The 57,671-nt window shown below is 38.7% G+C and carries 54 protein-coding genes and 4 pseudogenes; 4 read left to right on the plus strand and 54 right to left on the minus strand.

Going from position 1 to position 57,671, the window contains the following annotated elements; translation table 11 throughout:
* The 19 genes and pseudogenes from DXD06_RS13195 to DXD06_RS13285 all read right to left on the minus strand — a co-directional run.
* Positions 1–260, minus strand: a pseudogene (locus tag DXD06_RS13195) (4Fe-4S binding protein); the annotation flags it as partial.
* Positions 253–399, minus strand: coding sequence for a CD1871A family CXXC motif-containing protein (locus DXD06_RS13200; RefSeq protein WP_117832395.1), 147 nt, complete (start codon positions 397–399; stop codon positions 253–255). The gene DXD06_RS13200 and the pseudogene DXD06_RS13195, both read right to left, overlap by 8 nt.
* A 303-nt stretch (positions 400–702) precedes the next feature.
* Positions 703–957: pseudogene (locus DXD06_RS18020) on the minus strand (ATP-binding protein); the annotation flags it as partial.
* A complete protein-coding gene (locus DXD06_RS13210; protein WP_334294444.1) occupies positions 941–1,078 on the minus strand; it encodes a GIY-YIG nuclease family protein in 138 nt (45 codons plus the stop codon). The pseudogene DXD06_RS18020 and the gene DXD06_RS13210, both read right to left, overlap by 17 nt.
* A 73-nt stretch (positions 1,079–1,151) precedes the next feature.
* Positions 1,152–2,042 (minus strand): Fic family protein, encoded by an 891-nt coding sequence (locus DXD06_RS13215; protein ID WP_117832397.1) that lies wholly within the window; start codon positions 2,040–2,042, stop codon positions 1,152–1,154.
* 373 nt (positions 2,043–2,415) lie between these two features.
* Positions 2,416–2,613 carry a GNAT family N-acetyltransferase gene (locus DXD06_RS17150; protein ID WP_158569542.1) on the minus strand — a complete coding sequence of 66 codons (198 nt, stop codon included), beginning with the start codon at positions 2,611–2,613 and terminating at the stop codon, positions 2,416–2,418.
* Positions 2,565–2,738 carry a hypothetical protein gene (locus tag DXD06_RS17155; RefSeq protein ID WP_158569543.1) on the minus strand — a complete coding sequence of 58 codons (174 nt, stop codon included), beginning with the start codon at positions 2,736–2,738 and terminating at the stop codon, positions 2,565–2,567. The genes DXD06_RS17150 and DXD06_RS17155 overlap by 49 nt, the downstream gene beginning before the upstream one ends.
* A gap of 58 nt (positions 2,739–2,796) precedes the next feature.
* Complete coding sequence (locus DXD06_RS17550; protein ID WP_330418210.1) at positions 2,797–3,180, minus strand: hypothetical protein; 384 nt, start codon at positions 3,178–3,180, stop codon at positions 2,797–2,799.
* A 103-nt stretch (positions 3,181–3,283) separates the two neighbouring features.
* Entirely contained in the window at positions 3,284–3,865 is a 582-nt protein-coding gene (locus tag DXD06_RS13230; RefSeq protein WP_117832399.1) for a TetR/AcrR family transcriptional regulator, read from the minus strand.
* A gap of 226 nt (positions 3,866–4,091) precedes the next feature.
* The gene (locus DXD06_RS13240) at positions 4,092–4,511 is read right to left on the minus strand and encodes a PDGLE domain-containing protein (RefSeq protein WP_117832402.1); all 420 of its coding nucleotides are present in this window, start codon (positions 4,509–4,511) and stop codon (positions 4,092–4,094) included.
* 150 nt (positions 4,512–4,661) lie between these two features.
* Positions 4,662–6,308, minus strand: a complete 1,647-nt coding sequence (locus DXD06_RS13245; RefSeq protein ID WP_117832404.1) for an FN3 associated domain-containing protein — start codon at positions 6,306–6,308, stop codon at positions 4,662–4,664.
* 65 nt (positions 6,309–6,373) lie between these two features.
* On the minus strand, positions 6,374–6,604 hold the full coding sequence (locus tag DXD06_RS13250; RefSeq protein ID WP_117832406.1) for a hypothetical protein: 231 nt from the start codon (positions 6,602–6,604) through the stop codon (positions 6,374–6,376).
* A 268-nt stretch (positions 6,605–6,872) separates the two neighbouring features.
* Complete coding sequence (locus DXD06_RS13255) at positions 6,873–7,499, minus strand: class I SAM-dependent methyltransferase (protein ID WP_117832408.1); 627 nt, start codon at positions 7,497–7,499, stop codon at positions 6,873–6,875.
* A 102-nt stretch (positions 7,500–7,601) separates the two neighbouring features.
* Entirely contained in the window at positions 7,602–8,357 is a 756-nt protein-coding gene (locus DXD06_RS13260) for an N-acetyltransferase (RefSeq protein ID WP_117832410.1), read from the minus strand.
* A gap of 14 nt (positions 8,358–8,371) precedes the next feature.
* Entirely contained in the window at positions 8,372–8,680 is a 309-nt protein-coding gene (locus DXD06_RS13265) for a hypothetical protein (protein WP_117832412.1), read from the minus strand.
* Positions 8,681–8,878: 198 nt separating this feature from the next.
* A complete protein-coding gene (locus DXD06_RS13270) occupies positions 8,879–9,733 on the minus strand; it encodes an Ig-like domain-containing protein (RefSeq protein ID WP_243001085.1) in 855 nt (284 codons plus the stop codon).
* Positions 9,734–9,940: 207 nt separating this feature from the next.
* Complete coding sequence (locus DXD06_RS13275; RefSeq protein WP_117832414.1) at positions 9,941–11,611, minus strand: AAA family ATPase; 1,671 nt, start codon at positions 11,609–11,611, stop codon at positions 9,941–9,943.
* Positions 11,612–11,792: 181 nt separating this feature from the next.
* On the minus strand, positions 11,793–14,414 hold the full coding sequence (locus tag DXD06_RS17560) for a hypothetical protein (protein ID WP_243001087.1): 2,622 nt from the start codon (positions 14,412–14,414) through the stop codon (positions 11,793–11,795).
* Complete coding sequence (locus DXD06_RS13285) at positions 14,392–16,968, minus strand: reverse transcriptase domain-containing protein (RefSeq protein ID WP_147343634.1); 2,577 nt, start codon at positions 16,966–16,968, stop codon at positions 14,392–14,394. The genes DXD06_RS17560 and DXD06_RS13285 overlap by 23 nt, the downstream gene beginning before the upstream one ends.
* 153 nt (positions 16,969–17,121) lie before the next feature.
* On the opposite strand from DXD06_RS13285, the gene DXD06_RS13290 reads away from it, so the two are divergent.
* Positions 17,122–18,129 (plus strand): transposase, encoded by a 1,008-nt coding sequence (locus tag DXD06_RS13290; protein WP_147343635.1) that lies wholly within the window; start codon positions 17,122–17,124, stop codon positions 18,127–18,129.
* A gap of 258 nt (positions 18,130–18,387) precedes the next feature.
* Here DXD06_RS13290 and DXD06_RS17160 read toward each other — a convergent pair whose 3' ends face one another.
* The 33 genes and pseudogenes from DXD06_RS17160 to DXD06_RS13460 all read right to left on the minus strand — a co-directional run bounded on the left by DXD06_RS17160 (position 18,388) and on the right by DXD06_RS13460 (position 49,749).
* Positions 18,388–18,552, minus strand: coding sequence for a hypothetical protein (locus tag DXD06_RS17160; protein ID WP_158569544.1), 165 nt, complete (start codon positions 18,550–18,552; stop codon positions 18,388–18,390).
* 41 nt (positions 18,553–18,593) lie between these two features.
* Positions 18,594–19,259 carry a hypothetical protein gene (locus DXD06_RS13305; RefSeq protein WP_147343636.1) on the minus strand — a complete coding sequence of 222 codons (666 nt, stop codon included), beginning with the start codon at positions 19,257–19,259 and terminating at the stop codon, positions 18,594–18,596.
* A gap of 62 nt (positions 19,260–19,321) precedes the next feature.
* On the minus strand, positions 19,322–19,723 hold the full coding sequence (locus DXD06_RS13310) for a hypothetical protein (protein WP_117832424.1): 402 nt from the start codon (positions 19,721–19,723) through the stop codon (positions 19,322–19,324).
* A 192-nt stretch (positions 19,724–19,915) separates the two neighbouring features.
* Positions 19,916–21,262: a phosphoglucosamine mutase gene (gene glmM, locus DXD06_RS13315; RefSeq protein ID WP_117832426.1), complete on the minus strand. Its 1,347-nt coding sequence runs from the start codon at positions 21,260–21,262 to the stop codon at positions 19,916–19,918.
* 108 nt (positions 21,263–21,370) lie between these two features.
* Positions 21,371–22,354, minus strand: a complete 984-nt coding sequence (locus DXD06_RS13320) for a hypothetical protein (RefSeq protein WP_117832428.1) — start codon at positions 22,352–22,354, stop codon at positions 21,371–21,373.
* 1 nt (position 22,355) lies between these two features.
* Complete coding sequence (locus DXD06_RS13325) at positions 22,356–22,787, minus strand: Panacea domain-containing protein (protein WP_117832430.1); 432 nt, start codon at positions 22,785–22,787, stop codon at positions 22,356–22,358.
* A gap of 145 nt (positions 22,788–22,932) precedes the next feature.
* Positions 22,933–23,511 carry a hypothetical protein gene (locus DXD06_RS13330; protein WP_117832432.1) on the minus strand — a complete coding sequence of 193 codons (579 nt, stop codon included), beginning with the start codon at positions 23,509–23,511 and terminating at the stop codon, positions 22,933–22,935.
* Positions 23,498–24,460, minus strand: coding sequence for a hypothetical protein (locus DXD06_RS13335; RefSeq protein ID WP_117832434.1), 963 nt, complete (start codon positions 24,458–24,460; stop codon positions 23,498–23,500). Before DXD06_RS13335 ends, DXD06_RS13330 begins: the two co-directional genes overlap by 14 nt.
* On the minus strand, positions 24,453–24,662 hold the full coding sequence (locus DXD06_RS13340; RefSeq protein WP_117832436.1) for a hypothetical protein: 210 nt from the start codon (positions 24,660–24,662) through the stop codon (positions 24,453–24,455). The genes DXD06_RS13335 and DXD06_RS13340 overlap by 8 nt, the downstream gene beginning before the upstream one ends.
* A gap of 187 nt (positions 24,663–24,849) precedes the next feature.
* Positions 24,850–25,434 (minus strand): annotated as a pseudogene (locus DXD06_RS18025) (hypothetical protein); the annotation flags it as partial.
* Between the two features lie 45 nt (positions 25,435–25,479).
* Positions 25,480–26,250, minus strand: a complete 771-nt coding sequence (locus DXD06_RS13350; RefSeq protein ID WP_117832438.1) for a hypothetical protein — start codon at positions 26,248–26,250, stop codon at positions 25,480–25,482.
* Positions 26,251–26,362: 112 nt separating this feature from the next.
* The gene (locus DXD06_RS13355; protein ID WP_117832441.1) at positions 26,363–26,599 is read right to left on the minus strand and encodes a hypothetical protein; all 237 of its coding nucleotides are present in this window, start codon (positions 26,597–26,599) and stop codon (positions 26,363–26,365) included.
* Positions 26,600–26,642: 43 nt separating this feature from the next.
* The gene (locus tag DXD06_RS13360) at positions 26,643–27,620 is read right to left on the minus strand and encodes an acyltransferase family protein (protein WP_117832443.1); all 978 of its coding nucleotides are present in this window, start codon (positions 27,618–27,620) and stop codon (positions 26,643–26,645) included.
* An 11-nt stretch (positions 27,621–27,631) separates the two neighbouring features.
* Complete coding sequence (gene glf / locus DXD06_RS13365) at positions 27,632–28,747, minus strand: UDP-galactopyranose mutase (RefSeq protein WP_117832445.1); 1,116 nt, start codon at positions 28,745–28,747, stop codon at positions 27,632–27,634.
* 81 nt (positions 28,748–28,828) lie between these two features.
* Positions 28,829–29,442, minus strand: a pseudogene (locus DXD06_RS18030) (phosphoglucosamine mutase); the annotation flags it as partial.
* A 150-nt stretch (positions 29,443–29,592) separates the two neighbouring features.
* On the minus strand, positions 29,593–30,681 hold the full coding sequence (locus tag DXD06_RS13375; RefSeq protein WP_117832447.1) for an acyltransferase family protein: 1,089 nt from the start codon (positions 30,679–30,681) through the stop codon (positions 29,593–29,595).
* A gap of 15 nt (positions 30,682–30,696) precedes the next feature.
* A complete protein-coding gene (locus DXD06_RS13380) occupies positions 30,697–32,229 on the minus strand; it encodes a glycosyltransferase (RefSeq protein WP_117832449.1) in 1,533 nt (510 codons plus the stop codon).
* 3 nt (positions 32,230–32,232) lie between these two features.
* Entirely contained in the window at positions 32,233–33,285 is a 1,053-nt protein-coding gene (locus DXD06_RS13385; RefSeq protein ID WP_055067987.1) for a glycosyltransferase family 2 protein, read from the minus strand.
* Between the two features lie 24 nt (positions 33,286–33,309).
* The gene (locus DXD06_RS13390; RefSeq protein WP_117832451.1) at positions 33,310–34,821 is read right to left on the minus strand and encodes a glycosyltransferase family 2 protein; all 1,512 of its coding nucleotides are present in this window, start codon (positions 34,819–34,821) and stop codon (positions 33,310–33,312) included.
* A gap of 2 nt (positions 34,822–34,823) precedes the next feature.
* Positions 34,824–35,738 carry a DUF4422 domain-containing protein gene (locus DXD06_RS13395; protein ID WP_158569545.1) on the minus strand — a complete coding sequence of 305 codons (915 nt, stop codon included), beginning with the start codon at positions 35,736–35,738 and terminating at the stop codon, positions 34,824–34,826.
* Positions 35,731–36,465: an ABC transporter ATP-binding protein gene (locus tag DXD06_RS13400; RefSeq protein ID WP_176694777.1), complete on the minus strand. Its 735-nt coding sequence runs from the start codon at positions 36,463–36,465 to the stop codon at positions 35,731–35,733. The genes DXD06_RS13395 and DXD06_RS13400 overlap by 8 nt, the downstream gene beginning before the upstream one ends.
* Positions 36,466–36,480: 15 nt before the next feature.
* The gene (locus DXD06_RS17300; protein WP_199535227.1) at positions 36,481–37,932 is read right to left on the minus strand and encodes an ABC transporter permease; all 1,452 of its coding nucleotides are present in this window, start codon (positions 37,930–37,932) and stop codon (positions 36,481–36,483) included.
* An 85-nt stretch (positions 37,933–38,017) separates the two neighbouring features.
* Entirely contained in the window at positions 38,018–39,169 is a 1,152-nt protein-coding gene (locus DXD06_RS13410) for a glycosyltransferase family 4 protein (protein ID WP_117832455.1), read from the minus strand.
* A gap of 292 nt (positions 39,170–39,461) precedes the next feature.
* A complete protein-coding gene (locus tag DXD06_RS13415) occupies positions 39,462–39,779 on the minus strand; it encodes a hypothetical protein (RefSeq protein WP_117832457.1) in 318 nt (105 codons plus the stop codon).
* Between the two features lie 152 nt (positions 39,780–39,931).
* Positions 39,932–40,786, minus strand: a complete 855-nt coding sequence (locus DXD06_RS13420) for a hypothetical protein (RefSeq protein WP_117832459.1) — start codon at positions 40,784–40,786, stop codon at positions 39,932–39,934.
* Positions 40,787–41,809, minus strand: coding sequence for an AAA family ATPase (locus tag DXD06_RS13425; protein WP_117832461.1), 1,023 nt, complete (start codon positions 41,807–41,809; stop codon positions 40,787–40,789).
* A gap of 1 nt (position 41,810) precedes the next feature.
* Positions 41,811–42,821 carry a hypothetical protein gene (locus tag DXD06_RS13430; RefSeq protein ID WP_117832463.1) on the minus strand — a complete coding sequence of 337 codons (1,011 nt, stop codon included), beginning with the start codon at positions 42,819–42,821 and terminating at the stop codon, positions 41,811–41,813.
* A gap of 88 nt (positions 42,822–42,909) precedes the next feature.
* Positions 42,910–43,059, minus strand: a complete 150-nt coding sequence (locus tag DXD06_RS13435; RefSeq protein WP_117832465.1) for an AAA family ATPase — start codon at positions 43,057–43,059, stop codon at positions 42,910–42,912.
* Positions 43,060–43,256: 197 nt separating this feature from the next.
* Positions 43,257–43,709, minus strand: coding sequence for a HEPN domain-containing protein (locus DXD06_RS13440; RefSeq protein ID WP_117832467.1), 453 nt, complete (start codon positions 43,707–43,709; stop codon positions 43,257–43,259).
* Positions 43,706–44,029 carry a nucleotidyltransferase family protein gene (locus DXD06_RS13445; RefSeq protein WP_117832470.1) on the minus strand — a complete coding sequence of 108 codons (324 nt, stop codon included), beginning with the start codon at positions 44,027–44,029 and terminating at the stop codon, positions 43,706–43,708. The genes DXD06_RS13440 and DXD06_RS13445 overlap by 4 nt, the downstream gene beginning before the upstream one ends.
* Positions 44,030–44,257: 228 nt before the next feature.
* Complete coding sequence (locus DXD06_RS17730; RefSeq protein ID WP_117832472.1) at positions 44,258–45,835, minus strand: sugar transferase; 1,578 nt, start codon at positions 45,833–45,835, stop codon at positions 44,258–44,260.
* Between the two features lie 32 nt (positions 45,836–45,867).
* Entirely contained in the window at positions 45,868–47,748 is a 1,881-nt protein-coding gene (locus DXD06_RS13455) for a polysaccharide biosynthesis protein (protein ID WP_117832475.1), read from the minus strand.
* A 12-nt stretch (positions 47,749–47,760) separates the two neighbouring features.
* On the minus strand, positions 47,761–49,749 hold the full coding sequence (locus DXD06_RS13460; RefSeq protein ID WP_117832477.1) for an O-antigen ligase family protein: 1,989 nt from the start codon (positions 49,747–49,749) through the stop codon (positions 47,761–47,763).
* Between the two features lie 204 nt (positions 49,750–49,953).
* On the opposite strand from DXD06_RS13460, the gene DXD06_RS13465 reads away from it, so the two are divergent.
* Both DXD06_RS13465 and DXD06_RS13470 read left to right on the plus strand, forming a co-directional pair.
* Positions 49,954–51,009, plus strand: coding sequence for a tyrosine-type recombinase/integrase (locus tag DXD06_RS13465; RefSeq protein ID WP_117832479.1), 1,056 nt, complete (start codon positions 49,954–49,956; stop codon positions 51,007–51,009).
* A gap of 22 nt (positions 51,010–51,031) precedes the next feature.
* Entirely contained in the window at positions 51,032–53,257 is a 2,226-nt protein-coding gene (locus tag DXD06_RS13470; protein WP_243001089.1) for an Ig-like domain-containing protein, read from the plus strand.
* A gap of 240 nt (positions 53,258–53,497) precedes the next feature.
* Here DXD06_RS13470 and DXD06_RS13475 read toward each other — a convergent pair whose 3' ends face one another.
* Positions 53,498–54,550, minus strand: coding sequence for an Ig-like domain-containing protein (locus DXD06_RS13475; protein ID WP_199535228.1), 1,053 nt, complete (start codon positions 54,548–54,550; stop codon positions 53,498–53,500).
* 295 nt (positions 54,551–54,845) lie between these two features.
* Between DXD06_RS13475 and DXD06_RS13480 the strand changes: the two genes are divergently transcribed.
* On the plus strand, positions 54,846–55,568 hold the full coding sequence (locus DXD06_RS13480) for a hypothetical protein (protein ID WP_199535229.1): 723 nt from the start codon (positions 54,846–54,848) through the stop codon (positions 55,566–55,568).
* Between the two features lie 220 nt (positions 55,569–55,788).
* Here the strand turns inward: DXD06_RS13480 and DXD06_RS13485 are convergent, their stop codons facing one another.
* Entirely contained in the window at positions 55,789–57,492 is a 1,704-nt protein-coding gene (locus DXD06_RS13485; RefSeq protein ID WP_117832485.1) for an AAA family ATPase, read from the minus strand.
* Between the last annotated feature and the right edge of the window lie 179 nt (positions 57,493–57,671).

A 57,671-nucleotide genomic window follows, 5' to 3' on the forward strand; every position in this document is an offset into this window, starting at 1 on the left:
AATCCCGTTATGTAATAAGAAAATTTAAACTTCGAAGAACCGATTACAGCCTGCAAGGCACCGATCGGACACGCCCCGGATGCAGCCGGACAGGAATAGCAATTCAGTCCCGGCACACAGACCGTCTTTCCATCCCCTCTGTAAATCTCTCCTTTAAAAAAGTTCGGCAGATGGATATTGGTAAGAATCGTTGCCACGGCCTGAATCCATCCCCGAAAGTGCGCCAGAAACTGTGATATTTTATGTTTTTTCTTATCCAATTCCAACACACTCCAGACATAATTTGATTGCCTTTGAGAGTACCGTGGCTGCCTCCCCGCGCATCGCACCGTATCCGATCATCAGGATCGCTGCTGCCAGAAGCGTGATCTGCGCTGCTGCTCTGTTTATCTGTTTCATATCCTTTCCCTTCCTAAGTTTTAACATTTTGTCGTTGTTTACGATGATAATAGATTAGCAAAAGAATATGAACACCCTGTGTTTGAAAAAGAAAGATATCTTTAAGGTTTGCGTTCTAATTCTTAAGAAATTATTGAGAACTTCTCAAGCAGCCCCACCTTATTACAAAGCAGTTTTCGTATTTTCCATGATTAACGGGGTCAGACCCCAATGTGCTGTAATATTACTTGTCCCAAGTCCAACTCTACCGCACATATCACTGGCATCTTTATCTACTGCAAGATCTAATTTCTCCAATAATGCCATACGCCTTTTATCCAACATGGTCTCGCTTTTTATTTGACTCAACGGAAGATTTGTCGCTATGATCAAAGGTCGTCCCGAACGGATTCTGCGGTCTATGACACTGAAAATAATTCCTAATGCATATTCTGAATTTCGTTCCACTCCAAGATCATCAATAATCAAAAGCTGATAGGAAGCCAATGCATTGATATATTCCGTTTTATCTACCAGTGGAAATATATCGTCGATAATGGTATTAAAATTTGTCATCTTTCAATTGTTTCAATCGTTTATCTATATCATCTGCATATCCTATTTTCACATAATCCGAAAAAGAAGGATTTGTGAGAATGTATATTACGCCTTTTTTGTCATTCATATCCGCTTTCTCCATTTATAACTTAATTCTTTGTTTGCCTTTTCCCAAAAGTCATTTTACCTATTATATAGTCTGGAAATTAGCTCGTTTAATATTCAATCCTAAAATAATCCAAATACGCCTTATACTTATCTTGTGCTGTCAGACAGGTATCGGTCAGACAACCTTTTTCGTTGTCCCATTCCTTCAATCCACGATAATAGAACAGCTTCAAATTATCCTCAATAATGAACGGAACAATATTGTATTTCAGACACTCCTTAAACATAATCAATCTGCCCACGCGTCCATTACCATCCTGGAACGGATGAATTCGCTCAAACTTCACATGGAAGTCAAGAATATCCGCAAAGGCCTTTTCTTCTTTGGCGTTGTATTCCGTTAACAATGCCTTCATTTTATCGGCAACTTCTTCCGGAAGGGCGGTATCCATGCCGCCGACTTCATTCGGAAGTTTCTTATAATCGCCAACAGCAAACCAATCTTTTCTGGAATCACTGGTGCCATTCTTCAAAACCAAGTGAATTTCTTTGATGAACTTCTCCGTCAAAGTCGCTTTTGCATGATCAATAATCATGTCAATGCAACGGAAGTGATTTGCCGTTTCGATCACATCATCCACATTCAGTACTTCTTTTTCTACGCCAATAGTATTGGTTTCAAAGATATATCTGGTTTGATCGTGTGTCAAGCGGCTGCCTTCCATATGGTTAGAGTTATAGGTCAAGTCAATCTGTGTCTTATGATAAATCCCACCAGTATATTTACTGGTCTTCTGCTCTTTTAGAATATCTAGCAGCGTAATCGGTTCTTCTTTTTTCTTATTGGTGCGCTCCGGTTTCTCTGCGTTTTCTGGAATGTTCCATGTCTTACCAGTAAGAAACGCGCCGTTCACACGCCCCTTTGCACAGTAATTTCTAACACTGCGTTCTGACATATTCCATTTTTTTGCTATATCAGCAACTAAAAGGTATTTCATCTGCCATCCCCCATCCATTATAAATTAAATCCAAAACATACTAATCTACTGACTAGTATATCACACTATCGGCAAAAACACTATCGTTTTTTACCTATTTATCACACTTTTTAGCCGATATAACAACTGTTTCCTAGTCGAATAGCTTTATTAAAACGGATGCTATAAATAGCTAATATTCTTTCAAATGATGAGTTTATACCTTATATCGTCTAATAAGTTTTACTTTCATTTTCGCACATGATCATGAGGCTTTTTTCGTTCTAATTGTGCGATTATACGTAAAAAGATGACTGTTCTTAATCAAAATAAAAATGGCGAAGTGCTTATCGTAACACTCCGCCAAAAGTCCCACCAGGTTGCGCATGAAAAATCAGAGGCATTCCGTAATTACTTTTACAGTTTCTACCATATACCCCTGATGTCTAAATTCTTTCCTTAATCCATATCCGATTTCCACTACGCCATCTTTTCCAAGACCCTTGAAGCAGAAATCGCCGACAATCGTTCCCGGAACATTTTTTAATTCCATGTTCCAGACTGCATACCATATTCTGTTGTCAGGTTCCATAAGGCACCCTCCAACATTTCGGTATACGCCTGCTTCATTTCTGCGTCCGCTTCCTTTTCAATCAGACAGCTCATCTCATCGTTACTAATTGGATATAAATAAAGCCTTTCCGTTTCCATTCTCATATTAGTTCACCTTATACACTGTCTTGTTCTTTTACTCATTGTCATTCGCCCCTCTAAATCATCCAATAGAAAGTCCTAATTCGTATGCTCTATCCAGTCCATCCGTATTTTTTACATCACCAATATCCTTTGCTCCCTGCACAAGTACCATCCCTGCATCTTCAAGATGAAAGAAACTCAGTACAAGCTTGTATTGCAATTTTATGGAATCAAACAGTTCCGGCAGCGTAGCTGCTCCAACTAATATAAGTGCCAGTTTTTTAATCGGAAATTCATTTCGCATACTTCTGCCATCATCGGCTGCAATCACAGCCTTCATAAACATGTTCTGTCCAATCAGCTGTCCATCTAATGTCATGACAAAATCCAATTCTGGAACAAATGCCGGATCGTTGCGAAGCTGATGGAGTACATAATGCTCCAGACAGCCTGGGCGATACACATTCCAGAAACTCTACCTTACCAAATTTTCTACCTCATGGTATTCATTTTCTCTTTCCAATCGAATGATAATATTTTCCTTCATTTTCCTTTTCTCCATTTCTTTATATAATGTTACTAATACTTTTTTCAAACTGCTCTTTTATTCTTTTTTTATCCTTTGCTCCATCATACAGACTATAGTAGAAAAACATGATGGAATAAAACATGGTTGCTTTTTTATCTGCCTCCACAACACCAATGCTCTCGAACATATCTTTCACGTATTCTGCCGGACCGGACACAAGATACTGCTGATACAATGCCTGCATCTCCTCATTCCGAAACTGCTCTAACGTAAGCATCTTTCGAAATGACGATGCAAAATCATTTTCTGTCCAATACGAAAACATAGATTTACTGTATTCCATGAAATTGTCCGCAGAAATCTCTTCATACTGTTCAGGTTCATTTTCCTTTTTATCAGCAGGCATATCATGTGATTCTGCCTGTTCGCCATCCCCCTGCTCCATCCTTTTTACAATATGTTCAAAAATATCTCTCTTACTCTCATAATACCTATACAATGCACCTTTTGTCATGCCAAGCTCACCCGCAATCTGACTGACAGAAACTGCTTCATATCCATCTCTCGCAAATAAATGTAATGCAACAATCAATATATCTTCCTTTGTAGTTTTTGACATACACAAACCTCCTGTTCCATAAAATAAACGACCGTTTACATTTTAATTATAGTAAACGATCGTTTATTTGTAAAGTCAGACATTCCTCTCTACTGCTCTTGTAAAGCTGGCTGCATACGCCTTTGTAGCGTAATAGGTCGTCATAAATGGTCCTGCCGGAAGCATTCCTGCTGAGCTTGCCACATTTAGTCTGAATTTTTTCCCTCTTGCTGTGTACTCTTCCTTTTCACCCGGCATGGTGACAAATTTGGCAAGCACATTGTGTACCAGTGAGTCCTGCTTCACATGTATAGGGGCCGCTGTGTTTACCAGATCTCCAAAATTTTTGATATACAGCTGCCGCTGTCTCATACGCATCTCCGTCTGCTTCCAGTTCAGCCGTACCTGCGACCTGCTCCATCGACCATTCCAGTCCATCCGGGTATTCAGATGCCATCAATGACAATCCACCGCCGATCACAACTGCTGCGAGCGCCAACACGACCAATATCTTTTTAAATGACAGCTTTCCGGCCTCTGCCTGTGTCACATCACTTCCATATAATAATTCCGGTCTCGCCTCATAGATAAATACGAGCACTGCCGCCGGGCAAGCATACATCGTACCTGCCACAGCCGGAGTGACCAGCGCATCTGCCATGTGCATAAAATCCCCCCCTGAGACTTCGTTTTTTCTGTACCTACTTTACCATAGAACTGAAAAAACCACAAGCCCCAGGGGGGATTGTCAGCCAGACACCGGCATCCCATTACTGTTTAATCGTGCCTCATTCCAGTAACGTATTTCCAACAACTGTTACTTCTTCTCATTTACGGTTACGGTCATTCTTATGACCTTTGACTGACCGTTTTGCAGTCTGACAACCGCCTTGACGACTGTCTTTCCGGGCTTCAGCCCCGTGATCCTGCCATTTGAGCTAACGCGCGCCACATCCGGATTGAGAACCGAAAAAGTCACTTTATCAACATTGTCCCAGTTTACCCCTTTCTTAAACCAAAAGTACGTCCCCTGCTTCTCGCGGATGCTGGCTGATTGTTTCGTGGCTTTGATCGACCGCAGTATTTGTTTCGTGAGTGCTTCTTCCTCATCGGCTGTCACTAACTCATAGGTTCCGTGACCCAGCTCATTATGATCCAGTTCAACGCTTCCATCTGCCGCTACCCTGAATGGCATTTTACTGACTACAAGCTTCTCACCCGTTTCTGGATCTATCTCAATGATCTTCATTTTTTTAGGTCTCACGGTTCTTTTCAGAAGCGCATTTACATTGACCGTCACTTCCCGGATGACCCAGTCGTTTTTCGTGAGCATCTTGATCGTGGTCTTTACCTTCTTCGTGCCTGCTGCCTTTACGATCTCTGAAAGTGCTTCCCCGGAGATCTTCACATTGCCAAAACCTCTATCAAGAATTTCTGCGGTAGCTGAAGTGATCTTCCCTTTGGCATTCTTCGATACATTGACCACGATATTCATTCCTGTCTTTTCATTTCTGATCTCGGTCCTGATCTGTATGGAACCGTCCTCTGCCCGGATTTCAGTCGTGGTCACAACTGTACCATCTTCTCTGGTTTCGGTCTTAGTCTTAGTCGTAGTCTTGTCCTTGTTATCCTCCTGTGGCGGAGCAGTTTCAGATCCGCTGTCGGTGGAACTGCCTGATGAACTGCTGCCACTGCCCGAGCTACTGCCGGAACTGCTTCCACCGGAGCTGCTTCCACCGGAAGTGCCCCCATCCGAACTGCTGCCGCCGGATGATTCTTTCGCAAATACCCTTCCGACCACATCACTCATGATATGACCATCTTCTATCGCAATCGCCTTGATCGTAGTCGTCTCTGTCAGCGTAATCGGTGTTTTGTACTGCTGTGATCCCTTTGTTGGCACTGTATCATCTGTTGTGTAATAAACGATTGCACCGGGGGTCGTTGTGATCGTCACCTCCGTGCGGTCCGAAAACTTGTCAGTACCGGAGATCGTCGGAACGTCGCTGTCTCTCGGAGTTTCAATCTTACAATTGCCAGCTGACAAAATATTATTATCTGATCCAACCGCTTTGACGTGAAGATCAACCATCTGACGCGCACCAAACTTCTCTTTCGTCTGAAGCTCCTGCAATGGGTAATAATCTGTGCCATTGATACTATACTGATAGCTCATCGTATCAGTATTTACTAGATTTGTCACCTGCATAACATATACGGTAGCGCTATCGTTTGGTCCTATGACCACATCAAACGAAAGTGGTTTCTCCTGTGGCTCTGTGCCCTGATCTCCGGACTCTGCCGCCCCGGTGTTGTCGTCCGCGTATACCGTTTCCGGTGCGAGCAATCCACCAGGTACACTCATGGATGACACGACCGTAGCTGCGGCAATCCCCAAGGTCAGGATTTTTGCTAATGATTTGCTTTGTTTTGATTTCCGTTGTTTCATTTTTCGTTGTCTCATTCGTCGATTCCTCCTTTTACTGATGCTGTTATTAGGCGTTTGCGAAACTATTTTTATTATCTGGGCTACCTAGCTATGGGCGCAGTGGCATTCTGATCAAGCTGCTCTGGATTTTCTCTGTTAATCCGATCTACAATATAATTGATAGAATCTTTGATGTTAGCTGCATTGATAGGATTGTTCGTCTTAGAAGTAAATACCAGATCCTCAAATCCTTCTCTCGGAGAAAACCGAGTAGCAATGTCTTTATGGTATGTTCTCTGATATATAAGCACATCATGCACTTTCTTAATCATTGGAATCTTGCGAAATCCTGCATATTTATTTTACCCATATAATTTTCTCCAAAAAAATATGGAAAAGATTATATGTCTCTCTTCTCCATAAATGTATCATGTTTATCACTTAATGTCTACGGCTTTTAAGCTAGGGAAACGCATCCTAACTGCTCCTTGACTTTTTCGCCTTCTTTTTCTATAGTAAAGACAACAAGGGAAGCCGTAGACGGTTTGCCTATGAACAGTTACATAAATAACCGCATCTTTGGCGAGGGGCGGTTATTTTTTATGTCCAATCTGAATTACCAGACTGATGACAGCGACGAGCAATAAACAAAATTGAGACAATTCTGAATATGTAATCATGGCTAAAAACCCTCCTTCGTGAGGGCAAACCGCCTACCGTTTCTGATTCCCTATGTTGTGATGACAGTATAACAAATTTCGGCATGATGCGCAAGAACAAGTGTTCCTGCCAGATACCAAGATCCCGGTATGAAAGACACCCATTCGCCTGCACCGGCTTCCCCAAACGCATCTTGCAGATAAGTATATGGTATTCTCCTTTCATTTCAGGCTTATAAAGTGCTTCTCCATACATATAGTCTACCTGTTGTCCATACTGTTTACAACCATTCGCTATTGCATATGCTAATTTGCTCTCACAAAATACACTTCTTCCTAAAACAGATGGTGATAATTGTCTGTCCAGAATGAGCCTTAATCCTTCCTCCCTCGTCCCTTCAAATCCAGGGCAGAAAAAGTCTATCCCATCAGACATACTCTTTGCTATCTGATTGTAATCCTCTCCAAGCAGTTTTTCCGCAATATCATCTGTAAAAATGCGAATGCTGTTATTATTATAATGATAAGCCCTTGCAAAACAGCTTACCTTTGCTGTTATATTGTCCATTCCAATCCCCTCGTACTACCCAAATAGTATTTTTGCCACACCATTCTATTTCAGCGTATGAATATCCTCAACCTACGGAGAGTAGAGTTCGAATTTGCTCATTTATTTTTCCATCCCATCCAGAAGCTTTATAAATCTTTTATCATTCATCTGCTCATTCGTAAGATATTCTCCATTATAAAACAATGCATAGGTTGTAACCGGTGTCGAAGCATTCTGTGCTTCTTCTTTCGTTTCCAGTCTGTTTGCCTGAAACGGAACCGCTCTTTCCCTGGCAACTTCAAGAAGCACCGGAACATACTTTGCATTAAACGGACATTGATTGGTATAGTACAATACATAGCCTGTCTGCTCAATGTGTGGATGCTTCGCACACTCCTTAAATTCAGGCTTAGCCGCATCCAAAGAAAAAGGCAGATACCAGAGCTGAATACCATTATCTGCTTCATCACAGATGGTAAAGTCCTTATATTTCAGGAACTTCGGGTCTGCCAGAAAAGGCTTTTTCTTAGCGGCTGACAGGATACAGATTCCCTTTTTCCCCTTCGCTTTGCTGTCTTCTATACAGGCATTCAGTAAATCAGTCGAATAACCATTGCCCTTGAAAGAACCAGCCACCCACAGACAGTCAATATACATATAGCCATCTGCATTGATTGGATTCCATGCATTTTCTGCCGGAATATACTCGATAAAGCATTTTCCACGCTCTATACTCTTGAGAAATACCAATCCATCATCAAATCGCTCTTTCAGCCAGTTTTTCTTTGATATTACCTGTATATCCTTGTTGCTTGAAATCGCACAGCAGATATGCTCGTTTTCAATATTTTCTTTCGTCACTCTTATATATTCCATGGATTTTCTCCTACTTATATCTTCTGCACCTCATTCTCCAGCGTATAGTAGTGCATAATATACGGAAGCAACAACACCAGAAACAATAACGTCAACGCATACAACAACGGATTGCAGATCATAAGCGCCGCCACAATTGAAATCATTGTCAGAATCGCAAATGTAACTGTCACGATCAGATGTACCAGCCTCTCATGTTGGAAAAAAACAATCTGTGTCAGGTGTTCCTGCAGAATTGCGTTCCATTGTTCCGGAGAGATATTGTCCGCATTGGCTAAGAGTGAATCTATTTTCTGGCGGTAGGTTATTATTCTTTTCTTCATTTTTACATTCTCTTTCTTATAGTACCTTTATTATACCAATATACCTTTGGAATCACAACGACATATTTAACTGAAGGTAATTGTCCATCAAGATATCTTGTTACTGTAAGTTCCCCAGAATAAAAAAAGGGCAGTGTCTGAACAACATCGCCCTTTGTTTTTTATAATTATACTTCCGAAAGGAATCTGTCAACTGGTTTATGCAGCAGCGTCCACTTCGTCATCCATATATCCGTCATCGGCATTTTCCGAATCATCATCCGAATCATCATCCAAATCATCGTTCCAGTCATCCTCTGTGCTGTCTGTGATAACAACCTTGCATTTCCACACCATACCATGTACTTTTGCTTTGACTGTAACCGTACCGCTGCTATACGGTATCAGTATGCCATCCTCTACCTCGCATATATCGTCATCAGAAGATGTCCATTCCACGTCATGACTGCATCCCTTCAGATCCAGAGAAACCGTATCTTCCACGTCCATCTCCACTGCTGTCTTATTCAGTTCCGGCGTTTCTACTGTCACCTGACAGGATTTCTTCTGCGTTCCCTTCTTTACCGTAATGGTTGCCTTGCCTTTTCCTTTTGCAACCACTTTTCCGGCGGAGACACCAGCCACCGCTGTATTACTGCTGCCCCAGGAAACGATTCCTGCACCACCCTTTACCGTAAGTTTCCTGCTCTGTCCTTTTACAAGCACAATCTTTGTACTGCTGATCGACAGCGGACTTATCTTCGGTCTGGTGTTCTTTTTCTTCGTTGTCTTCTTCGTGGTTGTCGTGGAAGATTTCCGCGTCTGCGAATATCCGCCCGATGAGCCAAAACACTTCTTGCACGGTGTCAGACCGCGTGCCAATGCATTGGAAAGTGTCGTCTGATAAAAATTTCCCCGCCCGCATTTGTGGGTATGGTATTTACTGCCGGTTGGCGTCACATAGACCATTGTCTGTGCCTGTGCCGTTACCATGCCGGCACTGTCACCGACTGGCAAAATCATCATAAAAAATACAAGTGTAAAACTTAGAATTGTTTTTTTGATTGTTTTCATCAATTGCCTCCTTATCTTTTCCTCCGCTTTAAACATGTCTTATATTTTTATCATACGCCTTCTCATTTTCCGGCACAATACTATTTCATCAAATTGACAATTCGCATTTTGTCAAATAATCTATAGTGTTTTTCATTATAATGGCGCAGGTTCCAGGAAAACAAACCACCGTGCGGGATTTTGTCAGCTATTTGTCATGTCTTGATATTATTCACAGCGTTTGGCAAGGACACGGCACTCCTTGTCACAGAATGCAATTCCATACAGCCAGATGTTCTGGACTTTATAACGTTTCAATGGTGCTACATACTTTTTGTCAATAATCTGCTGCACAGCTTCCTCTGACTTTTCGTCCAGCTTTCTCTCATCTGCCGTGTGTTTTACCTCCACAATAAAGCCTGACTTTCGGTCTTTTCGCTCCACCAGAATATCGCTTCTCCCTTTTCCAGATTCTAGGTTTGAGGTAGCATACCATGTCTCACAGGAAGACAATAATGCCATTAAGAACCCGTGATAGAAGGATTCATGATCATCGTGATAACTTATCGCATCAAGCAGCTTCTGGTTTAAAATCTGCTCAATTTTCGCGGCATCTCCTGCTTCAAAAGCCGTATAAAGCTCAGTCAAAGCTGCATCCAATGAGAGGTTTTCATGAAACCATTTCATGACCTGCTGTATAAATATCTGACGCACTTCTTTATTGGGAATTGTCAATTCATAGCAATTTCCATTCGGAATACCTACCATTGTGAGATACCCCGTCATATAAAGCAGACTCCACAAATTTTGAATGTCCTGATCAATTTCTGCATGTGTGAGTTGATCGTTAATCTCCTTGTGAATCGTCTGACCGTCAATGAGGTTCTCAATTTCCATCTGCGCTGCCACAGTGTTCGATTTTTCAATCAGTCTGCGAATTTTGTCGTTGCCACTGGTATTAAGCCAATATGCTTTTGGCTGTGCTTTCGTAGAATTTATCAGGTCGTAAGCATAGTTGAGTACATCCCAAGGGCAGTATACATCCTGCTCACCAAAACGATATCCATCGTACCATTCTTTAAACTCTGCCTGATGTGATTCAATCCCATATTCTTTTAGAAGTGTCTCTACTTCTCCATGGGTAAATCCAAAGTATTCATCGAACTGTTCATCGGATATGGAATGCACCTTCAAATTGTTTAAGCCTGTGAAAATGCTCTCCTTTGACACACGAAGGCATCCGGTCATCACAGCGAAATAAAGACTGTCATTGGTTTTCAGTGCTGCATGAAACATTGAGCGAACCAAATCCAGCATCTCCCTGTAGTATCCATTCTGAAAGGCTTTGTCCAGTGGAACGTCATATTCATCGATTAAAAGGATGACCTTCCTTCCATAATAGCTGCATAGAAGATTGGTTAATGTAAGCAAAGCCTGTTGCAAACCATACTTTTCAAAGCTACCATTAATCAGGTCTTTGCAATCTTCCTTCTCGTCTTCCGATAAAATGGTACTATCCTTCAAAAAACGAAATCGCTTGGCTTCTTTAATAATAATATTAGCTAAACCGCGCTCTGCATCTTGATATGTCAGTCCCTCTACTCCCTTTAGGCTTATAAACAAAACTGGGAACTTCCCCATATACGCTTCACAAAGCTTCGTCTCTTTTGAAATGGCAAGTCCATCAAAAAGCTGCGGATTAGTTCCAATCTCAAAAAAGGACTTTAACATACTCATATTCAGGGTTTTTCCAAATCTGCGTGGACGTGTGAACAGATTGACTTTTCCCCATCCGTTAAGCAGATCTGCAATAAGCATGGATTTGTCAATGTAATAGAAATCTTCTGTCCTGATTTCTTCAAAATTTTCTATACCAAGAGGTAATTTTTTCATTGCCATCACTATCGCCTACTTTCCGAGGTAAACTTCCCCAATAATCTACAGTATTGTTGAGACTGCGAAAACCAACTAAAGGTTCACATTTGCTAATACACTCCCGAATGTCCATAATCAATGTATCAATTTCAGCCTTCTTTGTCAATTATATCAATTTGTCTACTATAGCATATAAAAGGCAAGATTACTTTTCCTCATTGTGTCGATAAAACAATCCTGTCCTCTTATTACACTCACAAACATAATCTGGAAATACCATCTTAAAAGGTTGATTGTTATAACGAAACACACAACAAATCCCTTCTGGTTTACTTTCGCCATATAATTTTTCCACTAAATCATTGGTGGTTTTATCCGAACAAAAATCAGAAGAAATCTCATTATGAATCACGATGTTTACCGAATACGCTTGCTGAATTTTTTCAACACAATCCTTAAATCCAAACATAACATGAACTTCTATCTCTAAATCCGGAAATTCCTGCAACATTTGACTCACAGGAATTTCAAGATTCAAATAGTCTCTTCGATCATTATTCATTCCCCTGATATGGTACTTTAACAAACTTTCCAAGCTAGAACCATGCATCACATTATCGACCATGAAAACAATTTTTTTTAATGGACTGCCTCGCCACAAAATTTGATTTCCGGCTTTTTTCAGTTCCTTATTCACTTTACCTGAATCAAAAGCCAGGCTTAGAACACATCGACCACTATTCTCATTATGTTTATATTCCTCAAACAAATATTGCAATGTAGAATCATTACCACTACTTTCTTTTGCAATCACAAGAGTTCCCGCCTCTACTGCAAGCTGCTGCATTTTTTCAAAATATGTATTAATTGCATCTGTATCTTCTACCATTCCTAAATAATGTTCCTCTAACATTAGTTTCCAGAAAGAATCTATTACCTCTTCCGTAATTCCAAAAACCTGAAAATGCCAACAAAGTTTGTATAAGCAAACCATTTCCTTTGTTTCATCTCTACATTGAAAGCAATCAAATACTTCCTTTTTAAGCCTATTAGCCACCAAAATCCGAAGCATTCTCTTCATATTTTTCCCAAAATATCGTTGACGCTCATCATATCGCATAACCTGCTCATCGACTAGCTCCTCTAAGAATCTAACCTTGCCTTTGCTTTTCCGTAAATCTTCATAATAAACAATTGATTGATCTTCTGAATTTACAAAAACATCAATATCTCTCTGTGGAACGTTTCCTCCGTGCTCGGTTATCTTCTGTAAATCCAGATCCAGGAAATCTGACTTGCGAACCTGACGTCCATCGACTTCCCACTTTTTAGATTTCGATTGAAAGATTGCTTTTGTATATTTCCACTGAGTTGCACTTTCTCCCCAAAGCTGCAATCTTATATGTTTCTCAGAATAAAACTTTCCTATCTGTTCTGCCACTGTACCAATCCACGGAAAAGCCAATAAATCCCCGTTCATTAGCGTATGCTCATCAACCTGCTCAAAATTGAAATACTGATTTATAAAAGCATATAACTTCTCCACAACCATTCCTGCGTCTTCCATAGAAGCCTCCTGAAGGGTCTCTGTCAAATAGCGGTCCATCAGGCATTCCTGATAAAATTGATTTTTATGGTTGTCCAAATCCACGCAAAACTTCCATTGATTCTTTACTACTTCTAAATAAAAAGCTGCATAGAAATCAACTGTCAATACATCGCAGTCATCTTTAAACAGCCAACAGCCTCTAAGGTTTTGTATTCCCATACGTAACATTTTAAGGAAACCATCCTTTTCATTTTCTTCCTTTGTGTTATTACATACGATTGCCTTATCATGCGAAGCTGCCGGATTAAGTAATCTAAGCACTCTATGATCCTTACTGTTTCTGACAATATAAGGAGCAGAAAATAAATTATAGGAAGCCTCTTCTTCCATTAATTTGAGTAATGTGAGCTTTTCATTTTGTGTTCCCTTCAAAAACACTTCTTCCAACGTTATTGTTTCTTCATCAGGTGCAAGCTTTACAACGATATACCAAGCTAATCGCTCCTCAGATAAAATATCTTCCTCCGCAACCAGACCTTCAAAATACTCTCTATGAATATTTCTGATAATAATATCCCGCTCACACTGCACTACCAGTGTCCCATTATATCGATAATCTTGCGGACAAGAGATAATTTCTCCATTATTAACAAGTTTTTCCAGAAATGCAATTCCATTTTCTTGCGCAATTTCTAAAATTGCCTTACGCACTGCCTTTTGTTCATTAATCTCTACATAGCTGCTTATTTTTTCAAAAAGCTGTAATGCAATCGCCAATTCCACAAGATGTTCATTGTCCTTTTTAAAATCCTGTGCCAATCCAATTACCAATTCATAAACCGGGTACACTTTAGTTCCATCTGTATTTTCCAACAAAAATATACCTTTTATCGTTGGCAATATATCCTGAAATTTCCAATAACTTTGAACAATATCAGATGTCTTTTCCGCGCCGCCTTTTTCCCTCAATCCACGAAGGAAATATAAACACTCTTTGTACGCATTTTTAGCAGAATATTCTGTTACCGCCATCATCTCAATACATTCTGAAATTTTTTTGCTAAAATCTGTATCCCTTTTTACTTTTTCCCAATCATGAAACCACTGTAATTCCATAATAAGTATTTCAGATAACTTTTCGATTTCACTTTGTCGCAAAGACGCTTCTATTTGATTAATTTCATCGATTAAAGAAAGAACCTCTTGCTGACTAACCCGATGAAAAGCCAATCCTCTCATTTCCTTGTAACGTTTATCAATTCCAATGCTTGAGTTCATACTTGCCTCCCATCAGTCCAATAATTGCACCTACGGTTCCTTTCTCCTCCATACACCCTTCCGAGATAATATTTAGCCATTCTACAAAGTTATCTTTTATATGAGCATTCAATATTTTAATTCTAGACACACTAAAATAACACACACTCATAAAATTCTTAAAATTAACCGTATTCTGTGGAATCTGACGATATAGTTCCATAGCAAAAAATTTTTCAAGCCACTCGTCTCTTTTAAACAATTCTTCGTATAACCGCTTGTAAATACTTCCTCTTCCAACCTTCTGCTTTACAAGCGTTATCGCATACTTGTTTAAATATTCATCCACAAATATCGGATCCAGATATCTGTTCAAAATAAAATTTGCATCTTTAATACTCCAGCTTCCTTTTCGATGAAGATACTTCTCAAACAGACGTATATTTTCTTGTTGTAATTCCTCATCCTCCAATTCCATTCCCTGAATACTTTTCATCTCATAATTTGCAGCACCATTCTCAAAAAGGCTTTCTTTTTCCCTCTCCGACATATCACCAATGCATTCATAGATTAAGGTCTTACTCCTATTTATTTCCAATCCTCTGGCAAAAATATATTCTGAAAATCGATTTAATAATTGATTTCCGTCTATCCCACGATAAACAATGAACATATCATCCACATATCGCATGATTCTACACGTTTCCGTAGTATAATGATATTTTCTGCAAAACGAATCCAACACCGCCGTCAAAAAAAGTTCTGCAAACACTCTGGCATATGCCGGTCCCTGTGGCACACCTCGAATATTTCCTTTCATCTGTAACATTAACTTTTCTGTGTAATTCCCAAGATAACGTAATATTGCATCTATTCGTTTTTTCTTTTCTTCATTTTCTGTTTGATTTCCCTGTTCCTGTATCTGCCGAAACAACGCATGAATATAAATTGAGTCGTAAAACTTTGTCAGATCCAGCTTAATAATTCCATTTTCACTAAAAAAATCTAAGAACAAATAATTTTCAACGTCTTGTTGGAACCTTTTCCAGGAGTCGTACCAAGGCATAAAAACAGAACCTGCATCATAAAAATAATTCAGGTTATAGCTATACGAATGAAATCTCTGTCCCATGTTTTCAATAAGTTCATAGATTAATGCTGTCGTAAGTACTCGATCATACGGACATAAAGATACCAGTATTCGCGGTTCATTCTTCCCTTCCTCCATTCTCTCATACATAGTATATTTGACAGGTAAATCGTGCTCCGTAATATTCCCTTCTATAACCGCTTCAAATTGTCTTTTAATACTCAACAAATCAAATTGACACAATCCAGATAATTCCAGATAATCATCTACCGATAAAACCTCATCATCATATTTCATATATTGAAGTTCTTTTTTTTGTATCATTTGAAAATATTTTATATCCTTCTCTACCTTTTTCTGAGACAAAACCTCTTTCTGCTGGATTTTTTCAATCGAAATATCTAATCTATCCGCAATGTATTCTGCCAAAGTAATCTGCGGATCAATATTTTCTTCCAGTTTTTGTCCATACAGATCATACAAATATCTCATTGTAATCGGATAATACCGGTTCTTTAATTTATCTAAATATTGTCGTGTAATATCTTCTTTAAAATTATGCTGTTGTTTCAAAATATCCCACAATAATGCACCATTAGAAAAATTGCGAAAGCATCCAACTAATACGAGGCGATCCAAATATTTCAAATTACCTTCTTCTGCACGTTTCATAATAACATATAAAACAGAACTTTCTTTACAACAACTTCGGATCTCTTCTAAAGAAAACATCCTGTTTGCAACCAAATACTCTTTCTTGTATAAAAGCCCCTTGTCTGATTCTTCTTTCTCTGGCGATATATTCAGGCATTTCCAAAGATATTCCAAATCATTTGGTATATAGGTTTCCAAAATATCATCCTGTATTTTCCAAAAATCCAACTGTTCAGGCAAATGTATCCAATCATCTACTTTCACATTAATAACATCTGGAATAAAAAAAGAGCGTCCACCTTTACGATGCACTGACAAAGGAAGTTTTACCTGTTTCCCTAATTTCATTCCCCCTCCAGCAACTGCCGGGAAAATATCCAAACCATACTTTGTATCTGCAGATAATTTCAGTCGATATGCCCCTGTCAATTCTTCGATCATGCTATACCCTTGGGATTTTGTAATCATTCCCTTGGTGTGAATCCAAAGATGCACACCTCTTCGTCCTGAAAACTCTGCCAAATAATGGATTCCAAGCTGTTCCAATCGTTTCGCAGCTGGAATAACATACTTTTCTACTAACCCTTCCAGCTGACCACCCTCTTTGCAATCAAAATCCAGGCATATCCACTTGATCCATGATCTTCTATACTGTTGCTGATACATGCCAAAAGAAGCCCCTTTATTCAGCATGTCATAAATGAGTAATGGTGTACACGTAATTCTTTTTGGAATATAACGTCCATCCGGCATCTGAACAGCTAGATACTTGTCATTCATCACATAAAATTCGTATAGTTTTTGCGCGATTGTATACTTTTCATTATCCATAATATCATCCAACAAAATGACCAGACCTCCATTACATGAGCAATAAAAAAATGTGCAATCTCCTCTTTTATAAAGGGAATTGATTTCTCCCTAATAAAACTAAGAAAGCACATTTTTATTATAAACTATTATCCATCGAATGTAAAAGAAAAATTGAATTCTATCATCTTATCCATGGCTGAACATCACTGGCTCTTTTCCAAAAATCCTGGCCACGATTTTACACGCCAGCATCTTGGGAAACTATCTTTTTATGATACCATGCGTCTGATCATAAGCATGGGGAAAGGCAGCACGAATGATGAGATCATGGATTACTTTGACCTGGACCCTGACCTTATCCCTTCACAGTCTGCTTTCTGCCAGCGCCGCAGACAGATTTCCCTCTCTGCTTTTGAATACCTTTTTTCGAAATTCTCATCTTCTTTTCCATCCACTACGGACAAATTCAAAGACCATTGTATTCTCGCCTGCGATGGGTGCCACATTGTCTATGCTACCAATTCTGATATTATCGAGGACTATAATAAGCCCCGGCTTATCGACTATAAAGGTTACAACCACATGCACTTAAATGGTTTTGTTGATGTTATCAGCAAAGCCTTCCTTGATGTCGTCATACAGCCCGGACAGCAGCCGGATGAGCGTGAAGCGCTCCACTCCATGCTGGATCATTTCACACCCGATGATCCGCAAAAATATATTATAACTGCAGACCGCGGTTACGAATCCTATGATCTCCTGTTCCACTGTGAGCTCAAAAACCTGGGTTACGTTTTCCGTGTAAAATCACCATCTTCCCCAAAAAGCATTCTTTCTTATTATGCATCTGAGCTTCCGGATGATCTTGAAGAATTTGATGTTACGATAAAGCGCTTTTTTACGGATAAAGCCACAAATATTATGAAAAGCCAGTCAGATGTTTACCGCTACATCAATCCCAGTAAAAATACCCCTCATTTTTATGAGCTTCTCAGGAAAAACCACAGTCATCTTTATTTCCTGCAGTTTCGCGTTGTTAAGATCAAAACAGCCGGAATTTCTAAAACAGGAAATCTATTCCCGCCTGATTCTGTACAATTTCGGCATTTTTATCGCAAACGAAGCGGCAGAAGAAAACCGGAAAAAGAAACGGGATGGCAGCAACAAGTATCTCTATGAACTTGACTTTTCTTCAGCATTAAAAACAGCCAGAAAGTTCTTCATGCGCAGGGATTCCGGCAGGCACATCGATATTATCCGGCTGATGATGAAATATGTCCACGCAGTGAAAGACAGATTCCGGCAGTTTCAACGGCCTCTCCGTGGAATCAGCGCAATTCATTTTGGATATCGGTAAGTTCTGCAACTGAATATCCTTCTTTTGGGCAGATGGACGGCATCTGTCTTTTTGGCATACCTGTTTTTGGCTTTTCGAGTTTAAAATATCGGATATTTGACAACAACTGAGCTATCGAACAAAACTTCGAACAACTGGCTTAATGGCATTGCCCCTTGTTTCATAGTACCAAAGACATCTTCATTAAGTAATGTCATGACATTTGTTATTATTGTTTTAACTTCATCTTCTGTAAATCTACTCATATTTTTTTCCCATCCCTTTATATTAACCATTAATCTTGTTATCAACAAATATCATACCAATAAAAATCTGTATCTTCATTACAAATCTTCTTCACAAATAATTTCAAATAACAATTAATCATAAAAAGAAATGTCTCACAGAAAACAACAAATATAATTGTATGTAAGATTCCATCCCACTTACACCAAAACATAATCAATGATGCAATTATTGACTCTACAGAAATAATAACTATTTCAATAAAATCACTTAAAAGTTCAAACGAAAACCAGCACTTATATGCAATCCAAGCTACTAATATTGTTAATAACGCAAATCCAATATTATAAGGGAAAGGTTGAAAAGATAATGTAGTAATCATTGTTCCATTTACAATTAATAATAGACTTTCTGTTGTTCCATCATCACATTTTTCTGCAACAACCACAAATAAATAAACTAAAGTTAATATTAATGTAGAAATACCAATGTTGCTATCTTGTTGATTCGAATATAATAAACTCCACATTATAGTTAACCCCATTACATAAACAATAGTTGTCAGCACTTTTCTTCTTCGTAATTCCGGAATTACTATTTTAGTCTTATATAAATCACATCTAAAAAAGAACCCAAGAATAATACCTCCACCTAACAACCAATACTTCGAAAGAAAATCTATAAACAAATTAACAATTTCTGCAATCATTTGATCTATAATCTGCATAATGTCACCTCTATAGATATTATAAACCATCTTATCTATTTTAACTATATTAATTCTGATATTCATATGCATTCATATGCATCCTCAAACCTTACAGCACCATTAATTCTTTTCACTTCATCCATACACTTTACCTGTAGCTTCTTTAGTTCCTCTTCATTCACTCCATGACTATATGCAATCACATGAGACAATTTGGATATTTCCACAGCCAGCCTATACATCGCACGAGCCATTCGGTTCTCGCTGTCTTTCACTGTGAAATGCATCACTGAGGAAATAGTGGAAAGCATATAGTTTTCGATTTTCTCTGATGTCAGATAACCGATATAAAACTTCAATGCATGATTCATAAATTCATTTCTTGATTTCACATCTGCCTGCTCTAACAAGCCATCCATCTGTTCCAGTAAGTCTTCCTCAATATAAAATCCCTTCCTTACTTTTCCCTTGTCCTCCATCATTGCTACCTCCCACAAAAATAAAAGCAGCAAATCTTTTCGGATTTACATAATACTCTCGCTCATATTCTTTATCAAGTGGTTTTCACGCAAATGACAATTCGCGTTTTAATTTCTCAAAAGCATAACATGGCAAAAAATATATAACAAACAAGCCGGCACACCAGTGCTGGCTCCCCTTACCATCTCACTATTCTACTCCACCGCAAGCCCTTCCTCCCGGATCACCTGCACCATCTCATCCACATACTTTGCGCACAACTCATCACTCTGTGCCTCAACCATCACACGGATCACCGGCTCCGTACCGCTCTCACGCAGAAGGATTCTTCCATCCTCACCCAAAGCGGTGCTGATCCGATCCTTCTCCGCCTGCACACGCGCATTGCCGGTAACCGCAGCCTTGTCCTCAACCTTCACATTCTTCAAAAGCTGTGGGTACATCTGCATCCCCTTACACAGTGTGCCGAGGCTCTGCTTCTTCTCCAGGATCACCTCCATCAGCATCAATGCCGTAAGGATTCCATCTCCGGTCGTCGCATGCTTACTGAAAATGATATGTCCGGACTGCTCTCCGCCGAGCACATATCCGTTGGCAACCATCGCCTCATTGACATACTTATCGCCAACCGTGGTCACACATACCTCGATGCCCTCCCGCTTCATCGCTTTGAACAATCCCATGTTGGACATGATCGTGGCAACCACCGTATTATTCTGCAGGCGGCCACATTCCTTCAGATACTTTCCACAGACATACAGGATATAATCCCCGTGTACTTCCATGCCGTTCTCATCCACGGCAATACACCGGTCAGCATCTCCATCAAACGCAAATCCGCAATCCAGATTCTTCTCCCGGACAAGTCTCTGCAGATTCTCGATATGTGTTGATCCACATCCCATATTGATGTTGGTACCGTCCGGCTCATTGCCAACCACATATGTTTTGGCACCAAGCGCATCAAACACACTCTTTGCAATATTAAACGTACTTCCGTTGGAACAATCCAGTCCCACGCGCATCCCATCGTAAGATCTGGTAGCCAGAGAAATCAGATAGCCGATGTAACGGTTCCGTCCGATTGCATAATCCCGCGCCACACCAACCTTGTCACGCAATGCAAAAGGTAATTCTCCCATCTCACCATCTATGTATTTCTCCAGTGCAGCTTCCACCTCTGCCGAAATCTTGTGTCCGTTTCCATCCATGACCTTGATTCCATTGTCATAATACGGATTGTGACTGGCAGAAACCATAATGCCACAGTCGAAATTTTCTGTACGGACTACATATGCCACACTTGGCGTGGTGGTAACATGCAGCAAGAATGCATCTGCTCCGGATGCCGTAATACCGGCAACCAGCGCATACTCAAACATGTAGCTGCTGCGACGCGTGTCCTTTCCGATAATGATCCGTCCCCTGTGATTCTGGTTGTAATACCAGCCCAGATAACGTCCAATTTTATATGCATGATCCGCGGTTAATACTTTGTTGGCTTCACCGCGAAAGCCGTCTGTTCCGAAATATTTTCCCATTGTGATTCTCTTTTCTCGTATATTCTGTCATGTAAATAAAGGTATATATATCAACATCTGATAAACATTTTTATTGTAAATATTATGGAGAAAATTTATTGTTACTTTTTATTTTCCCTTAATTACGCCTGTAGCAATTGCAAGTCTCCATCCTGCAACTATAATCAATACACAAAGAATTATTGTTCCAAGTATTGATGACACCATAGTATTTTTTACGCAAATATCTACAAACCAGATATTAATTTCTTCCCGTTGCATAAAGTATAACCACAAACAAATTAAAAGTAATGACACCAAAAGTAAATCACTCCACCAGACAATTGGATATTTCTGAAATATAGTTGCATCAGGATCATCTGTAGATTTAAAATTTAAATGCGTCATTTTTCCAACACAAAATAGAAATACATAGATTAAATTAAAAATGCACAATCCCCAAATTAAACCAGAAGCAATAATTTTCAGCAATGGAATTCCAGATACAGAAAAAATATTATCCAATGAACTAATTCCACCAAAAATCAAAAAAGCTAATGCTGTAAATATGCTAACCATCGTTAAAAGCTGTGCATTCATTTCTTTTGTCATATTCTCTTTAAAGTCAGCAATATGAGATTGAAATTTTTCGTTATACTCATCATCTGTTTGTTTTAAAACTTTATACTGCTGATTTGCAAGATTCACATGATCCCATATTTTTATAATAGCTTTTTTTGTATCATCAATACTCTTCTTGCTTTGTCCAGACTTTAAAGCCGCTTTTTTAGCTGCAATCACATCTGAATCACTCGCATAGGAAAGTAATGCATCTAAATTAGATTGCAAAGTTCCTATTACATCCCCATCCTGCCCATTCTCGTATGAAGAATAAATATGATTGCTAATAGGGGAATATAAAATTCTATCATACTGCAATATATAATAATGCAATGCATCAAATGTTTGCTCTTTTTCAAACTGATTTTGTTTCACCATCATTTTTTGAAATACACTTTCTATGGCGATTTGCATCTTTTGTGTTTTCTCATCTTGATCTGAAATTTTTTCACTATCAGTTCCTTGGGTATGATCTATAACTATAACTGGCATATTACTCCTCCCCAAAATACCTTTTTATACTTTCAGGTGTAATCACGTTGTCCATATATGGTCGATACGCATTACGCCATGGATCTTGATTATGTGTAATTTCTACCAGACGTGAAGCAGAATATTGTGAACACTCATCTATAATACCATTCATCAGCTCTCTGTCTCTTGAAGAAATTCTTACCCCACACCCCATACGCACATATGGAATATTCGCACTTCCATATACTTTATACCTATGATACACTTCCGGAACAACAGGTCCAAAATCCCAAGCCTGAATATTTTCAGGGAAACATACTCTGCCCGTACATACCAAAAACTCCGCCTGAACAAAATATAAAATTTTCTGTAGCTTAAGATTGCTAATTGTATATCCTGTTTCATTGCATCGTTTAATAATATATTTTGAAACATCTAATGCACTATACATACATTTTCCCCCTTAAATTTTAATTCAAGTCCTTAAATATGTCGAACTTTTGTTCGATAAGAATATCACATAAAGTATTATTTTGCAACCATTTTATTCTCCTACCTATGTATTATTTATAGAATTCCCATTCACAGTCGGACATTTATGCAACAATTATCATGAATACAAATAAACCAAATAGTAAAATTAATGAATTTCTCAAGCACTCATAGGCTGTATAAATATAATTGCTTCTTACAACGTTAGACAGCCTATTTAGAATAATGTTTTTTCTATATTGTTGCCGTAACTTATCTTCCGTATCATCAATTTTATATATCATAATATCTGTCAAAAATACCTTTGCCGAAGCCAAACCTGCAATGACCATGTACCAAATAGCCACAATACTCATACACGCTATCAGTCCTCTTACAGGCATAAAATTAATTGTTGAAAATATCATTAACATCTTGTCTATCAATCCTAAAATTAATGTAACCGAAACTGTGATTGCCAATGTCATTGATTTAGCTTTATCCTCTAGTTTTCCTTTTGCGACAAAAACCTCTTCGTACATGACTTTAAGTTTCTTTATATCAGGCTGTTTTACAACATCTCTATACTCATTTTTTGTTTTTTCGTCAAAACCGTCTATATTTAACATACTCTTTTGACGTTCGCGTATTTTTGTCTCACATTTTATGTTACTTAAGTATGGACATATACTATCTAATCTCATTCTTTACTTTCTCCATCAAAAGAGAATCAACAATTGCCCTATTAATTTTTATACTTGCTGTAGTTTGAAGCCATCCCCATTCACCTGTAGGATTCACTTCTATAAAATACAATCTATTATCGCTTTCAATCAAATCAATTCCTCCAAATTCCAACTTCAATATGTTCATCAGCTGACAAAGCAATTGCTCCGTTTCCTTTGGAATTCGGCACGGAATATATTGCAAAGCTTCTTTATCCAATCGCCTCCAATCACCATCAATTCCTTTCTTATTACTCAAAATTTTAACCGGATAAATCTTTCCAGATATATATGTAACCCGTATATCGACTTTGTTTCCCAAATATTCCTGAATAAATACAGGAGCCAATGACAAATCACTCTCCATAATTTCTCTTCCCGTCAAAACCGTAGAATACATGAACATTTCTGTATCCTTTTCATTAAAAATGGCTGTGTCAATTGACTTTACAATATATTTTTTATTCTCTATTAATTTTGGGCATACATTACTAGCCACTGTTTTGGGAATACATAATCCAATCTCTGCCGCTTTAGCCAATTGATACATTTTATTTTCTGCCCTATAAGTGTAAACAGGATTATTAATCCAATTAACTTTATCAAAGATTATCAAATTCCGAATAAATGCATTCCATTGACTTTTATAAACCTGCTCGTCCAAAGAGCACTTTTTATTTAATGTTCTAAGAAAGACAGGCGCTCTAAAATATATCGCATTACAATATTTGTTTTTAAATGTATACACTTTGTTCCCAATTTCCATCTGCATAATAAGATTATCAATGTTTAATGATATATTAAACAACCGAAATTGATCACGATTCAATCTAAAATATGGAATCTTTCTATTTTCCAGTTCAATACATATCAAATCTGTAGAATAATCTATACTACTTGACACTATTAAAACTCGTATATTATTCACCCTTCTGATCTTCTCCTGTTTCTCTATCTTCTTTTTTTGTCATAGGACGTATCGCAGAATCGCTCAACATCATAGCTTTCTGTGATGAGCGCATTACCCAATATCCCTTATCCATTATATATTCACATGTATCTTCCAACGTTTTAAATTGCGGTTCTAAATATTTGTACGCTTTTTCAATTAAAATGTGTCTCTTTCCCATACTTTTCACACCTCCATAATGAATTATAGCATTTTTCTTAATACACTGTTCCAAAATAATTTCCCATTGTTATTCTCTTTTCTCGCGTATTCTATAGTGTAAAGCCAAATTCTGCAAACACTGTTCACACTTTGTCTGTTTTTTATTTACTATTTGTAAAGGGGGTCTGACCCCTTTTAGACTTTTACAGAATCACCTCCATCAGCATCAATGCCGTAAGGATTCCATCTCTGGTCGTCGCATGCTTACTAAAAATGATATGTCCGGACTGCTCTCCGCCGAGCACATATCCGTTGGCAACCATCGCCTCATTGACATACTTATCGCCGACCGTGGTCACACATACCTCAATGCCATCGCGCTTCATTGCTTTGAACAATCCCATGTTGGACATGATCGTGGCAAGCACCGTATTATTCTGCAGACGGCCGCATTCCTTCAGATACTTCCCACAGACATACAGGATATAATCCCCGTGCACTTCCATACCGTTCTCATCCACGGCAATACACCGATCCACATCCCATATTGATGTTGGTACCGTCCGGCTCATTGCCAACCACATATGTTTTGGTACCAAGCGCATCAAACACACTCTTTGCAATATTAAACGTACTTCCGTTGGAATAATCCATCCCACGCGCATCCCATCGTAAGATCGGTAGACAGGGAAATCACGGACTACATATGCCACACTTGACGTAGTGGTAATATGCAGCAAAAATGCATCTGCTCCGGATGCCGTAATATCGGCAAACAGTACCCCATTAAAAAAGTTTATATTTTTTTAATGGGGTCAGACCCCTCTTATTTTCTATCAATCATTCTCGTATTCTTCCATCAGAAGATTGTTAATAATCTTCAACGCCAGTCTAATGGTTCCGCTATTAATATTTTCACCTAAAGTTTTATACTCTTCCACATTGTTTTTTATTGTGGCATGACTGATTTCATTTCTCAGATACGTCAACCAATCCACAGTTTTCCTTCGATTGTCAACAACAAACGTCAAATCCTCCCCATAATCAGCCTGATGATTTTGAAGATACGTTGTTACCTTTTTTTGAGTCGATTCATTCTCCGAAGAATAATACAATCGCCATATTTTTTCCTTTATATAATCATACAAAGACAGGAATGTCACAATCTCGTTTTTATTTTGCAGCATGGCAAGCACAAGTTGCAATTCCACCTCAGCATTTTTAACGAAATTATCTCTAACAATACTCTCGTATACGGCATCTGCATGCAAGCTAATTCTCACATCAACTGGTGAATTTTTTATATATATCTTATTGTCCGCCAATTTATCATTTTCACCAATTATCTTCGTTCTAACGATCTCAGGGCATTCAATATGACCTTGGATCTCTAATAAAATATTGAAGAAGATCCCATATACCGCATTATCAATCTGCTCTTGATTATCAAAATACAATATATTCTCCTTCAAGACAACTTCTAATATTTTGAAATCGTCCTCCAATCGAATTTGCGATATATAGGGATTATCTATGTCTACATACCCTGCTTCACCATTTATAACTACTCCACTCAGCCCATTCAGTTTGTAACGCAATATTGTCATTTTTCTATCTCCATTTTCTTTGAGATTTAATCATTTTCCCCGCTACTTCTTATCCATCTTCCAGCTTCTTATACTTGAAACACCTCAACCCTATCCTCTTTTTCAGTATACCTCATTTTTCAGGAAGTTCACAATTAATTCTAGTCTTCAATTTTGTTAAAACTTGTTTTCTTTTATCATAGGGACACCGTTCTAATTCTTCAACTATTGTCCGAAGGCTCTCCCTCCACTCTTTTCGTTCCTGTGTAATATAATTTAATTTTGACGATTTCCGAAATGTAAAATATGAAACTATTATACCTATAAACGAAACAATTGCCGATAATTCCAAAATAATTTGAAGATCCATTTAATTTTATCTCCTTCCTCCACGTTTATCAATTTTGCAAAAACTACCTCTCACCACACAAAATCCGCAATCCCTTCACCTTCATCAACACATATCTAATCACCCAAAACGCTCCCACCAAGTCCAAAACCGTATTCCCAGCTACAATCACAACCGGACTTGTACAAGCCAGCAATTGCACCAGAACCATCCTCGAAGCCCCAAGAAAATAACCATCCAGCAGATATAACTGCAACGAATATTTCCCAACATCTGCCAAACACAATCCCAGTTTCGTATTGCAGATCTTTGCAGCAAACACCAGGCAGACAAAAATTCCAACAAAACTAATCAAAAACTCCGGGATAAAATTCCATCCATTCCGATACCATAGTACAAAAATTCCACCCCAGAAAATCGTCCCTGTCAAAAGCACCGCCATATTTTTTATCACTTTCTTCATGCAGGCCAAATAATCGAAATGAATTTGAATCAAAAAACCAGCATAAAAAAACACAAAAAACCTGCACAGGGAATCCACTTTGCAAACATCAAATGAAATCTGTAACACATTGAGAACAACAGCGGCAATTCCAACAATCACCTGCAGCCATACATGTTTCTTCACATATGGCAGAATTCCTCCCCACAAGATACACATGAGAAACAAAACATACAAAAACCAGTATTCCCCACCATAGAATAACATCTTGATCATACTTTCCCGGATTCCGCATGGTCGGTTCACGAATTTTGATAACACCAAGCGGCAGCACATATCAAATAAATTAAATATGACATAAGGCACTAACAATCTTTTTATTTTTTTCTGAAACATATCTACATATGTACTTTTCCGGTGAAAACAAAATCCCGCCACAATAAAGAAAAGTGGCATATGCACCGCACTGATAAATGCTACCAGTCCTCTGCACCATGCCACATTTTCTAAATTGATCGGATATACGATCACAGCATGTCCCAGAAAAACCATTATAATTGCAATGCCTCTTAGAATATCAATTTCTCTGTAATGCTTCATATCCTAAACTTTTACCCCAATTCTTTCTCACACAATCCCAGTGCCGATGCAATAACAGCATCCATATCATAATACTTGTACTCACCCAGACGTCCGCCAAAAATCACGTTCTTCTCGTCTTCTGCAAGTTTCTTATATTCCTGATACAGCTTGCCATTTTTCTCATCATTGACCGGATAATATGGCTCATCCCCTACTTTCCATTCGGAACTGTACTCCCGGCTGATGGCAGTCTTAGGAATGTCATTTCCTTCATCATCCTTACCAAACTCAAACCACTTGTGCTCAATAATTCTGGTCCACGGGGTTTCACGATCCGTATAGTTGACCGCAGCATTTCCCTGAAAATTCGGAGTATCCAGCACTTCGGTATCAAAACGTACTGAACGGTATTCCAGTGCACCAAGTTTATAATCAAAATATGCATCAATGGCACCTGTATATACCACTTTCTCTGCCAGTTTATCCAGCTCATCCTTATTTTCAAGATAATCTGTATTCAGGCGAACTTCAATCCCATCAAGCATATTTGCAACCATCTTTGTATATCCACCAACCGGAATTCCCTGATACAGTGCATTAAAATAATTGTTATCAAATGTCAGCCGAACCGGCAGCCGCTTGATAATAAAGGAAGGAAGATCTTTGCAATCACGTCCCCACTGTTTCTCGGTATATCCCTTGATCAGTTTTTCATAGATATCTTTGCCAACCAGAGAAATTGCCTGTTCCTCCAGATTCTTTGGCTCTGTGATACCGGCTTCTTTCCGCTGCTCCTCAATCTTTGCAGCTGCTTCCTGTGGCGTAATCACATTCCACATCTTGTTAAACGTATACATGTTAAATGGCAGAGAGTACAGTTCTCCCTTGTAATTTGCCACCGGTGAATTTGTAAAACGGTTGAACTCCGCAAACTTTGTCACATACTCCCATACTTCTTTGTTGTTTGTATGGAAAATATGTGCTCCATACTTATGTACATGAATTTTCTCTATGTCCTCCGTATACACATTTCCCGCAATATTCGGTCGCTTGTCAATGACAAGAACCTTCTTTCCTGCATCTGTTGCCTGTCTTGCAAAGACAGATCCAAATAAACCAGCTCCAACAATTAAATAGTCGTACATTTTCCTTAGTTCCTTTCCAAATATTTTTTATCGCTCTCCAATGCAATCCTTGTTCCACTCATTAATCCATCCCTTCTCCGCCTGCACACGCGCATTGCCGGTAACCGCAGCCTTGTCCTCAACCTTCACATTCTTCAAAAGCTGTGGGTACATCTGCATCCCCTTACACAGTGTGCCGAGGCTCTGCTTCTTCTCCAGGATCACCTCCATCAGCATCAATGCCGTAAGGATTCCATCTCCGGTCGTCGCATGCTTACTGAAAATGATATGTCCGGACTGCTCTCCGCCGAGCACATATCCGTTGGCAACCATCGCCTCATTGACATACTTATCGCCGACCGTGGTCACACATACCTCAATGCCATCGCGCTTCATTGCTTTGAACAATCCCATGTTAGACATGATCGTGGCAACCACCGTATTATTCTGCAGACGGCCACATTCCTTCAGATACTTCCCACAGACATACAGGATATAACCCCCGTGCACTTCCATACCGTTCTCATCCACGGCAATACACCGGTCCGCATCCCATATTGATATTGATGTTGATACCGTCCGGCTCATTGCCAACCACATATGTTTTGGCACTAAGCGCATCAAACACGTTCTTTGCAATATTAAACGTACTTCCGTTGGAACAATCCAGCCCCCACGCGCATCCCATCGTAAGATCTGGTAGCCAGATAAATCACGGACTACATATGCCACACTTGGCGTAGTGGTAACATGCAGCAAAAATGCATCTGCTCCGGATACCATAATATCGGCAAACAGTACCCCATTTAAAAAGTTTATATTTTTTTAATGGGGTCAGACCCCTTTTATTCATTCACATAACAATATTACAATTTTTCAGGAGCAATTTCAAAATAGCCAAATAACTTTCGAATTCCATTGGAAATTATCTTAGATAACTTTTGTGACATAAATTTCTTATACCCGATAGCACATGCAATTATTGTAATAAATAACAAGCTATTCACAATTTTCCAATCGCTCGTTATTCTTGAGAACCAATTAAATAAACAAATAATTATTGCCTGATGAAAAATAAAAAACTCAAATTGTATTTTACCAAATAGCTCAAATATTCTGGCTGAGAAAATCCTACTAAGAATTCCTCTATTAAATGCAAACACAAAAACCGTAATACAAAACAAGAAAACAAATGATGCCCTCAACCAGGTTGCATTTTTCATGATACATAAAGCAATCGTCAATATTGTAATTATTATTTCTACCAAAGAATTTATAAAGAAACTACTAGATTGTAATTTCTCTTTTGTATACATAAACAATGGAACCAACAACATTCCCATAAAAAACTCTAAGCACCTAATAAGTGGAGAAGTGTGAATCACAAAATTCCAAACCATTCCAGGACATTTTATATTTACATATTCAATCAAATATCTTATTGCAGCAATCATAACAAATAAAACAATTGATTGCTTAATTTTTTGACAAAATGTAAGCAATAGAGGGGTCATAAAATAGCAAAAAATTAATGCAGAAAGAAACCATGATGCTCCATTATATGAAAAATAGACATCTTGATTCAAACTCCACGCTTGTAATAGTAATGCATTATCTAAAGCAATCAAAATATTTGACAGCTGTATACATCCATTTATAATAATTGTTCTTAAAAACATAATCAACAATACACAAAAATGCAGCGGCCAAAAACGTATAATTTTCTTAATTGCATACATAAATGAAGCCTTCCATGTTTTTGGCATACCTTTATAAAAATAATTATACCCAACCAAAAAACCAGAAGTAACAAACAATAATTCACATGTTCTTGCTCCCAAATCAACATTAGGATTTGGGATTGAACTATGCCACCAAAAAAGTAATAGCATAGCAATTACCTTTATCCCCCCAAGACTGCTAAGATGCTGCTGTGCAAAATTTTTCGATTTCAATTATCTAATCTCCTACTATATTCCTTTATTATTTAATAATTTCAATTTTTTAATTGCCTTATTTTCTTTTAATGCTTTTTCTTTTCTATGAAGTAATTTTCTTATAGCTCCATCCCATCCCCAATATAATAAAATAAAAAGAAGAAGATCTTGTTTACTTCCAAGCTTATTTATAACATACATTCCCTCAATAAATCCAAAATCACCTTTAATGTCTCTTTTAGCTTTTCTACAGTACTCTTTGGAAAATTCTCTTTTTATTTTTTCCAGAGCATATCTATGTGTGTGTACTTTAACTAAATGTAAATAATCAAGTTGATTTCTATTGGATACATTTTTCATAAATTTATCAAGATATTCAAAAATCGGAAAATGAACATATAATCGCTCATCATCTGCCGAGACATCTTGTCCAGGACGAGACATCCTATAATAATACAAATATTCCGGCACTGCTATAACTGATCTTGCTTTTGATGTTACTTCAATCTTAAACGGAAGATCATCAAATCGTTTGAGTTCTGTATAAAAATGAATCTTATTACGTTGAATCAAATCTTTACTATATATTCCTCTCCAAATAGCAACCCTTTGATATCCTATCAATTCATCAATCTTTGCTGGATCGCTCGTTCCCTCATTATATGGATAACTCAATGCATCAGGTACTTCAGCACTCAATCCTGTATTTTCATAATACTCTCGATATCCACAATATGCTATTTCATAAGTTCCTTCTAATGCCTTTGCCAATAATTTACGATACATATCCGGCTGAATAAAATCATCTGGATCAACAAATCCAATATATCTACCCTTTGCTCTTTCTAATCCATACTGTCTTGCAGAAGCACAACCTCCATTTTTTTTAGACAACAACTTTATTCTAGAATCTCTTTGTGCATATTTTTTTACAATATCAGCACAATTATCAGGTGATCCATCATCCACAAACAAAAATTCCACAAAATCTGTTTGCCATGTCGTTACTGTCTCTATACACTGTGGTAAATATTTTGCTATATTATACATAGGGAAAATAATACTTAATTCTATTGGATTTTCCTCATTTTTTTCCCAATTCAATACATCTTTCTTCCCAGCACCAACATAAGATATTATGTATATTTTTTTTGTATTTTCTCGAAACTTTTCCCATATATCAAAAGTATTAATGTAATTTCTATCATGCATTCCAATTAAATACTTTGCACTTAACTTAGATAATTTTTCTACAAATTCTTGATTTTTTACACCTTCATATAAGATAGCCAAATCTTCTTGTCCAAATTTATGATCATCAAATTCATTTTTACGCAAAAGAATAAATTGTCTTGGAATATAATATTGTGAATCATTTTCAATATTTTCTTTTTCCTTTTCAACAGCTTTAAACAAATGATCCGAAAGAGATAAAACAGTTAATTTTTCCAAACATACACCTATTAAAATATCTTGCATAATTTTTATTCCATGTTTAGATCCAATTATTAACAAAACTTCTTTAGGCGACTTCTGCAATTCCAAATATAATACCATATCATCCATATTTTATTTTCTCCTAATATTTTTCCCTATTTTTACCACTGCTTTTGTAATAAATTCTTTTCTATGATAATTACATATAACTTTATATAACGAAGACCTAAGTAATCTTAACAATATAATTTCTTTCCTACAAAGTTCACGCTGCTTAATAAAAATATTTATATATCTCTTTGGAACTGCTTTTAAATATAGATGTATTTTTTTAACCAATTCCCCATAATTTTCTTTTTTTGTTACAGCCATCGACCAAGTTGCAAATGTAAAAAACATACGCAAAATATAACTAATTTCATTTTCATTCCATTCATTTTCTATCGCATAAACCAATGTTTTTGAAAAAACAGGTATAATATCTAAACGACCAGCATCTGATGATGAAGTAATTTGATTTCCAGAATTAATCCGATAACAAAATCCAACATTTTCTACCATAATGCAACGTCTTGCCCAATAAAAAATATAAAAATGTGGAGCAACATCTTCCCATTTAACTCCTGTCGGAAAAGAAAATTCATATTTCTTCAAGAATTCCATACTCCATATACACCTATTCACGCTTGCTTCAAGTCCAAACATTTTAGGTGATTGTTGCGGATTTGTAACCATCGTATATTCAAAAATTCCCCTTAATTCTTCATTATCAGCAAATTCTGTAAATTTACAATTTGACATATCATATACAACAGGTGTCATAAAAACTATTTCTGGTTTTTCAACTTCTCTTTCTAATCTATCTAACACTAACTCTACTGTTCTTGGCAGTAACCAATCATCACTATCCAAAAATTCTATATATTCCGTATCGCAGTACTCCATTCCAGTATTCCTTGCAGCTCCCAATCCAGCATTTTCCTTATATACATAAAAAAATCTTTCTGGAAATTTTTCAGCATATTTTTGAGCTATTTCTCCGCTCTTATCCTTAGATCCATCATCAACCATTATCACCTTAAAATCATGATTTGATTGATTCACCAAACTATCCAAACACTGTTCCAAATACTGTTCAACATTATATATTGGAACAACTATTGTAAGTTTTAAATCATTATTCATATCACTTTCTCCTCATTTTCATTCCTATTTGCTCAAATACTTCATCCATGCACTTTTTTTTGTATATAATCCTGTTTTATTCTGATAATTAAGAACTGCATTTTTTCTTTCTTTTATCAGTTTCAAGCATACTCTGCCACTTTTTTTCCAACATATCCAATTGCCATCTTCTTCCACATCTCTTATTTTAAGATGAAGTTTTTCTGGATCTTGTTTCCATAACCAATCCATCCCCTTCAAAAAATCTTCTGCGCCTCTAACTACAAGAGAGACTTCCTTCTTTCTATTAAGAATAAGTCGAATTAATAATCGTTTCCAGAAAAATCGCCATATGCATTTTTCTGCCATCTTTTGACTGTACTGTTGTGTAATTTCAATTAAATCATTTCGAATATCATAATATAAATTACTTCCCACTACCCTACTATCTGGGGTTCTATGCCATACACTAATTCCATTCAAAAAAACAATTCCATTCTTTTGATTTCGCAATCCAAATTCAATATCATCATGGTGCAAAAATAACGGAATTGGCAAATTGTCTTCCCGGACAACATTTAGCGAATAACAGCAACACCACCAGCCCGAATACAACGTTTTTTCCAATTTTGTTGTAATAAGATTTTCCCGTGTTGCATTCTCGTATTCGCGCACATCAAGATTTTTATTTGCATTCTTGATCAATCCCTCTCCCCAGGTTTCTCCAGAAGCAAATAACAGATACGGTTTATCCTCCCGAAGCATTGTTCCACCCAGAATAATATCTTTCCATTCCGGCTTAACAACACACAGAAAGCCATACATGCGTACAAACAAATCCGGCTCTAACACCGCATCGTCATCCATAAGCACTACATGTGTTAACTGTCTTTCTTCTTTATCTTCCAGAACTTCCAGCATACCTCTGGTAAATCCACCTGCTCCACCGGCATTTTTATTCGGTATAACAGAAATTCTCTCCTGCCACGCCTTTAAATACTGCTGCAATGGTTCATATGCGTCTAATGTTTTTCCATTATCAATGATGTATCCCCACAAGGCTTTCGAAACCTGCAGTTCTTCATTTTGCAATACACGCTCACAAAGTACCTTTAAATTGCGCAGGACATATTCTTCTCTGCGATATGTACAGATATCAATCCCGATTGCCACATGTGTAATCTTCTCACATACCCCCATATAATATCCTGATATCTGCTGCATCTTACACTTCTCATCCGACACAAGAGAAAACCAGAAAACACCATCTGTGTATTTCTCCCATGGAAATTCTATGGTATACACATGTTTTGATTCTTCCAGCTTGATTTCATCAACACATTCCCGATTATAATAGAGTCGAAGCATTTGATATCCCACAGTTTTGATAGACAACTGCAATTTTTCCAATCTTGTATATCGCTTCCATTTCTCGATATAAAAAAGATTGAAATATCCATCAAAACATATCTCTTCTCCCTTTCTATGAAAATACAGGGCTTCTTCAACACAAATTTCCGGATCAGGCTGTAGAATTGTTTGTAATTGAATTTCCATTTCTATAATTCCTTTCTCAGAAGTCTGCGTACCATACGTCTTCTCATAGTTCCTGCCGGTATCAGCTGATTGACCTTCCTCATATCCACCTTAATTCTCGGTCCTTTTTTGCCAAATTGAAATTCACGGACATTCTGGTGGAAAATCACATATGGAACCTCCGCACACTTTGCCGATCCCTGCTGTTTTAACCAAGTATAGTACACGCCAAACAATCGCTCCGCAATATACCCCGTCACACGCTTTTCTTTATCACTATATCCGGAAAAATCTGTCTGACTCTCAAACTTCTCCAAAACAGGAAACAGCCAGTTCATATATGCATAAAAGTATTCCCTTTTCATAATATACATATTGCAGAAATAAATATATTTCGATTGCATATATGCATCACATGCCGCCGCCTGTTCCGGATGTATTTCTTTTAATATTGCAATTGCACGGTCCAGATCTCTGATACGGTGAAACTGTCCAAACTGTTCATATGCCGTCACATCCATATGCTCACTCAGCACTGTGATCACATCATATTGTTCAATCACATGCCGCATGTGCATCTCATCTAAATCATAAGGAGATAGATCTTTCTCCAGAGAATCCGCTTCCAAATACGGTGTCCATCGCTTCAGTTGTATTTTGCCATTTGTCACGGGGAAATATTGTTTGAAACTCATATATCTGCGATAATGAAAAAAGCCATAATAGTCTGCCTGCAGATTTTTCCACGCCCAATACTGTGCCGTAAGTTCACAGTAGGATCTGTTTTTCTTTGAAATGTTCTCACCCTTATCATCATGAAGAATTCCTTCTATATGATGATCAGCCAATGCACTTCCTACCTGCACCTGAAAAATCAGTGGATTTTCCGGCCGGTAAAATTCTTTATGCGTTGCAACAAGGATTTTTATATCACTCATGCTTTGCCCCTTCATACATATTACATATCTCCTCAGTTTTTCCGATCGCCTGTATTTTCCCATGCTCCAGCCAGACAACCTTGTTGCACATTTCCCGGATTTGTTTTAAACTATGCGATACAAAAAATACCGTTGTTCCGCCTGTCATAAGATCCATCATTCTCGCACGACTCTTCTCCTGAAAATCAGCATCCCCGACCGACAGGATTTCATCAACAATCAAGATTTCCGGCTCCACAATACATGCAACGGAAAATGCCAGCCTTGCAAGCATTCCTGAGGAATACGTCCGGAGTGGTGCCTCTATAAAATTTCCAAGTTCGGAAAATGTAACGATTTCATCATATTTTTCATTCAGGAATTCTTCTGAATACCCGAGAATTGCACCATTCAGATATATATTTTCTCTGCCGGATAATTCCATATCAAATCCCGATCCCAGTTCCAGCATCGGCACAATGTTTCCATACGCTTCGATCGTTCCTTTTGTCGGTTTCATAATTCCGGAAATCACTTTTAATAATGTACTTTTTCCGGCTCCGTTATGTCCGATAATTCCAATGACATCACCCTTTTCGACATCAAAAGAAACATCTGTTAATGCCCAGAAATCCTCTGACTTCAAATCCCGTTTCAGCCAGCGTACACAAAATTCTTTTAATGAATTTGCACGGTTCTGTTCCATTTTAAATTTCAGTGATATATTTTTCACAGAAACGATCGGCATTTTCTGCAACTCCTCCTAAATATAAAAGATAAATTTATCCTGTGTTTTCTTAAAGATCAAGCTTCCGATTCCCAGCATAACGAGTGCGACCACCGTACACTGACAGAACACAACCGGTCGAGGTGTAATCCCTTCCAGAATGATGGTTCGAAAAGCATTGACAAAATAGTACATCGGATTATTGAGTACCAGTCCCTGTACCTGCTTCGGAACAATCGAAATCGGATAAAACAGTGGTGTCAGATACATCCAGAGCATGCTAAGCACTCCCCATAAGAATTGCATATCCCGGAAAAACGTCATGGCAGCTGCCAGAATCATACCGAATCCCATGGTAAAAATCATGACGCAAATCAAAATATATGGAAGCATTAAAAAAGCCCATGTGATCTTTTCACCTGTAATAAGCGCTGCAATGATCAGCGGAATCAATGACATCAGTAAGTTGATTCCCGAAGAAAAAACTCTTGTTACCGGATATATATATTTCGGCAAATATACCTTTGTGATCAACGGCGCATTCCCCACAATAGATGTCAAAGACTGTCCTACACCTTCATTAAAAAAGTTAAAAATAACCGTACCACTCAACAGATATACCGGATAATTTTCAATATCTGATTTAAACAGCTGTGAAAATACCACATACTGTACGATCATCATAAGAAGCGGATTCAGAAAGCTCCAAAACACGCCAAGTACCGAACGTTTATAACGTACTTTAAAATCTCTCTTCACAAGCTGCTTAATTAAGAATTTATATTTTTTGAGGACAAACAACAGGTTAAACAAAATTGTTGTCTTCCCCCTTTTGTCGCGGCTGCACTCAATTCCATACAAGACAGCCACTAATACAACTGCAAGTAATACCAGTTTCCAGTAATTTGGACCTGTCCAGACATAATTCCGCCCATTGACCGCAATACACATTGTTCCCGGAACAACATTTCCATTCACAGTAAACTGTGCATCTCTCGCAACATCCGGGTTTTCCAGTTTGTTTTCTACATTATATAATATGGTTGGAGCATCCCCTGCTTCCCCATCGGATGTACAGGAAATCTTAATCTGATCTCCACGATCAACTTTTACACCATCTGCAATGTTTAAATAAACATATTGATTTACTTCAAATTCATCCGCTGAGAATGTTTTTTTTGCAAGTATCTGTCCCTTAGACAAATTTTCACACTGAATCTCAACTCCGTGATTGATGCTTTTTCCATAATCTGAAACCATTACACCTATGGAATCCAGCAAATCCATTTGGGACGTATAAATCTGTTCTACCGTTGCTCCCTGTGTAAGTTCTCCTACATCATTTGTCGCATTGAATTCCGCAACATTGCCATCGGAATCTCTTTCATATAACGATCTTCCTGCCGAGAAATAAAAAATTCCCAAAAAAATCAATAATACACATTCTATAATCAGAAATATTTTTAAATAGTAAGATTTTTGTTTCATAATCAATTATTTTCCTATACCGATTTTATCTCAAATTCGCAAAATACCTCTACTATTCTACCATAATCCCCATAATTTGCAATATTTAGCGATATATATTCTCCATGATCTTGTCAATCTTCTGTAAACTATATTGTTTTATCCGTGCACGGTTATTTTTTCTCATCTGCCGGACTTCTTCCGTATTCTTCCATATCCGCAGGAGTTTTTCGATTGCCTGAATATATTCCTCCGGCTGATCTGCTCTTACCAGATAACCGTTCTCTCCATTTTTTACCAGATCTGTATTTCCCCGAATTCTGCTGCACACTACCGGAACCCCACAAGCCATCGCTTCCATCAGTGCTACCGGAAGTCCCTCCTGCTTGGACGGGAACACAAACACGTCTGCTGCCTGACAGAGTTCTGCCACGTCTGTCCGAAATCCCAGCAGCTTCACATGATCTTCCAAATGATATTTCCGGATCAACTGCTGCAGTTCCTGCTTTTTTTCTCCCTGTCCGCAAATAAAATATCTCAGCTGTGGATGTCTCTGGACCAGCTGTTTCATTGCCTCAATGACAACAACATGGTTTTTACGATCACTGAGTTCTCCCACAGATAATAAGAACACATCTTCCGGCTGCAACCCAAGTTCCTGCCGTTTCTGCTGGATTGTTTGTGCATCTCCCGCATGGAATCGCTCCAGATTGATTCCGATTCCTGGCAGATAATAGGTTTTTCCGGCATGAAATTTCTTTTTTGCTCTGGCATAGTCCTCATGATTGATCGTTATCAACACATCCGTCCATCGGCTCAGCATCTTCTCCACCGGATAGTACACCAGCCAGTTCATAACCGGTGCCCCCTGATAGAAATGAAACCCATGTGCCGTATAGATCACTTTTGTCCTGGTCCGGTGTCCGGCAATCCTTGCGACCACACCACCGATCGGGCTGTGACAGTGGCAAAATGCGTATCCATTTTGCTTCATCAAACCTTCTACCTGCCTCAGTGCCCTCATGTTCTGCCCCATGTGTTTGATATTCCGTGCGAAATCAATCTGGTAGCAGCACACACGCATATCCTGCAGTTTTTGTTTCAATTCTGCGACACGCTCATCCGAGCAGGTATTTCCCTCGATAAAATTGCAGGCAACATCTACCTGATAGCCCAGTTTCTGCAGTAACGCAATGTTTGGCATATTAAATTGGTCAATCATGGAGGCGACGGACGCCAGCATCAGGACTCGTTTCATGTTTTCCTCTTTCCAATCTGTTTTGATATCTTTATCCTTCAGCTTTAAAAAACATCAAATCATCACTGACATGTTATATGATTTAATGACAATAAATTAGCTGTTTCTGTACTCACTTCATAGGCTGTGTCACTTGCCTCAATTTCTATATCTCCGTAACATTTTAATACCGCGTTTAGAGGGATGCCTTCTCCTATTTCTACATTTTACCACTGTTATATGTTGTTATTCAACAATCCCATTTTCATCATTTTAGAAATATTTTAAAAACAACTATTTCCACACAGAATCTTTATCCTTCTACTTCAACAATATCATTTCCCTCAAATGAAAAATAGTCATCCTTCCATGTCACGTAACAGTTGTATACATCTCCTTGATACTTGATACCATCTATCCCCACTTTCTTGCAACATCCTGCCACAAAATTCGGAAGCAGATACTCCTTCACGATTTTTCCCGGTGTGTTATCAACTTTAAACCGCAGATGATCAATGAACCTGTTATTTTTTGAAACATTCTGAGACAGATCGATCAGCCGTGCTTCTTTACATTTTTTTAATTTTGCAATCTGTACACTCGGCTTTTTACTTCCGCAATGCTTGTACACTTCTGTGAGTGCACCTTCTTTCGTATCTGCAAAGTAATATTGCCATACTTGGAAATTGATTCTTCAGTTGATTAGCTGTCAAACCTACCCTTGTTATATCATTCATGTTATTGTTCATATCTATCTTTTTATTATTCTTTCAATCTCATTTTCTATCCATGATCACTCTGCTTATGATCTATCTCAAATCTCAGCACCCTGAATTTATCGCCTTTTCTATATCCATGTACACGTAAAAGCGAACTGGCACGAAATTTCATAATCTGCTTATCACGATACATAGAACCATTATACCAGTTATGCTTTGGTGAATCAGGTGTATACTTTTTATACTCTAAACCATCATCACGATCTATATTTTCCCACGTTTCGTGTTTTGCAAACTTGTCCATGGAGGAAATAATCTGTTGTAATTGATTTTCATTTAATATTTCCGTTCCATATTTCATCTCTATAGAGGAACAGTCAATTCTTGTCCCCTCGTACCTTATCTTTAGAATGTCATCTCCATGTATTCCTAATTGTTTTCCGACACACTCCATCAAAAATGCCGGGCTATAAATGGAAGAGACAAGTTCTTCCCTATCTGCCGCCTGTATATGTAAGGTACAATCCTTAAATTTCTCCATATCAAAAGAGAGCAGCAAATGATCCCTTTCGGTCGCCTCCGCAATACCTGTAGCAACCATATCCGATTCTTCCAGCAGATATGCCTTGCTTAAATCATGCATCGGATTTTTATCCCAATGAGGAAGATTGTAAATTTCCTGCTCCAGTTGATATTGAAACGCAACTAATTCATCCGAACACGGGCAGTTGTGTAAATCACGTATTCTTATATCACTTGTCACATAACAATCATAAAAGTTATCGATTTTGCTTATAGTGTTGCGCTCAGACTTTCGGATAATATGAAAACACCGTATATTACTTTTCAAGGATTCCAAAAAATCCTGCACCGTCGTAAACTGTCCCTTCAGGGATTCTTCATTCAGTATAAACTCCATCTACCACCCCAGAATAACATCCAAATCTTTCTTAATCTGATCAAACAGCCCCTCTTTTTGATTCAATACCTTTCCTTCATCATTTAGTTCGATAAGAACCGGTTCTGAGCATCCATTTTCTTTCTTTTGGAAAAAATAGATAGACACATCTTCTTTGTCAATATAGTCCTTATGAACACTTGTTCTGACTCCATTAAAAATATGATCACTATGTGTTTCTACTATAATCTGAATGCCGCACTTCGCCAGATGTGTCAGAAAAAGGACAAATTCCGTCTGTGCAGATGGATGCAGATGTATTTCAGGATTTTCAATAATCAGCACATCTCCCTTTTTACACGACAGAGCAGATATAATCACTTCCGCAATATAGGACACACCTGTGCCAACATTGACAGGACTGATTCCATTTCCGATATCGCCTTTTCCATAAGATACCCGGATTAATGTCGTTCTCTCTATTTCCTCTGCATATACCGTATAACCAAGTATCTTTTCCAGCCAATAATTTACCTGACCACCAAAGGTTAATTTCGAAGTTTCGTCATACACCATCAGATTGTCCTGCCATGGATCCATATCATGTTTTGCAAGATAGTCATATGCATATTCACATCTGATTCCGATTTCATCTCCACCCCGGATGTTTTGTTCGTAGGTTTCCCTTACTCCAACCCGATCCGCAGATACATACCGCACATTTAATTCTGCCGCTGGAAATTCACCTGTTTTCCTCCAAAAAATGTCATCAGGTATTGTTAATGAATACTCTTCGTTAACACCAATTTCAATCACATCACTGCCAATATACTTGTTCCGTAACTCACTGGCTTTTCCTATATTGATATACTCTCCACAAAAAGGCTTTCCACCGTCTTTTCCGCTCTGTACCAATGCAAGGATTGCCTGTAATATAGTCGATTTACCGATAGAGTTAGCTCCTGCCAGAATGTTCAGTTTGCGAAATCCCACATTTACATCATCAAAACACTTTAATCCTTTTATATGAATTGTTTGAATCATGCTATAATTCCCTTTCCCATCTTTCAAATGCCCCTTCAATGCTTCGTTTGGTCAATTGATGTCTTTCCATCTCTCTACAGATTTCAAGAAATACTCCTCTTTCCAATAAAATATAATCAACGTGTTCTTTATCAGTCTCTCTGCGTTCCGCCATATCCAACAAACATACAAGTATTCCAAAATATTTATCTAATATGCTTTTGCTGATTCTTTTTGAAGTTCTGTTTTTATTTTGATCAATAACATAAAAAATATAATCTCCAAAATAATTTGTTACATCTAGTAGTTCATCAATTCTCTTTCCCTGCTTCTCCATAAATTCAAGTGTTTTTTCAAGCAATAACTGTTCTTGCATTTCCATTTCTTCATGCCACACACCGGTGTAAACAAACCAGTTCATCAGCATATAAAGTGTTCGATATCTCATAATAGATGAAAAGCCACGCAAATGTACCCGATTCAGAATATGATTCATATCCTTTGTGATATCATTTAACACACTGATTTCATAGGGATCATACAGCATTTCCCTGATTGACTGTTCTCTCGTAATATTCCAGTGTTCTATCATTTTTCCTATGCTCATATGCAGATATTTAGGAGTCCGGTAATCAATAATCTGAAAAGAAATCACGGTATCATATAGTCCCATTGCGAGTCTCGGTTCATCAGATCGCAACATTTGTATATTACCATGATACAATGAATTCTCTTCTATCCGGTAATCAGCTTCATATCTTCCGTCCAAAAAATATAACAGTTTCCACAGAGTATCATCATTCTCCAAAATCAAAAAGTTACCATTTTGCAACTCTGACACATATACCGCCGGCAAAGGAATTCCCATCCACACTATATCTAGCAACTGCTCCAATTCTTTCTCCATTTTCACTTTTGAACGAAGCGGTTCCAGAGGAAACTGTATTCTCCCCTCCATGAACATATGGTAAATATGTTCCAAAGAGAATTTTCGTTCGTAGATTTCTATATTCTCAGTGCCACGATAATTCATTCATCTGCTCCTATATCTTCTATTATGATATGCTTCTTTGAAGGCTTCTGCCTTGCCCAGTGATACCAATATACCACCCTTTGTACCTTTAATCAAATTCAAGCGATTTTTGTTTTATTTGAACTATAGATGTTTTTCCGGTATTGTTTTCTCCCACAAGAATATTTACCCTGCTGAGATTTTGTAATGTAATGTTCTTTAATCCCCTATATACTTTTATATCAATTGTTTGAAACACGCCGCCTCCAAGTTCTTCCCCGTATTTTCAACTATTTATATGTATTGTATCACGAACCTCAATCTTACTCAATGTAAAAAACCGGTCAGACTTATCATCCAACCGGTTTTATCACTTCTACCGAAACTATGGCTCCATATTTTTTAATAATGCATTAATATTCTGCGTATATAAGTTTTCACATAATTTCAAAATTTCTATTTCAATCTGCTCATCGCTGATTGAAACTCCCCTCTCGGATCAGCAATTAATATCTCCAATTCATGAGACGTTCTCCAGCCATTCACAGCTTCTACAACGTCAAGCATGATCTCCAATGCCTCACGCAGCTCATCCACTGTCACAATAACAAAATTATCCCCCGGGTATCTTGCATCATAATAATAGTCTTTGAGTAATGCCAGATCCTTCCTCTCTAATTGCAAGGAAGTATCCACCCTTTTAATCTCATCGTATAAGGCGCGCAAATTATGGGATGTCATTAGTTTTTCAATTCCAGTACAAACCAGTTCTGCCACAGATTTCAACATTTTTTCTGCAATTTGCTGTGCCGAAGCTGCAGCCGGATTGCAGTATACAGGTGACACTGCATCCCTTAAATACCAGAATTCATTGCACGCAATAGAATAATAAGAATTTGCCTTTATCATATTTTCAACTCCTTATAATCTCTTCTTAACTGTTGTGTAAACTTTGAATTATCATGTTCGAAATACTGCGGTGTTACAAAGACCACATCCGCATGCAACATCTCGAGTTCTTCCCGCAAGGCTCCCATCATCCATCTTTCCGGTTTTTCCGGAACTATGATGCAAAAGTCGATATCACTGCTGGCCTTATAATCATTTCTCGCGTAGCTTCCAAAAATCCCAAAACTCTGATATTTGATACTCGAATTTTTAATAATATCTACGCACTTGTTCAACCGGTCTTTAAAATCATTTTCAACAACAGGTGACACGTACGGCATCCCTAAACCTCCACTCTTTCTATAATCTGTCCTATCACAGTTTCTACAATGTCAATCGTAATCTCTAATGTTTCAACAATAAGGAAAGTACTTTACTTGCAGTTTGTCTATTCTCACGCTTTTCTATCTCCTAAACCTTCGAATGCATACCATTAAGCTATTTATCATCTTTTCAGTAGTATCATACTTTAATTCTTTTATTTATGCAAGATTTTCCCATTCCAGCTCTTATCCTTCCGTCCTTCTTACCGACTCTTTCCAGTCACACACACGATATTCTTCCTTATATTCGCTCATCTGCATATCGTACACACTGTCACCAAACGCTTTGCCCGTCAGGGTGCCAATTTTTCCCGGAATCTTTTTCATCAGCCGGATGATCCAGCCAGTCACTGGAATCATCACAAGCCGGTGTCCTTTTACCACAGCGATCATCTGCACCAGATCCGAAATATTGATATACTGCTCGTTCTGTGGGAAAAACACTCCGGTCTCTTCGTTGTCGATCATCCGTTTGACAAACTGTGCCAGATTTTCTATATAAAGCATGGAACGCTGATTATGTACAATCGGAAATAGCGGAAGCTTTCCTGCCAGTTTTGCAAGCTGTGGATAGTTTCCCTTGGATCCCTTTCCGTAAATCATCGGTGGGCGCAATACGACAACCTTAAAACGTTCATCTGCCAGTGCCTGTATTTTCTGATCCGCCTGCCATTTGCTGTCTCCATAGAAATTCAATGGTTTTGGAATTGTATTTTTTGTAATTTTCTTTTCTTTACATCCGCTGTATACAATCATGGAAGACATAAAGAGAAACTGCTGCACGCCTTCCTTTTTGGCTTTTTCGGCTGTCTCTACAGCCAGATCTGTATTCACGCGGTAATACTGCTTCTTTTCTTCTTCCGTCACCTGTCCCACATCTGCATGTGCGATTCCCGCCACATGATAGACCACATCATATGCAGAAAAACCGTGTGTCCGCCAGGTTTGGGTTCTCATATCCAGCGTGTCAACCTGGTAATACTCCGGCCATTGTCTCAGCCATGCCTCCACGGAAGTTCCCACATAACTGCCGCTTCCGGTGATCAGAATCTTCTTTTTTCTCCTGCCCTTTTCACTTTCTTCTGTGTCTTTTGCAATGGTTTCCTTTTTCGCGTTGCTCTGTGCTGTTTCGCTTTTGTGTGCTTCTGTCTCTTCTTCCTCTTTGTTCAGTTCGCCGGTTCCACCTTCAACCACGCCATCGTGCATGAGCACGGAGCCAATTGTGCCAAGAAAACATTTCAGATCAATCCATGGTCCCAAATGTTTGACATATTCGCCATCCAGTCTTGCTTTGTCCGGAATCTCCAGTTCATCTCTGCCATTGATCTGCGCCCACCCGGTCAGCCCCGGTGTCACATCATTGGCACCATATTTCTCACGCTCTGCTACCAGATCATCCTGATTCCACAGTGCCGGCCGCGGTCCTACGATACTCATTTCTCCTTTGAAGATATTAAAAATCTGCGGAAGTTCATCCAGACTGGTTTTGCGCAGGAATTTTCCTACCTTTGTGATGTACTGCTCCGGATTCTCCAGCATATGTGTTGGCACATCCTTCGGTGTGTCAATCCGCATGGTACGGAATTTGTAAATCTGGAAGAAACTCCGGTGGATGCCGACACGCTTCTGCTTAAATAATATCGGTCCCGGTGTATCCAGTTTGATCGCAATACATAAAAAAAGAAGGAGTGGTGATAAGATCACGATCGCCATCCCACTTAATATGATATCAATTCCTCTTTTGATATAATGGTATCCTTTCATGGCGTTTTCTCTCCTTCTTCATAGATACGTTTTTATTTATTCTCCCCTGCCAGTTCCGGGTGATACGTCGGCACAATTTTTTTGACACACTCCCGGATGTCTTCCGGTTCTGTCACAACGTACTCTTTTAATTCTTCCAACTGCTGCATGAATTTTTCTTCATCCAGCTCAATCGGCCTGCCGATATGAATCAGATTGTTTGCGGTATCCTGCATCCCTTCTTCATCCATCAACATCTCTTCATAAAGTTTTTCTCCCGGTCGAAGTCCTGTGAAAATGATATGGATATCCTCATCCGGCTTGTGACCGGAAAGAAGAATCAGGTTCTTTGCCAGATCCAGAATCTTAACCGGCTCTCCCATATCCAGAACAAAAATTTCTCCACCTTTGGCATAGGTGCCCGCCTGCAGCACCAGAGATACCGCTTCCGGAATTGTCATAAAATACCGCACGATATCCGGATGGGTAACCGTGACCGGACCTCCACGCTCAATCTGTTTTTTGAACAGCGGAATCACACTTCCGTTACTGCCAAGCACATTTCCAAAACGCACGGCTACGAAATCTGTCTTCGATCTGCGGTTATAGGTCTGAATGATCATCTCACAGATGCGCTTGCTGGCCCCCATGATATTGGTTGGGTTGACTGCCTTATCCGTGGAAATCATCACAAATTTCTTCACACCGTACCGATCTGCCGCCTGCACAATCTTCCACGTGCCAAGCACGTTATTCTTAATTGCCTCGTTCGGACTCTCTTCCATGAGAGGCACATGCTTATGTGCCGCTGCATGATAGATAATCTCCGGCTTGTAATGTCCAAAAATCCAGTTCATACGATTCGTATTCCGCACGGATGCAATCAGCACAACAAGATCCAGCTCCGGAAACCGGACTTTCAGTTCGTTTTGCACATCATAGGTCGTATTCTCGTAAATATCCACAATAATCAGCTGTTTTGGCTTGTGTGCGGCAATCTGCCGGCACAATTCGCTTCCGATGGAGCCACCGCCCCCTGTAACCATTATGATTTTCCCAGAAACATAATCCATGATGGACTGCAGATCAACGGTCACTGGATCTCTGCCTAACAGGTCATTGACATCTACATCTTTTAATTTGCTGACGCTGACATCGCCGTTTACAAGCTGGTAAATGCCAGGCAGACGCTTTAATGTGCATCCGGTTTCTTTGCAGATATCAAGAATCCCCTTGATCTGTTTCTGTGTGGCCGATGGCATGGCAATGATGATCTCATGCACATGCAGTTCTTCGACTTTTTCCAGAATATCGCTCCGATCTCCTACAACTTTCGCTCCATGAATATAATTGCCGATCTTGTTCCGGTCATCATCAATCACACCAACAACCTTCTTTTTCACATAGCGGCTGTTGTTGATTTCCTTGATGATCTGGTTTCCTGCATCCCCTGCTCCGATTACAAGTACATTCCGTCTGTACACGCCGGCTCTGCGCATATTGCGAAGCACACGCAGACCGCGGTAAGAATATCTGCATCCCATGACAAATACAAACAGAAACAATCCATACAGAATGTAAAAGCTTCTTGGCACCGGGTACATATCCCCCCAGTTCCGAAGCAATATCAGCACTGTCACAACAACGGTATCCAGAATACATGCTGAAACCACATACATCATTTCCAGTGCTCCCGCATAGCTCCAGAGACTGGAATACAGCCGGAGCATCCAGAAAATGATCAGTGTAACAATGATCATAAAAGGAAGTGCTCTCCACACTTCATCCATATATTGAAACGGTACGCTTTTGATATTCAGATCAAACCGAATCAATAACGCAACTATGCTTGCAGCAAACACTGCAAGCACATCGTAGCACATCAGAAAAATCCGTCTGATCAGTAATTGTTTATCTTGAATGATTTTTTTCATAATTTCAATCTGTTATTTTTGATTCTTTCTCTGTTTTCTCGATTGTTTTTTCGACGATTTTTTCTTGACTGAGGATTCCATCACTCTTGCTCCTTCAGTATTCTGTACCATCTGCGCGGTATCTGCTTTTACACTCTCTGCTGCTTTTGGAATACTCTGTTTTACGGCAGTATCACTTTCTGCAGAAACCGCTGTTTCTTTAACAAAAAGATTTTCTTTCTTTACGAGCATACGGTTCACTGCAAGTCCCAGACCAAGCATACCCCAGAATACCGGAGCAGTACATACATTGGAATCGTTTGCGATACCTGCAATCATGTACACCAGCACTGCCGCAAATAATCCAAATCCAACCCAGCTGATACTCTCGTGCAGATCCACTCTGCGGTAAATGCGTATCGACTGTACCAGATACCAGAACAGAAATACCAAAAGTGCCAGGGTACCGATCAGTCCGGTTTCCACCCACTGCTGCAAATACCAGCAATGAGCTTTTACGTCATAGCTGTTTGCACCGTAAACATAGTTCTGGCTGATATAATCTTCCTGTGGCACTTCAAACATATAGGTATTTGCCCCACTCCCCATAAAAGCATGCTTTCCAAGAAGCGGAATTGTTTTATTCCAGATATGTCCTCGATTGCTCATTGCATCATCCAAAAATACGTTTGAAACCTTCGGATTCTCAAACTTCACTAATTTTCCTGCTGGATTGAGATATTCATATCCGTCCGTATCATTTTTTGAGAAATCCCATTCGACACCATCTATGATCATCTTTATTCCTGCTGTATTATCGGTAAACATGATCGGCTGAATCTGTACATTTGCAAACCGTTCATCATTGAGGACCAAAATATGATTTTCCTGATCTACCTCTGTTGTCTGAATCTCCTGACCATCTGCATCTTTGCATACCACGGTGATTACACCGTCGCTCCCCAGATCATAGGACACATACAGAGGATTATTCCAGATATCAAGTTCCACATCATCTGTGTTCGTTTTGATATCATTTAAAGAGAACTGATCTTTCATATGATAGGTTCCAACAACCGTCTTTTTAAGAGTTTGACCGATGCCTGTCGTATTTGCCAGCACTCCTGCTGCAATCACTCCAATGACAACTACAACAATCCCGGCTGCAAATAATTTTTTCTTCCGGCTGAGCAAAACCAATGCGAGAATCACCGCTCCAATTGCCAGTGCAATAAATCCGGAAGAACTTCTGCTTCCAACCAGTGCTACAATGCAACAAATCTCTGTGACTGCGATTACAAGACGATGCCACATCTTTTTTGCCCCAATAAACAGGCAGATCAGCAGTGGAATTAACATACCAAAATAAAATGACAAAAAGTTTGGATTGTAAAGTGTCGTATACGCAGTCTTATCTGCGAAATTAAAGGAAATCTTATCTAACTGGTTCCACCAGCTTGTGTCCGTCATCAGATGTTTGCCCAGAGATGTCTTAAAATAATCCAATCCAAAGACCTGGAAAAATCCAATCAGAGTAACAATTGCGATTCCAATGCCGGACCAGCGCAGGATTACCTCTATCTGTTTTTCTTCCTGTACATAATTATAGACATAATAACACAGTATCATATAGACAAATACAACCCATACAGGCTCAAAAAGTTCATATGTACCATGTGCCACCCAGTATTTGTGACTGGAAAACAGAGCAGACATTGCAACAAACAATGCATACACCATCAGAAAATAAAAGGAATTTTCAAATTTAAATTCCTTCTTATTCAGATATCGGATCAGTAAAATTGCGAGCATTACAACTCCCACAAGGATGATCGCAATCATCTTCCATGCAAAAAAGAAGTCCGTCTGCTTTGCGGCGCTCTCCGGATACCAGTCAAACTGTGCCAGATTTGTGTCATAAACAAAAGAATGCACAATGATTGGAATCAATCCGATCAACAAGATAACGGGAATCAATATCTTATTTGCTTTTAACGTGTTTTTGTTTCCATTCGTATTCAAGATTATTTTCTCCTTAACGTTTCATTGCCTATAATCATACCCCAAATTTCGTTTTTTTTCAATCATTCCGGCATGTCGATTTTATTTTTCTTTTTATATAGGTAAAAACACTTTTTTGTTACTTATGTGTTACTTAAAAATTTTACAAATAAATGTGTATGATTGACACGATAACATAAACTTTTACACATGAAAGGAAGAAAAATGAGATTACCAAATGGATACGGCGGAGTTGTCAAACTCTCCGGCAACAGAAGAAGACCCTACGCGGCACGCATCACTACAGGCTGGCACATCAATGACATCACTGGAAAACGAATCCAGCATTATCAGATTCTGGGCTACGCTCCTACCCGATCCGAAGCACTGCAGATTCTGGCACGCTACAACAATTACCCCATCGATGGCGAAACACTGAAACTGACTTTCCGGGAAATTTATCTCCGGTGGTCCGAGGAAAAATTTCCCACCATCTCCCACTCCAACATCAAAGGCTACCGGGCCGCTTTTGCCACCTGTGAAAGCATTGCCGATATTCCCTTTCACAATCTGCGGCTCAATGATTTGCAATCTGTGATCGATCACTGTGGGAAAAACTATCCAACATTAAAAAAAATCCGCGTACTTTTCAACCAGCTTTACGCATATGCCATGAAACACGAGATTGTAGCAAAGGATTACTCCTCCTATGTAAACATCTCAAAATACAAAGACCGGAATCCAAATAAAAATATCCGAAGCTGTTTTTCAGATTCCGAAATTGCCATGCTTTGGAAACACCAAAATGATCCCTATTGTCAAACTGTCCTGATGCTCATCTACAACGGTGTCCGTGTCTCTGAACTTCTGGATCTGAAAAAAGAAAATGTCCATCTGTCCGAACAATATTTTGATGTCGTAGACAGTAAAACAGAAAATGGAATCCGCAAGGTTCCGATTGCCGATAAAGTCCTCCCGTTCTATGAACGCTGGTTCCATGACTGCTCTAACTGTGAATATCTGGTTCATACGCTTGATAGTCAGCATTTTACCTATTATATGTACTATAACAATGTTTTCCAGCCTCTGATGTTTCGTCTTAAGATTGATCACACACCTCACTGCTGCCGTCACACCACAATTTCTCTGCTCGCCGAAGCCCATGTGGATCAGACTACGATCAAAAAAATTGTCGGTCATTCCGGTGCAATGTCATTGACCGAACGGGTTTACACACATCTGGATATCCCGGCATTGCTGGATGCAATCAATCGGATTTAGAAGATTCTTTTGTGTTTATTACGTGTTACTTACGGAAGCAACGGACTGTCAAATACTGCTTTCCAGCCCAGTATTTCCGGCATTTTTCAAAACAATACCAGCGGTATTTACGGTTAAGGTAACTGCAAAGAAGAATGGCAAGAAAGTTTCTAAGACTCTTGCATCTAACATCACTGTAAAGGATTACAAGGTTCGTCTTGAAGATGCAACTGGTGCAACTGTTTCCGGAACAACAATCGCTGTTGTAGGAACACCTGTACAGTTCACAGCAAAGACAGCACCGGCAAAGGCTACAGTCACATATACTTCTAGTGATTCAGCAATTGCAACTGTAGATACTACTGGCAAGGTAACACCTGTAAAGGTTGGCAAGGTTACAATCACAGCTGCAACAGATAAGGCTTCTACTACTGCTGAAGTTGAAGTTAAGAACTACGTTCTTAAGTCTGTAGCACAGACTAAGGCAAATACTTTAGAGACTGTTGTTCTTGGTAAGACATCTGACATTAAGCCAGCAGACATCAAGATCACAAACACAGCAAACAACAATGCAATTGCTGTTAAGAGCGTATCTGTTGACAAGGCTGACGCTACAAAGGTTACTGTTGAGACATTTGCTGATATGAAAGATGCAGCTAAGTACAATGTAGAACTTGACGGAACCGTTCAGACCTTCACAGCTACTGATGGTGTTGTTTCAGATGTAAACGTAACACCTGTTACAATCGCAGCAAACACAAAGGGAACTGAGATCAAGGGTCAGACTGTTGATAAAAATAATATCATCATTGATGAGTTTAAGGCTTCTGAAGCTTCTGGAAAGAATGCAGAGTTAAATCTTTCTACAACACAGGGATATGTAGACGGCGATAAGCTTGTTCTTCCGACTGTAGGAAACAAGGGAACAGCAGAAGTTAAGTATCATACTTATAAGTTCGATACAAACGGAAACGAAGTTGGAGCATATACAAAGAAGGTTGATATCACAGCTGTAGCTGAGAATGCAATTACAACAACCGGATTCAATATGACTTTTGCAGATAAGGCACCTAATTGGGATAAAGATAAAACAACAAATCAGTTAGCAATTGGATCTAGCAAGAATGCATATTTCAAATTTGTTGGATCTGACGGAAAAGAAATTTCAAACTACTCTGATTACTCTGTAGTTTCCAGTGATGATTCTATTCTGTTACTTCCTAAGACAACATTGATAAACAGCACAACACCTGTTTCTGTAAAAGGAATCAAAGAAGGAGCTGCTTATATCAATGTATTAGATAAAGATGGAAAAGTTGTTAAATCTTTAGCTGTAAGTGTAACTGCTTCTAGTAAGCTTACAAATGTAACACTTGGAAATACTGCTATTACAATTTCTAAGACAGCTTCTGTTGATAACAAAGTAAGTGTTAAGGCCGTTGATCAGTATAATAATGACATTACTACTGCCTCTAAAATTATTTTAAGTGGTGCAACATCTGATGCTGATAAGGCTATCAGTGCAACCCGTGATGGCAATGATGTAAAGGTAGTCGCAACAGCTGCTGCTGAAGCAGGAAAAACATATACTGTTAAGGTTGAAGTGAAAAATGGTGATGTAACTATTAACCGTTACTTTACTGTAAAAGTAGTTAAAACCAATGATGATGTGACAAAGGCTTCTGATTTAAGACTTGAAGTATCTGGTGTAAAAGATGGCAAGGTAGACATGGCTGTAGCTGATGATGCCGATGCAGAAAAGGCTGCTAAGAATGTTACTGTAAGAGTTGCTGCATACGATGCAGGTGCACAGATTGGTTATGTAGATAATGCCACATATGAAATCAATAATGATAAGCAGTCTGTTGTTACAACATCTACAACAGGTGCATCTATCTCAGTTGTATCTTGCGGAGCAGCTACCGTATCTAAGAACCTTGATGCAGGTAAGACATATGCTGTAACTGTTAAGACTGCAAAGAAGACCTTTACAACAACATTCTCTGTTGTAGATACTCAGGCTTCTGCAAGCGTTAATATTACAAAGAAGACAACTACAAAGACAAATGCAGCAGATATCTTAGCTGAGACTTGTGAAGTAACATATGATGGAAAGAAGTTAAATAATCCTACATTCGTAGTCAATGGCAATGATTGCAAGACAGTAGGTGCTTCTACTTACATCGCAAAGGCAAGTGTATATGTAACTAATAGCAAGAATATTACATATACTGTTCCTGTAACAATTAACACAACATTTACTAGATAATTGTATTTTGTAAGTGGTAAGAAAAGAGAGTCGCTTAAAGCGGCTCTCTTTCTTTATTCAGAATACTAAAATCTCTAATTTGGGTTTAAATCGTTACTGCAACACATCCTTAAATTTTTTCAAATTTAAAGGACATCGTATTTGATGAAAATCAAATGCTAATGGAAAATATTTATATGATCCAGTCAATATATACAAAAAACATGAGTTTTACAGATGAATAAAATGTAAAGATATATTTCAAATATTTGTTGCTTTATCGAAAGAAGACTTTCCAGAGTCATCAATTCTTACAGCGAATCCACTTACAGCAACCTGATCTACAGCAGTAACTGTAACCTTGTTTGGTCCGATGTTTCCTTCTGCCTTGCTATTCTGGTCATACTTTCCGGTCTTGTACTCGATTGTTGCTTCAGCAGTATCGTTTACCTTATTTAAGTATAACTTAGAACCGTTTGTATAACCATTTCCCTTTGTATCAATTGTAAAATTATAGTTTGCATCAGATGCAGCATCGGTTGTAGTAAGTTCTTTTAATACAACGCCGTTAACATCCTTAGAAACAAGTTTTACTTCTGTCTCTGTTGCATATGGGATTGTTGCCTGGTCAAGTGCGATAGAAGCAACCTTTCCATCAGAAGCCTTGAAAGACTTTGTTGTTCCATCAAGTGTTACATCATAATTAGCAGCATCATTTAACTCGCTGAACAGTGTCAATGTAACCTTTGTTGCATCCTTAGAATCAACAGATACCTTGGATACTGGATAAACAACGTTTGTTGTCTCATTCTTTACTGTAAAATCAGAAGCCTTAAGGTTCTTTGTATCACCAGTAACAGTAACAGTAGCTGTAAGCTCTGTTAACTTGCTTTGTCCTACAGTAGAAAGAACATAGTTCTTTACTTCTACTTCATGAGTAGCTGTATCTTTACCAATTGTAAGCTTAGCTGTGATTGTAGCCTTAACACCAGTTACTGTACCGTCAGCAGCTACTGTAGCTACTGTTTCATCACTGGATGTGTAAGTAATCTTAGCTCTGTCAGAAGCCTTCTTTGTAGTTGTCAGCTTAGTTGTGTTTCCAACTGCAACTGCTGAATCGCCAGATAAAGCAACGCTTGCCTTAGCTACTGTAAATGTGTAATTCAGCTTCTTTGTCTGTGTCTTAGCAGTCTTCTTTGTAGAAGTCTTGTAAGTTACCTTAACCGGAAATACCGCTGGTATTTTCCACGGAAGTGTTGGAAATACTGGATTTACAAATAGTTTTTTAGGCGAAATTATCGCTACAAGTAACAAACAATCAATCAATAGATAAGCGACAGACAAGTGACAAATTGTTTCAGTTGTGATCTCTGTGCCATATGCTATAATGTAGGTAGATAAACAAAGGATTTTAAAGAAAGGAATCCCTGCATTTGATGACAAAACAAATGATGACATTCATGTAAATAAAAAATATAAGGACACCGTATTTCGAAAACTGTTTGGTGAAAACAGAGAAAATGCTCTGAGTCTGTATAATGCGGTAAACGGTACCGCATATACGAATCCGGATGATCTGGAGTATACGACCCTGGAAGATGTTATTTACATGAAATACAAAAATGATGTTTCATTTCTAATCGACAAAACCTTGAGTCTTTACGAACATCAGAGTTCCTATAACCCCAATATGCCACTCCGTGGATTTTTGTATTATGCGGATCTGTACCGGAAACTAATTCACCGATCCGAGCGGCTGTATAGCAAGCATCTGTTGAAAATTCCGCGTCCTCATTATATTGTATTTTACAACGGAAGCGAAAAGGAGCTTGCAGAAGAAAGAAGGATTCTACGGTTATCAGATGCTTTTGAAACAGATACCGGAGCTGGTGAATATGAATGGACCGCCACAATGATTAACATAAACAGTGGAAAAAATCAGTCCATCATGGACAGCTGCCATGTTTTATATGAGTATGCGGTCTTTGTTGCAAAGATCAAAAAATACCGGGATTCCATGGAATTAAAAGAAGACATTGATCTTACCGTCAGGGAATGCATAGAGGAAAATATTCTTAGAGATTTTTTGGAACAGCATCGCAGGGAGGTGTGTGATATGTGTCTTACTGAATTTGATGAAAAGAAATATGAAGATGTTCTCCGAGAGGAAGGCCGGGAGGAAGGACTTGCGGAAGGTCGTTCAGAAGAAAGGAAAACCTTGCTCGAGATCGTTCAGAAACTGAAAGAAGGAAAAACTCCGGAACAGTTAGTTGCAGATGGAATGGAGAAAGAATCTGTGGATTCTGCTATCATGCTAAGAAAACTTCTGTAATCCGTAATAACCCATGTTTAAGACGCAAGGGGGTGACACAATAAAGTCAGTGTTTATTGTGTCACCCCTTGTTCATTTTGTTCAATTTACAAAGATTTTTTCACAGGCGAGGAGTTCAAAAACTAAATCTTTCCGTGAAAGAATTTGAAAAAGAAATGCCAATATCAAGCTTATGTTAGCATTTCTTTTTTATAGGAGATAGTTATTTTTGACACAATCTTTAGAGTTTTTCACAAACGACTTTACAGCGCTTTTTACAAAAAGCTATGCCATATGCCAGAATATTTTCCCTGCCATCATTCCGCAGGGCTTCGTCATATCTGCGATCTTGGATCTGCTGCATTGCTTTTTCGCAGGCACTGTCCAGTTCCCGGAATGTCGCAGCATATTTCAATTCGATGACCATTCCTGAATCCGGATCTTCCGGCTCAATCAGAATATCACAGAAACCGTCTCCAGATTCCACATTAGAGCGGATCAGCCAGTCACGTTCACTCCGCAGCAGACCTAGCAACAGGCCGTGATAAAAGTTTTCCTTCTGTTCATCACGAGCTTTGGTATCTAAAATACTGATCATCCGGCCAAGAATCTGCGTCAGGTGTTTTTGTATTTTTTCTGCATCCCCATCTAAAAATGCCCGGCACAGTTCCTGCATTGGTTTTGCGTCTTCTACAATCGTCTGACGGAACCATTCCTGTATCTGGAATACAAACACTTCCCGCACTTCTTTGTTTGGGATGACCAGCCGGTAAACACCATCAACCGCTTTTCCAACCTGTGTCAGGTATCCTGTGGTAAACAGGACACTCCAGAGATTATCAATACTGTTTTCAATCTCATCATAGGTAAGTTCCAGACGGATGCGTTTTTCTATTGCATTACCCGCAATCAGCTGCTCAATCTCGTCGCGTGTGGTTTTGTCTGCTTTGTCTACAAACCGCTTAACTAAATCATTTCCGATGCTGTTGATCCAGTATGCCTGTGGACAGACATCTGGCTCCTGCAATAAATGATCCACATGATTTATCACGTCCCAAGGGCAATAGATATCAGCATTTCCAAAATGATAACCATCGTACCATTCCTTTATTTCCGCAAAGTGTCCAGACAAATCATAATCTTCCAAAAGGTCAGACACCTCTGCATCCGTAAAGCCGAATTGTTCATCATATCGTGCATCATCAATTGACAGGATTTTGAAATTGTTCAAACCAGTAAAAATACTTTCCTTTGAAATACGTAAACAGCCGGTCAGAACCGCAAACTGAAGGGAAGTATTGGTTTTCAAAGCCTGACCTAAAAGTCCGCGGATCAGAGATACCATTTCCCGGTAATAGCCATTCTGGAATGCTTTATCCAGTGGTACATCGTACTCGTCAATGAGTATTACTGTTTTCTGTCCATAGTGCTGGTATAAAAGTTTTGACAGCAATTGAATGCTGGATATGAGAAGCCCTTCCTCCATGGCATATTTTCCATTGTTCAAAGCAATTAAGGCACGGTATTTTTCTTTCTCATTTGCAGAAAGCCGATCGCTATCGTCTAAAAATGCAAATCTTTCAGCTTCTGTACCGATCAGCTCTATCAGACGGTATTTTGCTTCCTCAAATGTCAATCCCTCAACACCTTTCAATGAAAGAAAAATAACCGGATATTTCCCCATATAGGTATCACACAGTTCTTTGTTGTCTGAAATATAAAGTCCGTCAAACAGAGCAGGGGCGGTTCCGATCTCAAAAAAGCATTTCAGCATGCTCATGTTCAGCGTTTTCCCGAAACGGCGTGGGCGTGTGAACAGGCTGACTTTCCCCATGTTCTGTAATAATTGTTCGATCAATTTTGTTTTATCAATATAATAGTAGCCGGATGTCCGAATTTCATCAAAAAATTCGATTCCTACAGGTAATTTTAATCGCTGCTCCATAAAAGCCTCCAACCTATTCGTTGCTTCTTCTAATAGTTACAGTATAGCGGATTCTCCTTTAAAATACAATTTTATTGTAAGCGATGAATAACACACCGCCTACCATATTCCTGAATTCAGTTAAAGCAGTAAACGACTACCATTTACTTTCACTTCCTCTGCTACCTATGCGGCAGGGG

Origin of the sequence: Roseburia sp. TF10-5 (genome assembly GCF_003462365.1) — a bacterium.
GTDB lineage: Bacteria > Bacillota > Clostridia > Lachnospirales > Lachnospiraceae > Roseburia > Roseburia faecis.

Excerpts from the sequence above, each read along its gene's own strand:
- DXD06_RS13240 (WP_117832402.1), bottom strand. The coding sequence starts at position 4,511 with ATGCACATGGCAGATGCGCTGGTCACTCCGGCTGTGGCAGGTACGATG.
- DXD06_RS17730 (WP_117832472.1), bottom strand. The coding sequence starts at position 45,835 with ATGAAAGGATACCATTATATCAAAAGAGGAATTGATATCATATTAAGT.
- DXD06_RS13430 (WP_117832463.1), bottom strand. The coding sequence starts at position 42,821 with ATGAATTATCGTGGCACTGAGAATATAGAAATCTACGAACGAAAATTC.
- DXD06_RS13260 (WP_117832410.1), bottom strand. The coding sequence starts at position 8,357 with ATGGAATATATAAGAGTGACGAAAGAAAATATTGAAAACGAGCATATC.
- DXD06_RS13390 (WP_117832451.1), bottom strand. The coding sequence starts at position 34,821 with ATGGAAATTCAATTACAAACAATTCTACAGCCTGATCCGGAAATTTGT.
- DXD06_RS13310 (WP_117832424.1), bottom strand. The coding sequence starts at position 19,723 with ATGATGGAGGACAAGGGAAAAGTAAGGAAGGGATTTTATATTGAGGAA.
- DXD06_RS13245 (WP_117832404.1), bottom strand. The coding sequence starts at position 6,308 with ATGAGACAACGAAAAATGAAACAACGGAAATCAAAACAAAGCAAATCA.
- DXD06_RS13425 (WP_117832461.1), bottom strand. The coding sequence starts at position 41,809 with ATGATTCAAACAATTCATATAAAAGGATTAAAGTGTTTTGATGATGTA.
- DXD06_RS13420 (WP_117832459.1), bottom strand. The coding sequence starts at position 40,786 with ATGGAGTTTATACTGAATGAAGAATCCCTGAAGGGACAGTTTACGACG.
- DXD06_RS13285 (WP_147343634.1), bottom strand. The coding sequence starts at position 16,968 with ATGGATAATGAAAAGTATACAATCGCGCAAAAACTATACGAATTTTAT.
- DXD06_RS13360 (WP_117832443.1), bottom strand. The coding sequence starts at position 27,620 with ATGAAGCATTACAGAGAAATTGATATTCTAAGAGGCATTGCAATTATA.
- DXD06_RS13465 (WP_117832479.1), top strand. The coding sequence starts at position 49,954 with ATGAGATTACCAAATGGATACGGCGGAGTTGTCAAACTCTCCGGCAAC.
- DXD06_RS17150 (WP_158569542.1), bottom strand. The coding sequence starts at position 2,613 with ATGGAACCTGACAACAGAATATGGTATGCAGTCTGGAACATGGAATTA.
- DXD06_RS13355 (WP_117832441.1), bottom strand. The coding sequence starts at position 26,599 with ATGGATCTTCAAATTATTTTGGAATTATCGGCAATTGTTTCGTTTATA.
- DXD06_RS13340 (WP_117832436.1), bottom strand. The coding sequence starts at position 24,662 with ATGGGAAAGAGACACATTTTAATTGAAAAAGCGTACAAATATTTAGAA.
- DXD06_RS17155 (WP_158569543.1), bottom strand. The coding sequence starts at position 2,738 with ATGAGAATGGAAACGGAAAGGCTTTATTTATATCCAATTAGTAACGAT.
- DXD06_RS13485 (WP_117832485.1), bottom strand. The coding sequence starts at position 57,492 with ATGGAGCAGCGATTAAAATTACCTGTAGGAATCGAATTTTTTGATGAA.
- glmM (WP_117832426.1), bottom strand. The coding sequence starts at position 21,262 with ATGGGAAAATATTTCGGAACAGACGGCTTTCGCGGTGAAGCCAACAAA.
- glf (WP_117832445.1), bottom strand. The coding sequence starts at position 28,747 with ATGTACGACTATTTAATTGTTGGAGCTGGTTTATTTGGATCTGTCTTT.
- DXD06_RS13325 (WP_117832430.1), bottom strand. The coding sequence starts at position 22,787 with ATGTATAGTGCATTAGATGTTTCAAAATATATTATTAAACGATGCAAT.
- DXD06_RS17560 (WP_243001087.1), bottom strand. The coding sequence starts at position 14,414 with ATGAACTCAAGCATTGGAATTGATAAACGTTACAAGGAAATGAGAGGA.
- DXD06_RS13200 (WP_117832395.1), bottom strand. The coding sequence starts at position 399 with ATGAAACAGATAAACAGAGCAGCAGCGCAGATCACGCTTCTGGCAGCA.
- DXD06_RS13265 (WP_117832412.1), bottom strand. The coding sequence starts at position 8,680 with ATGAAGAAAAGAATAATAACCTACCGCCAGAAAATAGATTCACTCTTA.
- DXD06_RS17300 (WP_199535227.1), bottom strand. The coding sequence starts at position 37,932 with ATGAAACAAAAATCTTACTATTTAAAAATATTTCTGATTATAGAATGT.
- DXD06_RS13480 (WP_199535229.1), top strand. The coding sequence starts at position 54,846 with ATGAAATACAAAAATGATGTTTCATTTCTAATCGACAAAACCTTGAGT.
- DXD06_RS13230 (WP_117832399.1), bottom strand. The coding sequence starts at position 3,865 with ATGTCAAAAACTACAAAGGAAGATATATTGATTGTTGCATTACATTTA.
- DXD06_RS13380 (WP_117832449.1), bottom strand. The coding sequence starts at position 32,229 with ATGGATGATATGGTATTATATTTGGAATTGCAGAAGTCGCCTAAAGAA.
- DXD06_RS13320 (WP_117832428.1), bottom strand. The coding sequence starts at position 22,354 with ATGCCAGTTATAGTTATAGATCATACCCAAGGAACTGATAGTGAAAAA.
- DXD06_RS13210 (WP_334294444.1), bottom strand. The coding sequence starts at position 1,078 with ATGGAGAAAGCGGATATGAATGACAAAAAAGGCGTAATATACATTCTC.
- DXD06_RS13215 (WP_117832397.1), bottom strand. The coding sequence starts at position 2,042 with ATGAAATACCTTTTAGTTGCTGATATAGCAAAAAAATGGAATATGTCA.
- DXD06_RS13385 (WP_055067987.1), bottom strand. The coding sequence starts at position 33,285 with ATGAATAATGATTTAAAACTTACAATAGTTGTTCCAATATATAATGTT.
- DXD06_RS13255 (WP_117832408.1), bottom strand. The coding sequence starts at position 7,499 with ATGGACAATATAACAGCAAAGGTAAGCTGTTTTGCAAGGGCTTATCAT.
- DXD06_RS13350 (WP_117832438.1), bottom strand. The coding sequence starts at position 26,250 with ATGACAATATTGCGTTACAAACTGAATGGGCTGAGTGGAGTAGTTATA.
- DXD06_RS13395 (WP_158569545.1), bottom strand. The coding sequence starts at position 35,738 with ATGAGTGATATAAAAATCCTTGTTGCAACGCATAAAGAATTTTACCGG.
- DXD06_RS13400 (WP_176694777.1), bottom strand. The coding sequence starts at position 36,465 with ATGCCGATCGTTTCTGTGAAAAATATATCACTGAAATTTAAAATGGAA.
- DXD06_RS13445 (WP_117832470.1), bottom strand. The coding sequence starts at position 44,029 with ATGCCGTACGTGTCACCTGTTGTTGAAAATGATTTTAAAGACCGGTTG.
- DXD06_RS13250 (WP_117832406.1), bottom strand. The coding sequence starts at position 6,604 with ATGATTAAGAAAGTGCATGATGTGCTTATATATCAGAGAACATACCAT.
- DXD06_RS13330 (WP_117832432.1), bottom strand. The coding sequence starts at position 23,511 with ATGAGATTAGATAGTATATGTCCATACTTAAGTAACATAAAATGTGAG.
- DXD06_RS13410 (WP_117832455.1), bottom strand. The coding sequence starts at position 39,169 with ATGAAACGAGTCCTGATGCTGGCGTCCGTCGCCTCCATGATTGACCAA.
- DXD06_RS13275 (WP_117832414.1), bottom strand. The coding sequence starts at position 11,611 with ATGGCAATGAAAAAATTACCTCTTGGTATAGAAAATTTTGAAGAAATC.
- DXD06_RS13305 (WP_147343636.1), bottom strand. The coding sequence starts at position 19,259 with ATGCAGATTATAGATCAAATGATTGCAGAAATTGTTAATTTGTTTATA.
- DXD06_RS13270 (WP_243001085.1), bottom strand. The coding sequence starts at position 9,733 with ATGAAAACAATCAAAAAAACAATTCTAAGTTTTACACTTGTATTTTTT.
- DXD06_RS13440 (WP_117832467.1), bottom strand. The coding sequence starts at position 43,709 with ATGATAAAGGCAAATTCTTATTATTCTATTGCGTGCAATGAATTCTGG.
- DXD06_RS17160 (WP_158569544.1), bottom strand. The coding sequence starts at position 18,552 with ATGAGTAGATTTACAGAAGATGAAGTTAAAACAATAATAACAAATGTC.
- DXD06_RS13455 (WP_117832475.1), bottom strand. The coding sequence starts at position 47,748 with ATGAAAAAAATCATTCAAGATAAACAATTACTGATCAGACGGATTTTT.